Origin of the sequence: Campylobacter sp. LMG 7929, assembly GCF_024723595.1 — a bacterium.
Lineage (GTDB): Bacteria > Campylobacterota > Campylobacteria > Campylobacterales > Campylobacteraceae > Campylobacter_D.
This window is the reverse complement of the sequence record NZ_JANQCY010000001.1, coordinates 1-57671: the sequence shown is the minus strand read 5'-3', so window position 1 is coordinate 57671 and position 57671 is coordinate 1. Positions and strand designations below refer to the sequence as shown.

General features: G+C 29.7%; 60 protein-coding genes, 1 pseudogene and 1 riboswitch (1 of these 62 running past the window's edge). Of the genes and pseudogenes, 11 read left to right on the top strand and 50 right to left on the bottom strand.

Going from position 1 to position 57671, the window contains the following annotated elements; genetic code table 11:
- On the top strand, nucleotides 1-1718 hold the 3' portion of the coding sequence (locus CAMP5118_RS00300; protein ID WP_337216308.1) for an efflux RND transporter permease subunit. Its footprint begins 1297 nt before the window's first position; the window shows 1718 of its 3015 coding nt (coding positions 1298-3015); the start codon falls outside the window, past its left edge; the stop codon is at nucleotides 1716-1718.
- Here CAMP5118_RS00300 and CAMP5118_RS00295 read toward each other — a convergent pair whose 3' ends face one another.
- From CAMP5118_RS00295 to CAMP5118_RS00210, 18 genes are all read right to left on the bottom strand, one after another.
- Entirely contained in the window at nucleotides 1719-2048 is a 330-nt protein-coding gene (locus CAMP5118_RS00295) for a Spx/MgsR family RNA polymerase-binding regulatory protein (RefSeq protein ID WP_263668432.1), read from the bottom strand. It lies immediately after the preceding gene.
- Nucleotides 2042-3382 carry a class II 3-deoxy-7-phosphoheptulonate synthase gene (locus tag CAMP5118_RS00290; RefSeq protein ID WP_337216307.1) on the bottom strand — a complete coding sequence of 447 codons (1341 nt, stop codon included), beginning with the start codon at nucleotides 3380-3382 and terminating at the stop codon, nucleotides 2042-2044. Before CAMP5118_RS00290 ends, CAMP5118_RS00295 begins: the two co-directional genes overlap by 7 nt.
- Before the next feature lie 52 nt (nucleotides 3383-3434).
- Nucleotides 3435-3788 (bottom strand): cupin domain-containing protein, encoded by a 354-nt coding sequence (locus CAMP5118_RS00285; RefSeq protein WP_233431003.1) that lies wholly within the window; start codon nucleotides 3786-3788, stop codon nucleotides 3435-3437.
- 2 nt (nucleotides 3789-3790) lie between these two features.
- Nucleotides 3791-4147 carry a 50S ribosomal protein L19 gene (gene rplS / locus CAMP5118_RS00280; RefSeq protein ID WP_012661698.1) on the bottom strand — a complete coding sequence of 119 codons (357 nt, stop codon included), beginning with the start codon at nucleotides 4145-4147 and terminating at the stop codon, nucleotides 3791-3793.
- 11 nt (nucleotides 4148-4158) lie between these two features.
- Nucleotides 4159-4863, bottom strand: a complete 705-nt coding sequence (trmD, locus tag CAMP5118_RS00275) for a tRNA (guanosine(37)-N1)-methyltransferase TrmD (protein WP_263678737.1) — start codon at nucleotides 4861-4863, stop codon at nucleotides 4159-4161.
- On the bottom strand, nucleotides 4860-5384 hold the full coding sequence (gene rimM / locus CAMP5118_RS00270) for a ribosome maturation factor RimM (RefSeq protein ID WP_337216306.1): 525 nt from the start codon (nucleotides 5382-5384) through the stop codon (nucleotides 4860-4862). The genes trmD and rimM overlap by 4 nt, the downstream gene beginning before the upstream one ends.
- On the bottom strand, nucleotides 5374-5619 hold the full coding sequence (locus CAMP5118_RS00265) for a KH domain-containing protein (protein WP_012661701.1): 246 nt from the start codon (nucleotides 5617-5619) through the stop codon (nucleotides 5374-5376). The genes rimM and CAMP5118_RS00265 overlap by 11 nt, the downstream gene beginning before the upstream one ends.
- A gap of 2 nt (nucleotides 5620-5621) precedes the next feature.
- Nucleotides 5622-5849: a 30S ribosomal protein S16 gene (gene rpsP, locus CAMP5118_RS00260; protein WP_012661702.1), complete on the bottom strand. Its 228-nt coding sequence runs from the start codon at nucleotides 5847-5849 to the stop codon at nucleotides 5622-5624.
- A gap of 71 nt (nucleotides 5850-5920) precedes the next feature.
- Nucleotides 5921-7258 carry a signal recognition particle protein gene (gene ffh, locus CAMP5118_RS00255; RefSeq protein ID WP_263678739.1) on the bottom strand — a complete coding sequence of 446 codons (1338 nt, stop codon included), beginning with the start codon at nucleotides 7256-7258 and terminating at the stop codon, nucleotides 5921-5923.
- 64 nt (nucleotides 7259-7322) lie between these two features.
- Nucleotides 7323-8075, bottom strand: a complete 753-nt coding sequence (locus tag CAMP5118_RS00250; protein ID WP_337216305.1) for a pseudouridine synthase family protein — start codon at nucleotides 8073-8075, stop codon at nucleotides 7323-7325.
- Nucleotides 8056-9240: a lipid IV(A) 3-deoxy-D-manno-octulosonic acid transferase gene (waaA, locus tag CAMP5118_RS00245; RefSeq protein ID WP_337216304.1), complete on the bottom strand. Its 1185-nt coding sequence runs from the start codon at nucleotides 9238-9240 to the stop codon at nucleotides 8056-8058. Before waaA ends, CAMP5118_RS00250 begins: the two co-directional genes overlap by 20 nt.
- Entirely contained in the window at nucleotides 9237-9956 is a 720-nt protein-coding gene (locus CAMP5118_RS00240; RefSeq protein WP_149062431.1) for a zinc ribbon domain-containing protein, read from the bottom strand. The genes waaA and CAMP5118_RS00240 overlap by 4 nt, the downstream gene beginning before the upstream one ends.
- Nucleotides 9957-9967: 11 nt before the next feature.
- Nucleotides 9968-10693 (bottom strand): Nif3-like dinuclear metal center hexameric protein, encoded by a 726-nt coding sequence (locus CAMP5118_RS00235; RefSeq protein WP_337216303.1) that lies wholly within the window; start codon nucleotides 10691-10693, stop codon nucleotides 9968-9970.
- Nucleotides 10683-11543: a glycine--tRNA ligase subunit alpha gene (glyQ, locus tag CAMP5118_RS00230; RefSeq protein ID WP_337216302.1), complete on the bottom strand. Its 861-nt coding sequence runs from the start codon at nucleotides 11541-11543 to the stop codon at nucleotides 10683-10685. The genes CAMP5118_RS00235 and glyQ overlap by 11 nt, the downstream gene beginning before the upstream one ends.
- Nucleotides 11540-12046, bottom strand: a complete 507-nt coding sequence (locus CAMP5118_RS00225) for a DUF3972 domain-containing protein (protein ID WP_039668539.1) — start codon at nucleotides 12044-12046, stop codon at nucleotides 11540-11542. The genes glyQ and CAMP5118_RS00225 overlap by 4 nt, the downstream gene beginning before the upstream one ends.
- Nucleotides 12047-12055: 9 nt before the next feature.
- Nucleotides 12056-12550 (bottom strand): 5-(carboxyamino)imidazole ribonucleotide mutase, encoded by a 495-nt coding sequence (gene purE, locus CAMP5118_RS00220; protein ID WP_263663130.1) that lies wholly within the window; start codon nucleotides 12548-12550, stop codon nucleotides 12056-12058.
- Nucleotides 12547-13803, bottom strand: a complete 1257-nt coding sequence (locus CAMP5118_RS00215; RefSeq protein WP_263678745.1) for a peptidase U32 family protein — start codon at nucleotides 13801-13803, stop codon at nucleotides 12547-12549. The genes purE and CAMP5118_RS00215 overlap by 4 nt, the downstream gene beginning before the upstream one ends.
- Nucleotides 13800-14507 (bottom strand): protein phosphatase CheZ, encoded by a 708-nt coding sequence (locus CAMP5118_RS00210; RefSeq protein WP_263678746.1) that lies wholly within the window; start codon nucleotides 14505-14507, stop codon nucleotides 13800-13802. Before CAMP5118_RS00210 ends, CAMP5118_RS00215 begins: the two co-directional genes overlap by 4 nt.
- A gap of 201 nt (nucleotides 14508-14708) precedes the next feature.
- Between CAMP5118_RS00210 and glnA the strand changes: the two genes are divergently transcribed.
- A complete protein-coding gene (glnA, locus tag CAMP5118_RS00205) occupies nucleotides 14709-16139 on the top strand; it encodes a type I glutamate--ammonia ligase (RefSeq protein WP_337216301.1) in 1431 nt (476 codons plus the stop codon).
- A 28-nt stretch (nucleotides 16140-16167) separates the two neighbouring features.
- Here the strand turns inward: glnA and purU are convergent, their stop codons facing one another.
- From purU to CAMP5118_RS00135, 14 genes are all read right to left on the bottom strand, one after another.
- Complete coding sequence (gene purU / locus CAMP5118_RS00200; RefSeq protein WP_263678747.1) at nucleotides 16168-16995, bottom strand: formyltetrahydrofolate deformylase; 828 nt, start codon at nucleotides 16993-16995, stop codon at nucleotides 16168-16170.
- Nucleotides 16992-18101, bottom strand: a complete 1110-nt coding sequence (locus tag CAMP5118_RS00195) for a CCA tRNA nucleotidyltransferase (RefSeq protein ID WP_263678748.1) — start codon at nucleotides 18099-18101, stop codon at nucleotides 16992-16994. The genes purU and CAMP5118_RS00195 overlap by 4 nt, the downstream gene beginning before the upstream one ends.
- Nucleotides 18070-18507, bottom strand: a complete 438-nt coding sequence (ciaD, locus tag CAMP5118_RS00190) for an effector protein CiaD (protein ID WP_263678750.1) — start codon at nucleotides 18505-18507, stop codon at nucleotides 18070-18072. Before ciaD ends, CAMP5118_RS00195 begins: the two co-directional genes overlap by 32 nt.
- The gene (locus CAMP5118_RS00185; protein WP_087691144.1) at nucleotides 18504-18752 is read right to left on the bottom strand and encodes a hypothetical protein; all 249 of its coding nucleotides are present in this window, start codon (nucleotides 18750-18752) and stop codon (nucleotides 18504-18506) included. The genes ciaD and CAMP5118_RS00185 overlap by 4 nt, the downstream gene beginning before the upstream one ends.
- Nucleotides 18753-18813: 61 nt before the next feature.
- On the bottom strand, nucleotides 18814-19986 hold the full coding sequence (locus CAMP5118_RS00180; RefSeq protein ID WP_263678752.1) for an MFS transporter: 1173 nt from the start codon (nucleotides 19984-19986) through the stop codon (nucleotides 18814-18816).
- A gap of 2 nt (nucleotides 19987-19988) precedes the next feature.
- Complete coding sequence (locus CAMP5118_RS00175; protein ID WP_257396760.1) at nucleotides 19989-20156, bottom strand: hypothetical protein; 168 nt, start codon at nucleotides 20154-20156, stop codon at nucleotides 19989-19991.
- A 2-nt stretch (nucleotides 20157-20158) separates the two neighbouring features.
- Entirely contained in the window at nucleotides 20159-20494 is a 336-nt protein-coding gene (locus tag CAMP5118_RS00170; RefSeq protein ID WP_263702116.1) for a chaperone NapD, read from the bottom strand.
- Nucleotides 20481-21407 (bottom strand): WD40 repeat domain-containing protein, encoded by a 927-nt coding sequence (locus CAMP5118_RS00165; protein WP_337216300.1) that lies wholly within the window; start codon nucleotides 21405-21407, stop codon nucleotides 20481-20483. The genes CAMP5118_RS00170 and CAMP5118_RS00165 overlap by 14 nt, the downstream gene beginning before the upstream one ends.
- A 4-nt stretch (nucleotides 21408-21411) precedes the next feature.
- Entirely contained in the window at nucleotides 21412-21930 is a 519-nt protein-coding gene (locus CAMP5118_RS00160) for a nitrate reductase cytochrome c-type subunit (protein WP_337216299.1), read from the bottom strand.
- On the bottom strand, nucleotides 21920-22711 hold the full coding sequence (gene napH / locus CAMP5118_RS00155; RefSeq protein ID WP_337216298.1) for a quinol dehydrogenase ferredoxin subunit NapH: 792 nt from the start codon (nucleotides 22709-22711) through the stop codon (nucleotides 21920-21922). The genes CAMP5118_RS00160 and napH overlap by 11 nt, the downstream gene beginning before the upstream one ends.
- Nucleotides 22708-23457, bottom strand: coding sequence for a ferredoxin-type protein NapG (gene napG, locus CAMP5118_RS00150; RefSeq protein WP_337216297.1), 750 nt, complete (start codon nucleotides 23455-23457; stop codon nucleotides 22708-22710). Before napG ends, napH begins: the two co-directional genes overlap by 4 nt.
- Before the next feature lie 2 nt (nucleotides 23458-23459).
- Entirely contained in the window at nucleotides 23460-26234 is a 2775-nt protein-coding gene (gene napA / locus CAMP5118_RS00145; RefSeq protein WP_337216296.1) for a periplasmic nitrate reductase subunit alpha, read from the bottom strand.
- Between the two features lie 169 nt (nucleotides 26235-26403).
- Nucleotides 26404-27198, bottom strand: a complete 795-nt coding sequence (flgG, locus tag CAMP5118_RS00140; protein ID WP_039626513.1) for a flagellar basal-body rod protein FlgG — start codon at nucleotides 27196-27198, stop codon at nucleotides 26404-26406.
- A gap of 17 nt (nucleotides 27199-27215) precedes the next feature.
- Nucleotides 27216-28028 carry a flagellar hook-basal body protein gene (locus CAMP5118_RS00135; protein ID WP_039668554.1) on the bottom strand — a complete coding sequence of 271 codons (813 nt, stop codon included), beginning with the start codon at nucleotides 28026-28028 and terminating at the stop codon, nucleotides 27216-27218.
- Between the two features lie 135 nt (nucleotides 28029-28163).
- Here CAMP5118_RS00135 and rpoD point away from each other — a divergent pair, with 135 nt between their 5' ends.
- Complete coding sequence (rpoD, locus tag CAMP5118_RS00130) at nucleotides 28164-30041, top strand: RNA polymerase sigma factor RpoD (RefSeq protein WP_263678759.1); 1878 nt, start codon at nucleotides 28164-28166, stop codon at nucleotides 30039-30041.
- Between the two features lie 20 nt (nucleotides 30042-30061).
- Here the strand turns inward: rpoD and CAMP5118_RS00125 are convergent, their stop codons facing one another.
- Nucleotides 30062-32155, bottom strand: a complete 2094-nt coding sequence (locus CAMP5118_RS00125) for an RNA degradosome polyphosphate kinase (protein WP_337216295.1) — start codon at nucleotides 32153-32155, stop codon at nucleotides 30062-30064.
- Between the two features lie 228 nt (nucleotides 32156-32383).
- Between CAMP5118_RS00125 and nrfH the strand changes: the two genes are divergently transcribed.
- Complete coding sequence (gene nrfH, locus CAMP5118_RS00120; RefSeq protein WP_263678762.1) at nucleotides 32384-32878, top strand: cytochrome c nitrite reductase small subunit; 495 nt, start codon at nucleotides 32384-32386, stop codon at nucleotides 32876-32878.
- Nucleotides 32879-32894: 16 nt separating this feature from the next.
- On the top strand, nucleotides 32895-34712 hold the full coding sequence (locus tag CAMP5118_RS00115) for an ammonia-forming cytochrome c nitrite reductase subunit c552 (protein ID WP_263678764.1): 1818 nt from the start codon (nucleotides 32895-32897) through the stop codon (nucleotides 34710-34712).
- A gap of 27 nt (nucleotides 34713-34739) precedes the next feature.
- On the opposite strand, the gene thiC is transcribed toward CAMP5118_RS00115, so the two are convergent.
- From thiC to rpe, 3 genes are all read right to left on the bottom strand, one after another.
- Nucleotides 34740-36038, bottom strand: a complete 1299-nt coding sequence (gene thiC, locus CAMP5118_RS00110) for a phosphomethylpyrimidine synthase ThiC (RefSeq protein WP_337216294.1) — start codon at nucleotides 36036-36038, stop codon at nucleotides 34740-34742.
- A gap of 45 nt (nucleotides 36039-36083) precedes the next feature.
- Nucleotides 36084-36187: riboswitch (TPP riboswitch) on the bottom strand.
- A gap of 32 nt (nucleotides 36188-36219) precedes the next feature.
- Nucleotides 36220-36984, bottom strand: coding sequence for a 3'-5' exonuclease (locus CAMP5118_RS00105; protein WP_337216293.1), 765 nt, complete (start codon nucleotides 36982-36984; stop codon nucleotides 36220-36222).
- Nucleotides 36981-37628 carry a ribulose-phosphate 3-epimerase gene (gene rpe, locus CAMP5118_RS00100; RefSeq protein ID WP_263678768.1) on the bottom strand — a complete coding sequence of 216 codons (648 nt, stop codon included), beginning with the start codon at nucleotides 37626-37628 and terminating at the stop codon, nucleotides 36981-36983. The genes CAMP5118_RS00105 and rpe overlap by 4 nt, the downstream gene beginning before the upstream one ends.
- Before the next feature lie 142 nt (nucleotides 37629-37770).
- Here rpe and rpmB point away from each other — a divergent pair, with 142 nt between their 5' ends.
- The 5 genes and pseudogenes from rpmB (at nucleotide 37771) to CAMP5118_RS08040 (ending at nucleotide 40542) form a co-directional block, all read left to right on the top strand.
- Nucleotides 37771-37965: a 50S ribosomal protein L28 gene (rpmB, locus tag CAMP5118_RS00095; protein ID WP_012661734.1), complete on the top strand. Its 195-nt coding sequence runs from the start codon at nucleotides 37771-37773 to the stop codon at nucleotides 37963-37965.
- A 25-nt stretch (nucleotides 37966-37990) separates the two neighbouring features.
- Nucleotides 37991-39118 (top strand): potassium channel family protein, encoded by a 1128-nt coding sequence (locus tag CAMP5118_RS00090; RefSeq protein ID WP_263678769.1) that lies wholly within the window; start codon nucleotides 37991-37993, stop codon nucleotides 39116-39118.
- Between the two features lie 47 nt (nucleotides 39119-39165).
- A complete protein-coding gene (locus CAMP5118_RS00085) occupies nucleotides 39166-39381 on the top strand; it encodes a YdcH family protein (RefSeq protein ID WP_012661736.1) in 216 nt (71 codons plus the stop codon).
- Nucleotides 39382-39810: 429 nt separating this feature from the next.
- Nucleotides 39811-40095: pseudogene (locus CAMP5118_RS08045) on the top strand (methyl-accepting chemotaxis protein); the annotation flags it as partial.
- Nucleotides 40081-40542, top strand: coding sequence for a CZB domain-containing protein (locus tag CAMP5118_RS08040; protein ID WP_442863218.1), 462 nt, complete (start codon nucleotides 40081-40083; stop codon nucleotides 40540-40542). The pseudogene CAMP5118_RS08045 and the gene CAMP5118_RS08040, both read left to right, overlap by 15 nt.
- A gap of 8 nt (nucleotides 40543-40550) precedes the next feature.
- Here the strand turns inward: CAMP5118_RS08040 and CAMP5118_RS00075 are convergent, their stop codons facing one another.
- The 3 genes from CAMP5118_RS00075 to groES form a co-directional block, all read right to left on the bottom strand.
- Nucleotides 40551-41120, bottom strand: coding sequence for an NUDIX domain-containing protein (locus tag CAMP5118_RS00075; protein WP_263678772.1), 570 nt, complete (start codon nucleotides 41118-41120; stop codon nucleotides 40551-40553).
- Between the two features lie 117 nt (nucleotides 41121-41237).
- Nucleotides 41238-42875 (bottom strand): chaperonin GroEL, encoded by a 1638-nt coding sequence (groL, locus tag CAMP5118_RS00070; protein WP_070256698.1) that lies wholly within the window; start codon nucleotides 42873-42875, stop codon nucleotides 41238-41240.
- Nucleotides 42876-42887: 12 nt separating this feature from the next.
- Nucleotides 42888-43148 (bottom strand): co-chaperone GroES, encoded by a 261-nt coding sequence (groES, locus tag CAMP5118_RS00065; RefSeq protein ID WP_149062447.1) that lies wholly within the window; start codon nucleotides 43146-43148, stop codon nucleotides 42888-42890.
- Between the two features lie 162 nt (nucleotides 43149-43310).
- On the opposite strand from groES, the gene CAMP5118_RS00060 reads away from it, so the two are divergent.
- Complete coding sequence (locus tag CAMP5118_RS00060) at nucleotides 43311-45854, top strand: hypothetical protein (protein WP_337216292.1); 2544 nt, start codon at nucleotides 43311-43313, stop codon at nucleotides 45852-45854.
- Between the two features lie 29 nt (nucleotides 45855-45883).
- Here CAMP5118_RS00060 and hpf read toward each other — a convergent pair whose 3' ends face one another.
- From hpf to secF, 11 genes are all read right to left on the bottom strand, one after another.
- Complete coding sequence (hpf, locus tag CAMP5118_RS00055) at nucleotides 45884-46402, bottom strand: ribosome hibernation-promoting factor, HPF/YfiA family (protein ID WP_012661742.1); 519 nt, start codon at nucleotides 46400-46402, stop codon at nucleotides 45884-45886.
- Between the two features lie 79 nt (nucleotides 46403-46481).
- Complete coding sequence (locus CAMP5118_RS00050) at nucleotides 46482-47162, bottom strand: endonuclease III domain-containing protein (RefSeq protein ID WP_263678778.1); 681 nt, start codon at nucleotides 47160-47162, stop codon at nucleotides 46482-46484.
- Nucleotides 47159-50098 (bottom strand): DEAD/DEAH box helicase, encoded by a 2940-nt coding sequence (locus tag CAMP5118_RS00045; RefSeq protein ID WP_337216291.1) that lies wholly within the window; start codon nucleotides 50096-50098, stop codon nucleotides 47159-47161. The genes CAMP5118_RS00050 and CAMP5118_RS00045 overlap by 4 nt, the downstream gene beginning before the upstream one ends.
- Nucleotides 50088-50492 carry a bactofilin family protein gene (locus CAMP5118_RS00040; RefSeq protein WP_263678782.1) on the bottom strand — a complete coding sequence of 135 codons (405 nt, stop codon included), beginning with the start codon at nucleotides 50490-50492 and terminating at the stop codon, nucleotides 50088-50090. The genes CAMP5118_RS00045 and CAMP5118_RS00040 overlap by 11 nt, the downstream gene beginning before the upstream one ends.
- Complete coding sequence (locus tag CAMP5118_RS00035) at nucleotides 50420-51331, bottom strand: M23 family metallopeptidase (RefSeq protein ID WP_263678820.1); 912 nt, start codon at nucleotides 51329-51331, stop codon at nucleotides 50420-50422. The genes CAMP5118_RS00040 and CAMP5118_RS00035 overlap by 73 nt, the downstream gene beginning before the upstream one ends.
- Complete coding sequence (locus tag CAMP5118_RS00030) at nucleotides 51318-52487, bottom strand: Mur ligase family protein (RefSeq protein ID WP_337216290.1); 1170 nt, start codon at nucleotides 52485-52487, stop codon at nucleotides 51318-51320. The genes CAMP5118_RS00035 and CAMP5118_RS00030 overlap by 14 nt, the downstream gene beginning before the upstream one ends.
- Nucleotide 52488: 1 nt before the next feature.
- On the bottom strand, nucleotides 52489-53856 hold the full coding sequence (locus tag CAMP5118_RS00025; protein WP_263682086.1) for a hypothetical protein: 1368 nt from the start codon (nucleotides 53854-53856) through the stop codon (nucleotides 52489-52491).
- Nucleotide 53857: 1 nt separating this feature from the next.
- A complete protein-coding gene (gene lptE / locus CAMP5118_RS00020) occupies nucleotides 53858-54355 on the bottom strand; it encodes an LPS assembly lipoprotein LptE (protein ID WP_263663103.1) in 498 nt (165 codons plus the stop codon).
- Entirely contained in the window at nucleotides 54352-56781 is a 2430-nt protein-coding gene (leuS, locus tag CAMP5118_RS00015; protein WP_337216289.1) for a leucine--tRNA ligase, read from the bottom strand. The genes lptE and leuS overlap by 4 nt, the downstream gene beginning before the upstream one ends.
- An 8-nt stretch (nucleotides 56782-56789) precedes the next feature.
- Nucleotides 56790-57131, bottom strand: coding sequence for a DUF6394 family protein (locus CAMP5118_RS00010; RefSeq protein ID WP_039618681.1), 342 nt, complete (start codon nucleotides 57129-57131; stop codon nucleotides 56790-56792).
- A 2-nt stretch (nucleotides 57132-57133) separates the two neighbouring features.
- On the bottom strand, nucleotides 57134-57671 hold a 538-nt coding region (secF, locus tag CAMP5118_RS00005; protein ID WP_337216288.1), incomplete at its 5' end, for a protein translocase subunit SecF.

Here is a 57671-nt window from a genome sequence, read left to right as displayed (position 1 = left end):
TTGCTTATATGAATTCAGTTCCTGGTTTATTTTTTAATGTATTAGCTACTAGCGTTGCTTCTGGTGTGATTATAAGCTATCTTGTAAGTGTATTTTTAATACCTACCTTAAGTGCTAGATTTTTAAATACTAGCGAAAGCACATTTTATAAAAAAAGTGAATTTTTATTTATAAAACTTGACTTATTTTATGAAAAGCTACTTTATAAAGTTTTAGCTAATAAAATTAAATTTATCCTATCAACGCTTGTTGTAATTATTTTATGTTTTTCTTTAGCTCCTAAAATAGGCTTAGATTTTCTACCTATAGAAGAAGATAGTGAAATACAAGTTTTATTAGAAAGCAAAAACGACTTATCTTTAGAAGCTATGAAAGAAAAAAGTTTAAAAGTATATGAAAATATAAAGCAAGATCCAAGTGTTGCTTATGCATATTTACTTATAGGATACAATGACGCAAAAGAAATTAAAAAAGCAAAAATTTATGTAAAATTAAAATCTTTAAATGAAAGAAAATTCAGACAACCTAAGCTTATTAGCCTTTTTCAAGAAAAATTAAACTCCTATGAAGACTTAAAGATAAAAGTTTTAGAACTCCCTAAAATAGAAGGAGCAGGTATTGAAGATCCAGTTCAAATTCAAATTTTAGGTGATGATTTAAAGCTAATAAAAGAAGCTATTAATAGAATGAAAGAAGTGTTTTCAAAACACGAAGGCTTTGTTGCTATAGATGATAATGAAGGGGATTTAAAAGAAGAAATTGCTATTAATATCAATAGAGAAAAAGCTGCCAAACTTGGTATTAACCCTCAAGAACTTGCTTATGTCTTGGCTTATTCCTTTGGAAATTTAAGCGTTGGAAATATGGATTATAAAAATTTTAAAGATGAAATTATCCTTAGCTTTGATGAAGCTTTTAAGCAAAATCCAACTAGTTTAGAGCTAATAGAACTTAACAATCATAACAATGAAAGTATAAAACTTACTAGTATTGCTAGCTTTTCTTATAAAAAAGATCTTTCTTTAATTAACAGACACAATAAAACTACTAGTATAAAACTCACTTCAAGCATAGAAAACATTTCTTTGGGTGAAGTAAGAAAAATTTTTGAGTCCAATTTAGCTTATATTTTAGGAAAAAACAACCTATCTTTTGCTTATTCTGGTTTTTTGGACTTTTTAGATGATACCATTAGTGGATTTTTGTTTTCTATATCTTTGGGAATGATTTTGATTTATTTAATCCTTGCTTCTTTGTATTCAAGTTTAATACTTCCTTTAATCATCATGATAAGCATGCCTTTGGCTTTTGGTGGAGCTTGTTTTGGAATTTTTATCACAGGAAATCACTTTTCTTTATTTGTACTTGTGGCTATTATTTTGCTTTTTGGAATGGTAGGAAAAAATGCTATATTATTAGTAGATGTAGCTAATAAAAAATGCGATGAAGGTATGGAAGTAGAAAAAGCACTAATTTATGCAGGAAAAAGTCGTTTAAGAGCCATTTTAATGACAACTTTTGCGATGATTTTTTCCATGCTTCCACTAGCACTTTCAAGGGGTTCTGGTTTTGAAGGAAATTCTCCTATGGCCATTGCTATTATATTTGGTCTTATTAGTTCAACCTTACTTACACTTTTAGTAGTGCCAGCTTTATTTAAATTTGTTCATAATTTAGATGTGAAAATTAAAAAAATCTACCAAAGAGAGAAAATTTAATTAAAAACTCTCATATTCTTTAGCTATAAAAACTTCATCATCTTTTACAATTAATGGGCGTTTTATGAGTGTTGGACTTTCTAAAATCATTGCTTTAATTTCATCTTGGTTTAAATTTTGAAGTTTTTCTTTATTTAAGCCTAATTTTCTAGCACTCATACCCGCTGTATTTACAAGCTCTAAAACACTTCTTTTACTAAGCCAAAAATCTAAAGTTTCCTCATCTAGCTTTTTAATATCTAAAAATTCAAATTCAATTTGCTTAGAATTTAAATAATCCATAGCTTTTTTAACACTATTGCAATTTTTAATACCATAAAATTTTAACATTTTCTTGCCTTTTTAACTAAGTCTGCTATGATAAATGCTAATTCTAAAGCTTGATCAGCATTTAATCTTGGATCACATTGTGTTTCATAACGTTTAGAAAGTTCTTCTTGAGTGATATTTAAAAAACCTCCTACACATTCTGTTACATTTTGCCCTGTCATTTCCAAATGTACCCCACCAGGATACACTCCCTCACTCATAGCTATTTCAAAAAACGCACGCACTTCTTGAATGATTTTATCAAATTCTCTTGTTTTAAAATTACCTGATTTAACTGTGTTTGCATGCATAGGATCTATGCTATAAAGTATATTAAATCCTTCTTGTTTTAACTCTTTAAATAATTTTGGCAAGGCATTTTCTATCTTATCACATCCCATACGAATAATGAAATTTAATCTTCCTGCTTCATTATGCGGATTTAAAATACTTACTAACTTTTTAATCTCATCTAAATCATAATTAGCACTAAGCTTAACACCAAGTGGATTTTTCACTCCACTTAAAAAATGCACATGTGCTTCATCTGCTTTTCTAGTACGCTCACCTATCCAAAGCATATGTGCTGAACAATCATAAATTTCCCCGCTTAAACTATCTACCCTAGTTAAAGCCTCTTCATAAGGTAAAAGCAAGGCTTCATGAGAAGTATAAAAGGCTGTTTGAGAAAGATTTGGAGTATCAGTGATACCACAAGCTTGCATAAAAGCTAAGGCTTGAGTGATTTTTTCACTAAGTTCATCATATTTTCTCCCAAGCTCTGCCTTTTTTAAAAAACCCAAATTCCACTTATGCACTACTCTTAAATCCGCTAAACCACCTCTTGAAAAAGCTCTTAATAAATTTAAAGTTGTAGCACTTTGATAATACGCTTCTAGCATTCTTTTAGGATCAGCTATTCTTGATTTTTCATTAAATTCAAAACCATTGATAATATCCCCACGATAACTTGGAAGCTTTACTCCTTCAATTTCTTCAAAATCACTACTTCTTGGCTTTGCAAACTGCCCTGCAACACGCCCTACTTTAACTATAGGGCAAGATCCTGCAAAAGTAAGCACTATAGCCATTTGAAGCATAACTTTGAACATATCTCTTATATTATCAGCGCCAAAATTTACAAAACTCTCCGCACAATCTCCTCCTTGGAGTAAAAATGCTTGAGAATTTACAACCTTAGCAAGGGATTTTTTTAATTTATCCACCTCGCCTGCAAAAACAAGCGGTGGTAATTTTTCTAATTTTTTAACAACTTCTTGCAATTCATTTTCATCAGGATATTGCGGTTGTTGCTGAATTTTATAATTTTTCCAAGAATCTTTAGTCCATTTCATAGCTTAACTTCCTCATTTTAGTAAGCTAAAATTATACAAAATGAGGCTTAAATTAAGATTTTAAAACACTTTCAACACGTTCAAGACTATCTTGCTTATACAAAGTTAAGCGTACTATAGAATCTTCTAGCGCTAAAAGATTATGAATCTCATGAGCTTTTAAACTTATACTATCTAGCGTTTTAAGTAGAATTTGTTGATTTAAAACTCCAAAATCAATGGAGCCTTTTAACACTTGTATGGTAATATCAAAAGGTGCTTTATGATCTTTCATAAAGCTATCTTTTGACATAGTTATGCAGATTTCTTTGGCATAAGCATTTTCTATTTTCTTAGATATATTTATGCCATTTTGAATTTCTTGTTCCCAGGAAATTACTTCATATATTTGAGTTCTAAATTTCACTTTTATTTTTTAAGTTCTTTAATACGAGCAGCCTTACCTCTTCTATCTCTTAGGTAGAATAATCTAGCACGGCGTACACGACCTCTTCTTAATACTGTAATACTTTCTAAACTTTCACTATAAATAGGGAAAATTCTTTCAACGCCTACATTGTTAGCACCAATTTTACGTACGATGAAAGTTTCATCTACACCATTTCCTCTACGTGCTATACAAATACCTTCAAAATTTTGAATTCTTGTTTTATCGCCTTCTTTAATGCGAATAGCAAGTCTTAAAGTATCTCCAGCACGAAATTCTGGAACATTTTTACCTTCAATTTGTTTTTGCTCAAATTGCTCAATGTATTTATTTTTCATAACGATATTCCTTAAAATTTGCGTTCATGCTTTTGATACAAATCAGGACGAAAATATTTCGTTTTGCAAGACGCCAAAGTAGTTTTTAAAGCTGTGATTTTAGCGTGATTTCCCTTTAAAAACTCTGAAGGCACATAAAATTTTTTATTTTCCTTTTCAAAAATAAAAGGCTTAGAAAACGATGGGGCTTCTAATAAGTCATTTTCAAAACTTTCTTCACTTAAGCTTTCGCTATTTCCAAGAACATCTTGAATATTTCTGCTAATAGCATCACACATCACCAAAGACGCTAACTCTCCACCTGTAAGTATAAAATCACCTATAGAAAATACCTCATTAGCAAATTCTTCCACAATGCGCTCATCCAAACCCTCATATCTACTACTTACAAAGCAAACATGATCTTTCTTACTTAATCTTTTAGCATCAGCTTGTTTAAAAGTCTTAGCGCAAGGCAAAAGAAAAACAAAATGAACATTTTTATCTTGCTTTTTAATATGCCTTAAGCAATCATACAAAGGCTGAGCTTGCAACAAAAGCCCTGCGCCTCCTCCTATTTTATAATCATCTACTTTAAAGTGCTTGTTTGTGGTAAAACTTCTAGGATTAACAAAAGCAAATTCTAATATCCCTTTTTCTTTTGCCCTTGCTAAAATAGAAGTTTGAAAATAAGGCTCAATAAGCTCTGGGAATAAACTTACAAAAGTATATTTCATGAATTTTCTAAAATATCTAAAGCAGATTGCGTGAATATTTTTTTATTTTCTACATCAACTTTTTGAATATATTTATTAACATAAGGAATATAAAAGTTTTTAACCTTTGTCTGTAGTTTTTCATCACATTTTATACAAAATAAAAATCCTGCTCCATTTTCTAAAATGTCTTCAACTACACCTAATTTTTGCTCATTTTCAATAATATCACATCCAATTATATCAAAATAAAAATACTCATCTTTTTTTAATTTACAAATTTCTTTTGTAGCTTCAATAGTTTGAAAAAGAGTAATATTAGTTAAGGTTTTGGCAGCTTCAACACTCTCAAAACCTTCAAATAGAACTAAAGATCTAGTTTTATCAAAAGCCTTTATGGTGTAAATTTTTTGATTAATATCAAAAAATTTAGCACCTATTTTAAACTGCTCATAAAAATCACTAAGATTATGTAATTTTACATAACCTTTTAAACCAACACTTTTCCCAAGTTTAGCAACTTGGATCAAATCATTCTTCAATGGCTTTTACCGTTATACGATATGAAGTTGCATCTTTAACTTTGTAAGCCATAATGACTGTTTTTATTGCGTTGATTAATTTTCCATTTTTTCCGATCAACTTACCAGTATCAGATGGATCGACATAAATGATAATTTCAGCAAAATTATTTTCTAAATTTTGTCTTTGTATATCAACTTTTTCAGGAAAATCAACAATTAATTTTGCGTATTCTCTTAAAAAATTCTCAACCATTTTTATTTGCTTGTAATAGCTGCTACTCTATCGCTTAATTTAGCACCTACGCTTTTCCAATAAGCTAAACGCTCAGCATCAAATTTTACCACTTCAGGTTCAACCATAGGATTGTAATATCCAATGCTTTCTATCCAGCTACCATCGCGTCTTTTTCTACTATCAGTTACAACTATACGATAAAATGGTCTTTTTTTACGTCCCATTTTTGTAAGTCTGATTACTGTCATTTTAATACTCCTAAAAAAATTAAAATTTTGTTATAGATATTTTAACTCATATATCCATAAAAAAGCTTTAATTATTGCGGTCTTTTAGCTTGCTGCAACATATTCATAAAGTTTTCCATTCCTTTTTTGTTTGAAAATTTCTTTGCCAACTTAGCTGCATTACTAAATTGTTTTAAAAAGCGATTTACTTCCATTTGAGATAAACCAGCACCCTCTGCAATACGACGCTTTCTTGCGTTATTTAACAAATCAGGATTTTCTCTTTCTTTTGGTGTCATTGATGAAATCATTGCCTTAATATGAATAATTTCTTTAGAATTATCCAAATCAATATCTTTAATATTTGCTGCCATAGATGATAAACCAGGTATCATACCAATGATTGATTTCATACTACCAAGTTTTTTAACACTTTCCATTTGATTTAAAAAGTCATTAAAATTAAATTCACCTTTTTTAATTTTCTTATTAAGTTTTTTTGCTTCTTTTTCATCAATAATGGTTGCAGTTTTTTCAGCCAAAGTCGCTAAATCACCCTCGCCCATGATACGATTAACAATTCTATCAGGGATAAATACTTCTAAATCAGCTACTTTCTCACCAACACCAATAAATCTTAAAGGTACACCAATTTGTTTTGCTATGCCTAGCGCAACACCACCTTTAGTATCTGCATCAAATTTACTTAAAATAACCCCTGTAATTTCTAAAGCCTCATTAAAACTACTTGCTGTTTTAACTCCATCTTGACCACTCATAGCATCAGCTACATAAAATACTTCATCAGGATTTAAAATAGCTTTTACATCTTTAAGCTCATTCATCAAAGCCGTATCAATTGCTAAACGGCCGGCAGTATCTACAAGCAAAACATCATACATAGAATTTTTTGCTTTTTCCAAAGCTTGTTTAGCAACATTTAAAGGATTGCTTTCATTTTCTATGAAAAATAAATCAAGCTCATTAGCTTGAGTGAGTTGTCTTAGCTGTTCTACTGCAGCTAATCTTTGCAAATCACATGCAGCAATTAGTACTTTTTTATTTCTTAACTTTAAATAATTAGCAATTTTTACCGTAGTAGTAGTTTTACCACCACCTTGTAAACCACACATCAAAACAACCGTAGGTGGCTTACTAGCAAATACAAAACCTTGATTTTTACCTTTAACACTAAGAATTTCTTCTAAATTTTTCTTAATTGAGTCTAAAAATTGTTTTTGACCTATACCATTAATTTTTACATCATTTTCTACTAAAGTAAGTAATTCTTTAGTAACTTTATGATGTACATCTGCTTTTAAAAGGGCTTTTTTTAAAGTGTCAAGAGCATTTTTTAAAGCTTTTTCATCATCAACAAAACGAAGTTTATTAACTGCGGATTTAAATGACTCACTAACTATTTCAAACACTTTATTTTCCCTTTATTAAAATTTTAAAAAGCTAAATTATAAACCCTTTTAGCTTTAAACGCCTTTAAAAATTTAAATTTTTTATTTCAAAACCATAAGTATTGAAGCTCTCATCAAGTAAGGCTTTAAATTGATAATCAAAAATATGCGTTTCATATGAATGCAAATACATTCTAGAAGAGCTAATTTTTGCATATTTTTCATCACCTATAATACCATGTTTTATATGATTTAAATGCACTCTAATTTGATGTGTTCTACCTGTTTTAATGACTGCTTTTATTAAGGTTTTTTTAGCATTTACCATTAAAGGTATAACCTGAGTATGAGCTTCTAAGCCAAATTTATCGATTTTACTAAAAGCTCCGGATTTATTTTTTATAGTAGTTATTTTTTCACAAATTTCAAGTTCTTCAGCAATCACTCCATCAACAATAGCTAAATAACTTTTATAAACATTTTGTTTTTTGTATTCTTGAATGCATTTTAGTCTAAATTCCTCATCTTTACTTAAAAGTAAAACTCCACTTGTTTCCTTATCAAGTCTATTGATTAATTTAGCATTATAAATACCTTCTAAATTCTCACTAATCTCTCCATAAGGCTTATTTAAAGCTATGATTTTATCATCTTCAAAAAGTATTTTTGCTTTTTTTATTTTTTGCACAACAAATCTTGTTTTAGAACTCATTAAAGCTCTAGCTATAACAACCTTTTTACCCATAGCAAAAACACAGCCTTTGTCAATCAAATCCTTTGCTGTGTTATTAGAAATTTTTTCTTGCATTGCAAGCAATTTATAAGCTTTTTCTTGCATCTAAACCTTCTTTTATGCTTAATATAATTTCATTTAAATCACTTTGTTCTTTAAGTTGTGCTTGTGGTAATTTTTGCTTTAAAAAAACATTTATATCTTTTGCACTCTCACAAATATACAAACCATCAACTTCTTGATATAAACTTTCTTGATTAAAATAATATTTCCCTGAGATAATAACATTATTCCATCTAGCTGCCTCTATAGGATTATGCCCACCTATATTATCTACAAAAGAGCCGCATAAAAAAACCACATCACTAATCTTATAAAAACTTTCTAGCTCACCTAAAGTATCTAGCAACAAACATTTGGCATTAAAAAAATTTGCAAAATTATTTTCGCTTAAAGTAAAGTCTGAAAATTTTTGCATATTATAGTGGTTTTTTTGACAAAAATCTTTTAAAATTCCCTCAACCTCGCCAAAACGCTCTGGATGTCTTGGGGCGATAATCAATTTATCGTTTTCTTCTAAATTAATTTCATTAAGTAATAATCGTTCTTCATTTTCATGTGTACTAGCAAATATAATAATCCTAACTTTGGGCTTGGAATAGTTTTTCACTTGTTCTTGTTTTATATTAGCTTTGATATTTTTATATGCTATAACATTTTTAGCGCCCAAGCATTCTAATCTTTCTTTGTCTTTTTGACTTTGTGCAAACACAACATCAATATATTTAAAAATCAAACGATAAAAAAAGCTAAAACGCTTATAGTTTTTTAAAGATCTATCGCTAATTCTAGCATTTAATAAAACAACTTTTGCATTATAAAATTTAGCCATAAACACAAGCATAAGCCAAAGCTCTGCTTCAAAAATAACCAAAACTTTACAAGGTCTCATCCAAAAAGGTACAAAAATCTCAAAAGGGAAAAAATTTACTTTTTTAGAATATTTTAAAGCTTCACTAAAACCAGTTTGAGTTATGGTTGAAATTTTACAAGCTGGAAAAAGTTTTATTAAAGGAATAAGGCTTTTAATTTCACCAAAAGAACAAGCATGAAAATACACATCACCTTGTTTTTGCCTTAAATTTTTGTAAAGAAAGAATCTTGATTTTAATGATATTTTATACTTTTCCTTACAAAAACTTAAAATCAATAAAAAAGGAGCTGCAATTATATATATAATCACAGCAAAAATATAATAAAAAAAAATCAATTTTGATTTTCTTCTTTTTCTTTGTATAAAATTCTTCCACAATGTGGGCAAGTTATGATTTCATCACCTTTTAAAACAGCCAAATAAGTTTTATCATAAATTCTCATAAAACAGCCATAACAAGCATGTTTTTTTACAGGAACTACTGCAGTATTTCCCGCCCATTTTCTAATTTTTTCATAAAAAGTTAAAACTTTTTGATTTATTTCACCTACTAATTTTACCTTTTTATCATAAATTTGTAATCTTTCTTTTTCAATATCCACTAAAACAGTTTTAGTTTGAGCATCGATTTGATCCACTTCATTTTCAAGTTCGCTTCTTTTAGCTTGCAATTCTTGTATAAACTTTTCTTTATTTTCTAAAATTTTATCCAATCTTTCAATTTCTTCATTTGCTGCATCAAGTTGTTCTTTGGCTATATCCTCTTCAATTTTTAAAGCATTTGCTTCTTTTTCAGTTTTTACTGCTGCACTTTTTTTGGCTATTTCTTTTATTTTTACACCAAATTCTGCAATATGATTGTTGTTTTGAATTTTTTGATTTTCTATATCTTTAATATCTTTCTCAAAACCTGCAATTTCTTCTTCTGTTTTATCAAGTAAATTGCGTTTTTCTTTTAAATCTTTTGTAGCATCTTCTACTTTATTTGCAAAACCATCAAGTTCTTTATCAATTTGCGATAAAGCTATAAGTTGTTCTAAATATTTACTCATTGAAATTTTCCTTAAAAATATTGAAATGGATTTTTTGAAACTGATATTATAACTTCTAAATGAAATTTTTGCAAATCTTTTGCTAAAATTTTACCAAAACAAGATTCGCTTTCATAGTGTCCTATATCAATCAAACTAAGTTTATTATGATAACTTTCCAAAGCTTGATGATATTTAAAATCTCCACTTAAAAAGCAATCTGCCTTAATACTAGAAATTAAATCTCCTCCACTGCCTGTACATATTGCTAAAGTTTTAATTTTCTCATTACCTGCATTTACAACTCTTATACAATCAAGCTTTAAACTTTTTTTCACATGATTAATTAAATCACTAAATTTAAAATCAACATCACAATAAATTAAAAACTCATTTTGTTCTTTAATCTTAAAACCTAAAATTTCACGAGCAAAATAAGCATTTAAATGACTTAAGTCAAAATTCGTGTGCATAGCAATTAAAGCTATGTTTTTTTGTATCATTTTAGTAAGAATATTTTGCGGATAAAACACCCCGCTTAAGTTTTTTAAACCTTTAAAAATCAAAGGATGATGAACTATAAAAAGTGAATTTTCACGTGCATTTTCAATTAAATGCATATCCACATCAAGAGCAAGATAAATTTGATTTATTTCTTGATCTAAAGTTCCAAGTAATAGGCCACTATTATCCCATGAACTTTGCGTACTAAATGGGCTAATAGTATTCAAATAATCATAAATTTCTTTAATTTTCATCTAAACTTTCTTTATACACCAAAGCACAATTTTTAGATAATTCTCTAATTTTAAGCATAAAGTCTTGTCTTTGAGTTACTGAAATAGCTCCTCTTGCATCAAGCAAATTAAAAGTGTGCGCTGCTAACATACAATAATCATACGCGGGTAAAGCAAGCTTTGCTTCTAATGCATTCTTACACTCATTATAGGCATTTTCAAATTGCACATTTAAAGTTTTAACATCACTTACTTCAAAATTATATTTACTAAATTCAAACTCACCTTGCTTATGAACATCTTTATAAGTAATTTTTTCACCGTTAAATTCATTCCAAACTATGTCATATACATTATCTACATCTTGCAAATACATTGCGAGTCTTTCTAAGCCATAGGTAATTTCAGCACTTACTAAATCTACGCTTATACCGCCAACTTGTTGAAAATAAGTAAATTGTGTTACTTCCATGCCATCAAGCCAAACTTCCCAACCCAGACCCCAAGCACCTAAACTTGGACTCTCCCAGTTATCCTCAACAAAACGAATATCATGTGATTTTAAATCAAAACCTAAATTTTCTAAACTTTTTAAATATAATTCTTGGATGTTATCAGGGCTTGGTTTAATCAAAACTTGAAATTGATAATAAGCACCTAGTCTATTAGGATTTTCACCATATCTTCCATCAGTTGGTCTTCTACTTGGTGCTACATAAGCAGCTGCCCAAGGTTTTTTACCCAAACTTCTTAAAAAAGTTGCAGGGTGAAAAGTCCCTGCACCTGATGGAAAATCATAAGGTTGCATAATGGTACAACCTTGTTTTTGCCAAAATTCTTGTAAGTTTAATATCATTTGAGAAAAAGTCATTTTTCTTCCTTTATTTCTTCTGGCTTTTCAGGTGAATTTGCATATAACTCTACTGTTTTATTCCACATCATTTTATATTTTCTTTTTAGAAATTCCACTTCATTGCGCGCATATTTGAGTTGCTCGTTAAGATTTTCTATGGTTTTTCTATCTTCATCATAAAGTTCTTGCATAGAATAAAGAGCATCTTTTAAAAATTTATTCTCACCCTTTAAAGCTTCTAAGGTCTCATCTTTAGCATCAAGAACTTTTTCGTGTAAGTTTAAAATAGTTCCTATGGTTTTTTCTACAAAACTTTCTCCTGCTAAAGTCATAGAATTTACCATAGCAGGTTGCTTTGAGCTTGTTGGAACCACACTAAATGTTCCTTGATTAGCCTCAATATAAATTTCACCCTCTTCTTCTTTGAAATTTAAAGCACCATTTGCCATCATTCCTTTTACAACATCTTCAGATAAATGCACTAATTGACAAAATTCTTTTAACTTCAAGTAAGTTTGCATAAATACTCCTTAAAGAAAAACTTCAATTGTACTAGAATCTTGAATTAATTTTTCTTGTTGTTTTTTTCTATCTTCTAATAATTTTTGTGCTAAAGATTCATCCTCTATAGCTAAAATTTGTACAGCTAAATAAGCTGCATTAATAGCCCCTGCTTTACCTATAGCCAAAGTTGCGACAGGAATTCCACTTGGCATTTGCACAGTAGAAAATAAAGAGTCCATACTTGCTAAATTACTTCCTGGCATAGGTATGCCTAAAACAGGTTTTGTTGTATGTGCTGCAACAGCTCCTGCTAAATGTGCTGCCATACCTGCTGCTGCAATAAATACTTTTGCACCTTTTTCTTCGGCATTTTTGATGTATTCTTGGGTTCTTTGAGGACTTCTGTGTGCTGAAGTGATTAAAATTTCATATTTAACATCAAATTTTTCCAAAATTCCCAAAGCTTCTTTCACTACATCATAATCACTCTTACTTCCCATCAATATAGAAACAAATTTCATTCAACACTCCTTCTTAAAAAGCTAAATTCTGGAAGCTTAAACGGTAAAGTAATTTCATTTTCATTACCACTATGAATTTCACTAAATTCTTTATTATTTTTGGCCAATAATTGCTTAAAAACTATAAATTTCTTACCATCATTTTCATAGATTAAACCTAGTTTATTTTCTCCTAATTCTATATTAGAATTAACCGGAGCTAAAATTTCATACTCTTTGTTTAATTCTATCTTGCCTTTACATTTAAAAAACTCACCATCTTCACTAATAGCATGCACTTGATGAGTTCCTTCTTCTATGCTTGTATTGTGATTAATAGAGTCGGTTTTTTCATAAGCTCTTGAGACTAAATATCCATCCGTAAAGCCTCTGTGTTTTAAAGTATGGATTTCTTTTTCATATTTAGCAGCATCAAAAGTGTCTTCCAATACATCTTGCACTGCCATTTTATATGTTCTTGTAGTTAAAGCTACATAATACTCACTTTTTGTTCTTCCTTCTATTTTAAAAGCATGAATACAATTTTCTTGCATAATCTTTTGAATATATGAGCTTAAATTTAAATCTTTAGAATTAAATACATGTGTGCCATTTTCATCTTCTTCTAATCTAAAAAGTGTATTTGTCTCTGGATTTTTCGCATAAAGCTCATAATTAAATCTACAATCATTTGCGCAAGAACCACGATTGCTCATGCGTCCACTTTGTACTGAGCTTATTAAACATCTACCAGAATATGCAAAGCACATAGAGCCATGCACAAAACTTTCAAGCTCGATATCACAATTGTTTTTCAAATCTTTTGCATCTTTTAAGCCAAGCTCTCTTGCTATAACAACACGCTTAGCTCCCATGTCTTTATAGACTTGAGCGTCTAAATAGTTTAAAATATTAGCTTGAGTGGATACATGAAGATTGATTTCAGGTGCAAGTTCTTTAACTAAACGCATAGCACCTACAGAAGCTACTATAAAAGCATCAGGTTTCATTTCTTTTAATTTTAAAATATGCCTTTTTAAACCTTCAATTTGTGAACTAAAATGAAAACCATTAATGGTTACATAAATTTTTTTTCCTCTTGTATGAGTATAATCAATAGCCTCTTTAAAAGTTTCATAATTGAAATCTCTAGCAGTTCTTGCTCTTAATGAAAAATTACTCACTCCCGCATAAACAGCATCAGCTCCATAAGCCAACGCTATTTTTAATTTTGTAAAATTTCCCACAGGAGCTACTATTTCAGGAATAATCATTTTTTGCCTAAACTTGCGATTAATGCCTCAATATCATCATTGCTTACAACATCTGCAGTTGTATCTCCTTCGATATGCACAGCAGATCCCACGCGTTTTTCATCATCAATTTTACCTTCAAATAAACTACTCATATATCTACTTAAAGCTCTCATAACATTAATAACACGTTCGATTTTTTGACGGTGAATATCTTGGTATTGCATAGCATCCATTGCCATCATAACTTCATCTTGTCCAGTTTGCAAACAACCCGTGATTTCATCTATAATATTTTTAGCATTATTGTTAGTTTCTATGGCTTCTTTAAAGCTTACAACATTAGGAAATTTTGCATTTAGCTTTTCAAAAATTTCTATATTTTTATTCAGAGCATCACTAATTACACAAAGCTCATTTTCTGAATTTGCAAAGAAATCATTAATAATTTCTAACTTTTCCATCATTTCAGTAGCTTTGATTTCACTATCTCTTGTAACATCATCAAGCTGATGCACAACTTTATGTTCTTTGCTAGGTGGTGGTGGTGGCCATGCCATATCTGCTCTTGCTTTATAATCACCATTAATCATTGCATCAACAATTTGTTTATTTTTTTCCTCATCTTCATACTCTGTTTCAGGCTTTGTTTCTGTTTCTTCTACAGAATCAAGATCTAAATCTTCAGTGCTATTCATTAAAGCATCTAATTCTTCTTGAGTCATTTTTACACCTTTTTAATATAAAAAACTAATGTGAAATTATATTATAAAAAAATATAAACCAATATTAATTTTGTTAATTAATTATATAAATTAATATTTTTTTGTATTTGACCATAAAAAAAATATTAATTTAAACTTAATTTAATAAAAATATACTACAATCTTAAAAAATAAATTAATACCTATTAAAAAGGAGAGGAAATGGGTAAGTTTGTAAATAACATTGGTGAGTTTTTTAGTTATTGTCAAGAACATGAGGTTTTATTTGTTGATTTTAGATTTACTGATATGATAGGCACTTGGCACCATATTACTTACAATATAAAAGCAATTGATGATAAAACTTTTGAAAATGGAATTCCTTTTGATGCAAGCTCTTTACACGGTTGGCAACCTATAGAAAAATCGGATATGATTTTAAAACCTGATGTAGAAAGCGCATTCTTAGATCCATTTACAGCAGATCCTACTATCATAGTAATTTGTGATGTATATGATATTTATAAAGATCAAATGTATGAAAAATGTCCAAGAAGTATTGCCAAAAAAGCAATGCAACACTTAAGTACAAGCAATATCGCCGATACAGCTTATTTTGGTCCTGAAAATGAATTTTTTATTTTTGATAATGTAAAAATAGTTGATTCTTCTCATTGTGCAAAATATGAAGTAGATACTGAAGAAGGTGAATGGAATGATAATAAAGATTTCACAGATAGTTACAATAGCGGACATCGCCCAAGAAATAAAGGCGGATATTTTCCTGTAAGTCCTATTGATTCTAGTATAGATATTAGAGCTGAAATGGTGCAAGTTTTAGAAAGAGTGGGTTTAAAAACTTTCGTACATCACCATGAAGTAGCACAAGGACAAGCTGAGATTGGTGTAGAATTTGGAAATTTAGTTGAAGCTGCTGATAATGTACAAATTTACAAATATGTAGTAAAAATGGTAGCACATTTAAATGGAAAAACAGCAACCTTTATGCCAAAGCCACTCTATGGAGATAATGGAAGTGGTATGCATGTACATATGAGTCTTTGGAAAGATGGAGTAAATTTATTCTATGATAAAGAAGGCTATGGAAAATTAAGCGAATGTGCGATTAATTACATCGGTGGAATTTTAGCTAATGCAAGAAGTGTTGCCGCATTTACCAATCCTAGCTCAAATTCCTATAAAAGAATAGTTCCAGGTTTTGAAGCACCTTGCATTTTAACTTATTCTTGTCAAAATCGCTCTGCAAGTTGTCGCGTTCCTTATGGTATTAACGAAAAAAGCGCAAGAGTAGAAATTAGATTTCCTGATAGCACTTCTAATCCTTACCTAGCTTTTACAAGCTTACTTATGGCAGGACTTGATGGTATTAAAAACAAAACCATACCGGTTGGCCCTATGGATGAAAATTTATTTGCACTAACCCTAGATGAGATTAGAGAAAAAGGTATAGAGCAATTACCTCATACTTTAAGAGGATCTTTAGAAGCACTCATTAGAAAAAATGCTTTCTTAAAACCTGTTATGAGTGATGTGTTTATTGATGATTATCAACATATGAAATTTGAAACCCAAGTATGGCCTGTAGAAGCTAGACCAACTGCATATGAGTTTAAAACTTGTTATTCTTGCTAATTTTTGATGCCTTTTTGGCATCAAAAATTTAAAACACTATCGTTTTATTTTCGTGTATAAAAATCCTATCATCAAAGACCAAATCCAAAGCCTTAGAAAAAACATTTTTTTCCACATTACGTCCTGCTTGTTGCATAGCCTGCCAAGAATATTCATGAGTAACTGGTATAACATCTTGAGTGATAATTGGTCCCTCATCTAAGTTATTATTTACAAAATGTGCTGTTGCGCCTATAATCTTTACCCCTCTTTCATAAGCTTGCTTATAAGGATTAGCTCCTATAAATGCAGGTAAAAAAGAATGGTGGATATTAATAATCTTTCCTTCAAAATGCTCCACAAAAGATGGAGATAATATTCTCATATATTTTGCTAAAACAATATAATCAAACTCGTATTGTTTTAAACACTCTAGTAATTTTTCTTCATGCTCTTGCCTACTTAAATCCTGCGCTAAAATAGTATGAAAAGGTATGTTAAATTTATCCACTAAAGGTTTTAACACCTCATAATTTGCAATAACTGCTTTAATATTTGCGTTAAATTCCCCGCTAAATTGGCGGATAAGTAATTCGCCCAAACAATGAGTTTCTTTGGTAGCTAAAACAATAATATCTTTTTTTCTCTTTGGTGTAATTTCAATTTGTGCATTATCAGGAAGCATAGCTTCAAGCGTTCCCTTAAAAGCTTTTATATCAAGATCACCTTCTAAATGCGCCCTAAAGAAGAAACGATTTTCTCCAACAAATTCATCATTTTTTATAATGTTGATTCTATATTTAAAAATAACATCTGAAATTCTATAAATCAATCCTTTTTCATCACTACTTGAAATTTTTAAAATATATTCATTCATTTTTGCTCCTTTATATAGTTTTTTAATTCTTGTAATCTTCTTTTTTCAAGCTCAATCCCAAGCTCTTTCCCACTAAATCCTTCCTTTAGTAAATCATTTGCACTAATTTTACTTTTAAAAGCATGATAATATAAATTTAATTTCTTTGCTTGTGCCATACGCTCATTATCCCAAAGTCCAAGCCATTTGCAAAGTGGTATTTTTAAAGCAATTTTAGCTAAATTAAAATCATCAATTTTACCTAAAATAAATTCTTGTTCACATTTTTTTAATAGTTCTTTTTTTAATTTTGTTTTATTGAAAAATTCCTCTTTATTTATATGAAAAAAATTCAAATACAAATATAAATACAAAGCCTCATCATAAATTAATTTTTGACTATGCTCTAAAAGTTTTTCAAATTCTTCATTACAGCTTTGATAAAAAAATATTTTTTCTTCTAAATTTAAAATTTTGAAATACTCATAAGCTTTATTTAGTCTTGAAGTTTTAAAAATTTTATAAAGTTCATTATTAATACGCTCTTTAGATAAATCGCCTATATCCATAGTTTGCATTAATTTTAAACTTTTTTTTGCAATTGTTAAATCAAACCTGCACGCAAAAGAAATTCCACGAAGTACCCTTAAACTATCTTCAACAAAACTTACATCATCAATATGTCTTATAATCTTTGCTTGCAAATCTTGCAAACCATTAAAAAAATCTAAAAACTTAAAATCAAAAATATTTACCATCAATGCATTAACGGTAAAATCCCTTCTTTTAGCTCCTTCTTGTTCATCATTACAAACTTTAACCTCAAAACCTCTATGGCCTGTAGAAATTTTATTTTCATAACGCGCTAGAGCTAAATCAAATTTTTTGTATTTATATACAAAAAAACTTTTTCCTACTCCATTTGCACCAAGTTTTTGCATAAGCTCATCAAAAAGCTTAGGCTCAATATCATAAATTTCTATATCATAATCATCACTAGATAAATCTAAAAAAGAATTCCTTACACAACCACCTACCAAATAAGCTCTTTGTGTGTAAGGTTTAAGTATATTTTTAATTCTTAAAAAATCATGATCATTTTTTAAGTCTATCTTCAATCTTTGCAAGTAAAAACTCTAAAAAAGTAATTGTAATATCTAGTCTTTTTTCTATATGCTCATCTTTAGTATTTTTTAATCCTTCAAATAAAACCAAAATACGCTCTCTGATATTTTTTAAGAAAAATTCTTCATTATTTATAATACTTTCTTCTTTTTCCTCTAAAGCTTCAACCTTAATAGTCATAGCTTGTTTATCTTCTTTAACTTTTACTTCTAAATCATCTAATTCTTGGATCAATTCTTGCGCAACTTGATTAATCTCTTTTTTTATTTTATCTTCTTGGATATTAGTATTTTTTTCTTGAGTAATTTCCTCTACCATAGGAGTAAATTCATCATTTTTACTTTTTTTATTATCTAACTCCGAATTAACTTCACTTATGGCCATTTTTGCTAAATCTTCTATATTCATAGTTTTATTAACCACCTTTTAAATTCATTAATTTCTTCTTCGCTTTTCATATTAACAAAAAAATCAAGCATATCATAATTTAAATCTTCATGATTAGAACGCAAACCACTTAAACGCCTTATAGCATCAATGGCATTTTTATTTTGCGGATCTTGTTTTAATATATTTTTATAAATCTCCAAAGCTTCATCTTTTAAACCTTGCGCCTCATAAATAGAAGCTTCTGTTACTGTATATCGCATTATCAACTCACAAAAAATAAAATGTCAAAATTCTAACAAAAAAGACTTTAATTTATTTTAATTTTTACTTAATCACAGGAGCTTTATATGCTAAAAATACAAAAATATTAAGTATTATAGCTACTGTAATAAGCATGATAAAGCCTAAAGTAAAATTTCCAAAACTATCATGGAGCATACCTATAATCCAAGGTGCTTGAGCTGCTATTAAATACCCTATGCCTTGTGACATGGCAGAAAGTTTAGCTGCTATAAAAGAAGTTGAACTTTTTATAGCAATAAACAATAATGAAATTGTAAAAACCCCACTAGATGCAAAACCTAAGAAAATAGCTGCTAACAACAATACTAATTTTACATCACAAAAAAACACCAAAATAAAACTTAAAACATATAAAAAACCTAATATTATAATAACAAAACCCTTAGCATGAGCTCTTAGTCTTCCTAAAACAATAGGCAATAAAAACGCCACAGGCATACCTATGATTTGAGAAAGTAATAAAACATTAGAACCAAAATCAATTCCAAAACCTTTTTCACTTATCATCACACTAAGCCAAGCAAAAAGACTATAAGATAAAAAACTTTGCAGTCCCATTACAATAGTAACTTTCCAAGCTGTTAAATTCAAAAAAAGATTTATTTTATTGATGTTTTTCTTCTTAGGACGCAATAATCTTTTGTTTTTCAAATGCGGAAAATAAAAAATCAAAGCAATCAAAGCTAAAACAACCCAAAAAAACATAGCTTGAGGCACCTCAAAAATTTTAAGCAAAGGAAGCGATAAAGCCACTCCAGCAATTGAAGATAAACCTATAATTGATCCATATAAACCCATTATTTTATAAGCATTTTTTGCAAATTTTTCTTTTACAAAAGAAGGTAATAAAACATTAGCTATTGCAATGCCTGCCCCAATTAGAAAAACCCCAGAAAATAAACCTATATTACCCCCATAACTTCTAATAAACTCTCCAAAAACAATTAAACACAAAGCAAAAAACAAAGCTTTAATTTGCGAAAAATACGCCACGAAAAAAGATATAAGCCCAAAGGCTATCAAAGGTAAAGTTGTAAGCATTCCTGCTAGGGCTGAATTTATCTTATAATATTCTTGAATGTATTCTATCATAGGACCTATAGAGGTTATAGGTGCTCTTAAATTTAAAGCAAGGGTAATTACAACTAAAATATTAATCCAAAAGAATTTTTTATATGAAATTTGTGTATACATGATTATTTTTGATTTAATATATTTTCAAGGTATTTTTGTTTATCTTGCTTAATATTTTTTTGTTCTATTTGCTTTTGTTGTTTTACTACTTCATTTTCCTTAGAAAAATAAAAATGATCAATAATAAAAACAGAAGAAATGATAAAAATCAAAGGAATCAAAAAAACCATAATCAATACTTTCTAAAGACATTGCCATAGTATTCTATATTATCTTTTTTTAAATTCTCATCAAAAGCATTTGCCTCAAAATTTGCTTTTAAAATTTTTTCTCTTTCTTCGTCTAAGTCCTGATAAGAAAAAACCATATTAATACTCACTACCCCATCAAGCTGTTCTAATTGTTTATATGCTTTTAACTCATCATCTAAATTTTCACTTTCTATTACTACTATAATTTTTTCATCCTGAGCTAATTCCACGCTACAACAAGGTGTTTTTTGAATTTGCTCTTTGAGTTTTTCTACTTTTTCTTCTTTGGTTAAAATCAACACACTAGAAAGATTCATCTATGCTCCAAAATATAATTTTATCTTCATAACCTGCACTAATAAACTCATGATCATTTAAAAATATAAGATATTCTAGCAAAAAATCTTTATTTTGGAATTTTTTTATCGTTTTTAAATTTTTAGTATCTATAAGTTCTATAATATTTTTTTCATTATCTCCAAAAGCCGCTATAGAACCATTTTCATTTAAAGCACAAGTATAAATCAAAAAATCTCTTTCTATATTTTTTTCTTGATCATTTTGCACTATACCCAATTTTCTATCAGTACTACAGCTTGCAATAATTGTGTTTTTAAAATCAAGTTGATAAATATTATCCTTGTGAACATTTTTATAACTTTTTATTTTTTGCCATTTCTTCACATCAAAAAGCATTAGTTCACCACTTTCAAAACCTGCCACTAATTGAGTTTTAGTTTCATTTAAAACCACATCACTTAAGCTTGAACTAGAAAAAGTAAAATTTTTTACAACGCTTTTTGTTTTTAGATCAAAAAGCTCTATATTAGAACCTAGCAAGGCCAATAAAATAGTATTATCATCTAAAAACAAAGCTTTTTTTGCTCCATCATTAGCTAAATCATAGCTTAAAAGTTGTTTATTTTTATAAACATATAATTTTTTACTTCCAAAATCACCTTCACTTAAAATCAAAATAGCCCCATTTAAGTAATCAATACTATAAATTCTGGGGCTAAGATTTTCTTCGTAAAAATTTTTAATCTTATCTAGCCGAATGATTTTTTGCATTTTTTTATCTTTAAGGAAATATTGTTTTATTTCTCCATTATCAAGTCCTATAAGCAAACTATTATCAACAAGCTTTAAAGCGTTTAAATTTGAATCAAGCTTAAGCTCATAACTCAATGCATAAATACTCATTAGTAAGATTAAAAATATTTTTTTCATAATTTTATTTTACACCTTCATTTAAAACATCTAAAAGATTAGATTTTTTCTTTAATTCTTCGCTTTTAAATTTTGCTTCAAAGCTATTTCCTACCAAAGGTTTAGCATCACTTTGTGGCACATGACATTGCGTACAATTAAATCTTGCATCGCTTATCATATCTTTAGTAGATTTGTTTTTTCTTAAATCAAAATAATGACTACTTGGAAGTGGTGTAGCTCCAACATCTTTAGCAATAGTCTTATCATGACAACTTAAGCAAATATTATTATCCTTAGTAATTGGAAGCATATCCTCTAAAGTGTGCGGGATTAATGGCGGAGCATTTTCGAACGATCTTTCAATCAAAACAGATTCACCAGCCACTGCTTGAGAATATTTTGCATCCAATAATTCTACATTTTCACTTTCTAAACTTGTTTTTCTTAAACCTATATCTTTTGAATCAACACTTTTAACAGCAAGCCCACAAGCACTTATTAAAACAGCTGCTGCTAAGGATAAAAAGATTTTATTTTTCATTTTCTCTCCTTAAATTTATTATACTAAAACCTAAAGCATCATCACCGCAAATATCAATACATTTTCCACATCTTATACACTCACCTGATTTTACATCTTGATTTTCTTTACCTATCATCCAAAGCACTTGTTTTTCAGGGCACACTCCAAGACATTTATAACACTTAGTGCATTTTTGTAAGCTATATCTTACTTTTAACAATGAAAAATGCGAACTTAAAGCCCAAAAAGCCCCTAAAGGACAAAAATGCGAACAAGTAAATCTTGGACTAAAAAATGTATCTATACAAAAAATGATCAAAGCCATAAAAAGCCAAGAAACACCACCGAAAATAACCCCTCTTTGGATTATTCCTATATAAGAAAATTCCTCAAAAACAGGAAAAGAAAAAAGAAAAGAAAAAATCAAAACAAAAGCTAAAACATAATAACGCAAATTTTTATTTACATTAAAAACTCTTGCTTGATTAAAACCTAATTTATTTCTAATAAAATAAGCAAAATCAGTAATGATATTGACAGGACAAACCCAAGCACAAAACGCTCTTCCAGCAAAAATAGCATAAAACAAAAATACTATCAAAGCACCACTTAAAGCCATCAAATCTACTTGCAAACTTGCTAAAGCAAGTTGAATAAATGCAAAAGGATCACTTAGTGGCACCGAAGAAAATAAAACCGAAGAGCTTAAATTTCCTTTTAATATAAAATTAAATACACCAAAAGAAAAAAAAGTTAAAATAGACAATTGCACTATTCTTCTTAAAATAAGATACTTCATAGCAATTCTCCATCGTTAAGATAATCTTTAGCCTTATTTTTATTGAAATTTTTATCTATATTTACATCTTGTAAACGCTTTTCATCTTTTTCATCCCAACCTTTGATGTAATTATCCCCAGCTTTTCCTAAAATAAATTCTCTAGGCAAAACTTTAATGGCTGCTTTTTGTGTTATACAAGCTTTTTCACAAATCCCACATCCAACACACACTTCATGATCTACCACAGGTAGTAAAAATGCATGCTTTGCTGTTCTTTCGTTGCGTTTTGTTTCAAGTTTTAATGCTTTATCCATTAGAGGACAAGCTCTATAACATGCATCACATTGAATTCCCCAATAAGCAACACAACTTGCACTATCAATTATAGCTATACCCATTTTTGTTTTATAAATTCCATTATTTTGCTCTAGATATTTATGATCTAGCGCATTTGTAGGACAATCTCTTATACAAGGTATATCCTCACATAACCTGCAAGGATTTTCTCTTGCTACAAAAAAAGGTGTACCATTTTTAGCACTATTTTCTAAATTTGCTAACTTTAAAACATCATAAGGACAGGCTTTTACACAAAGTCCACATCGTATACATTTTGATAAAAATTCTTTTTCATCATCTGCTCCAGGAGGTCTTAAAAAATACTCCTGATTTGAGCTAAATGCTAAACTTGCCAAAAATGCACTTCCGCTTCCTATGCATAAAAGCTTAAAAGCAAAGGCTAAAAATTCTCTTCTATTTTTCATTTTTATGCTTTAGTAATTTTTACGGCACATTTTTTGAAATCTGTTTGATTAGACAACGGACAAGTTGCATCTAGTGTAACTTTGTTTATATATACATTCTCATCAAACCAAGGCACATACACAAGGCCTTTAGAAGGTTTATTTCTACCACGAAAATCTACTCTAGCTTTTACTTTACCACGACGTGATTCTACCCATACAATATCACCTTGATTAATTTTCATAGCCTTAGCATCATCTTCATTCATATAACAAAGTGCTTCAGGTACTGCACGGAAAAGCTCAGGAACCCTCATGGTCATAGTTCCACTATGCCAATGCTCTAAAACCCTACCAGTACACAACCAGAATGGATATTCTTCGCTTGGTTTTTCAGGTGCTTTCATAAATGGTCTAAAGAAAATTTTTACTTTGTTTTTTAAACTGTATTTTTCTTTAGTTTGTGGAGCTAGTAAATCTCCTTTTGGTAATTCTTTAGCAAAATCACCATAAAACGCAAAGTCTGAATTTGGAGCAGCTTTTTTAGCATAATAATCAAATTTAGTATTAAATCTCCACTGGGTTTCTTTACCATTTACCACAGGCCATCTTAAACCTCTTACTTTATGATAAGTATCAAAATCAGCTAAATCATGTCCATGACCTAAGCCAAATTTGCGGTATTCTTCCCATAGATATTTTTGTACAAAAAATCCATAACCTTCAAATTCTTTACCGTCACTACCTATAATTTTTCTTTCATCGCCATTAACATCACTATTATCAAATCCTTTTGCAATAGAATCGTTTGCTTTAAAAGATTTTGCTTCTTTATTAGCAAATAATACATCATATAAAGTATCATCTTCGCTATAACCCATAGCTTTAGCTTCTTCTAAAACACTTGGTAGGGTAAGCTTATCATTTACCTTAGTTTCGCCCCAAACTTCTTTTAATTTAAAGCGTTTTGCAAATTCCATGATTTGCCAAGTATCACTCATAGCTTCACCTACAGGCAGCACTTGTTGCTTCCAGTGTTGAGTTCTTCTTTCAGCATTACCATAAGCACCCCATTTTTCATAAATCATAGCACTTGGTAAAATTAAATCTGCCACCTTAGCACTAATTCCTGGGTAACAATCACTCACAACGATAAAATTATCCATTTCTCTAGCTGCTGCTATCCAGTGGTTTGCATTAGCAGTGTTTTGCCAAGGATTATTTACTTGTACCCAAGCAAATTTGATATTTCCATCTTCTAAATCTCTCATGATTTTTAAGTATGGAGCACCTGGTTTTGGATTAATCGTTTTTGCAGGAACTTTCCAAATTTTTTCACTAATTTCTCTGTGTTTAGGATTTGCAACCACCATATCAGCAGGTAAACGATGCGAAAAAGTCCCTACTTCTCTTGCAGTTCCACAAGCACTTGGTTGCCCTGTCAATGAAAACGCACCGCTTCCTGGCTTAGCTTGTTTGCCAAGTAAAAAATGCACCATATAAGCTTGCTCATTTACCCAAGTACCTCTTGTGTGTTGATTAAAGCCCATAGTCCAAAAGCTTACAACTTTTCTATTTTTTTCTATATATAAATTTGCTAATTCTTGAAGTTTTTTCTTAAATTCTTCTATGCTTTCATCTTCATTACCCTTAGCAACTTTAGCAACATAATCAAGTGTATAAGGCTCTAAAGCTTTTTTGAAATCTTCAAATGAAATTTCCCAATGCGCATCAGGAGCATTTTGGTGTTTCATTTCAAATTTATCGCCTGCTTTTACACCCAAATAAGCCAAAGATACTGCTTCTTCTTCATCTACAATAATAGCATTTTGTTTTGCTACGGTATCTTTTTCACTTGCTTTAAATTTAGGATGGTTTGGATTATTTCTCATTCCATAACCAATATCAGCATAACCTGTTGTAAAAATACAATGTTTTTCAATAAATTCTTTATCCATAGCTTCAGGATGATTATAAACAATCTCTCTAGCGATATAATTCCAAATAGCTAAATCAGTATTTGGCTTGAAAATGATTTCAGTATCTGCTATATGAGAAGTTCTATTAGAAAAAGTAGATAAATTTACGATTTTAACTTTATCTAAATTACTTAATTTTCTATCACTTACCCTTGACCATAAAATCGGATGCATTTCTGCCATATTTGCACCCCAAGTAATAATAGTATCAGTAAGCTCTATATCATCATAACAACCAGAAGGCTCATCAACCCCAAAAGTTTGCATAAAACCAACAACAGCACTAGCCATACAATGACGTGCATTTGGGTCTATATTGTTGGATCTAAAACCAGCTTTTACTAATTTTGCAGCAGCATATCCTTCTTGTATAGTATATTGACCACTTGCAAAAATTCCAATCCCCTCCACACCTTTTTCTTTGTAGGCTTTTTTGAATTGTTTTTCCATTTCATCAAAAGCTCTTTGCCAAGAAACTTGTTGAAATTTTCCTTTTTTATCAAACTCACCTTTTGCATTTACACGAAGTAAAGGTGTTACTAAACGGTCTTCTCCATACATGATTTTTGCATTAAAATAACCTTTAATACAATTTAATCCACGATTTACCGGAGCTGCTGGGTCTCCTTTTACAGCGACAATTTTACCATCTAAACTTGCAACTAAAATTCCACAGCCTGTACCACAAAATCTACAAACAGCCTTATCCCAACGCCATTTATTCTCAGTATTTGCAAGTACACTACTTGGAACACTAAGACCTGCAACACCACAAGCACTAGCAATAGCGGTATTTTTAATGAAGTCCCTTCTGTTCATTATATCCCTCGTTATTGTTTTATTTATGTATAAAAGAATACATAAATAAAATATTACTATGATTAGTTTAAATTTAAATTATAATAGAGAATATTTTACAAGTATTTATAAATAGGAGTTTTTTAGTATTTTTTAATATTTTTTGCATATTATAAAACGCTAGTTAATTCTAGCGTTTTAATTGATTTACAATTCCAAGCATATCATCGCTTGTAGTAATAGCTTTTGAGCCAGCCTCATAAGCTCTTTGCCCTGTAATAAGATCAGTCATTTCTTCTACAAGCTGAACATTACTAAGCTCTACAAAGCCATGTTTGATTACAGAAAATCCATTCTCTCCAGCTATACCTGCAATAGGTGCTCCACTTGCATCAGTTTCTACTAAAAGATTATCTCCCAAAGCATGCAAGCCCGCCGGATTAATAAAATTTACAAGCTCAATTTGACCTATTTGAGTTTCAGCTGTATTTCCTGGCTGCATAACAGAAACCGTTCCATCACTTGCTACGTTAATAGCTGTAGCATCCTCAGGTATAGTCATTTCCGGCAAAAGTCTATAACCATCTGAATTTACAATATTTCCTTCAGCATCTTTGGTAAATTGACCATTTCTAGTATAAGCTATAGTTCCATCAGGCATTTGAATTTGGAAAAAGCCATTATTACCAGCGATTGCCATATCAAGACCTGAAGTTGATGTTTGTTTTAAACTACCTTCACTAAAAATTTTACTCACAGCTGTCACTCTTGAGCCAAGACCCACTTCTATACCACTTGGGTGTTTTGTGGTACTTGAGGTTGAAGTACCTGCGTATTTCATCGTTTGATACATCAAATCTGCAAATTCTGCACGCGATTTTTTATAACCTACTGTATTAACATTTGAAATATTATTTGACGTTACATCAATTTGTGTTTGTTGTGATACCATCCCTGATGCTGCTGTATATAATGATCTTAACATTTTATCTATCCTTAGTTTTATTTAGTACTTGCTAATTTGTTAATAGCTTCTTGATTTAAATCATCCATATGAGATGTCATAACTTTTTGATACATCTCAACCATTCTATTTGCTTCGATTAATCCTACCATTTCTGTAACTGGATTAACATTTGAACCTTGAGTAAAACCTTGCTTAATGGCATTTGAATTTGGCAAATCTCTAATTTTGTTTAAATTATCGATTTTATACATATTATCACCATCTTTTTGCAAATCTCTTAAATCATCAACTTGCGCTACGAATAATCTTGCTATATCTTGATTAGATGCACTGATGATTCCATTTTTATCCACATTAATAAAAGAAGTGGAATTTCCTATGCGTATGCCATCGTTTTCAGGATTGTTAAAATAATCACTGCTTAAAACTCTATACCCTTGACGATTTACCAAATATCCCTCATCATCAAGCTGGAAATTTCCGTCTTGACTCAATCTTACCTCACCATTATTTGTTTTAATTAAATAAAAAGTATCCTCACGAGTAAGAGCTAAATCCAAAGGATTATGCGTCATTTTCATAGAACCTACGCTAAAATTTGTATAGACGTGATTAACTTGTGGAACCCTATCTATAGTTGTATTTACAAATCTTGCAGCATCTCTTGTATGATTTTGTATAGGTAACTCATCTTGAGTTTCTTTAAAAATCCTTTTAAAATCTGCAATAACAACATTATCTCTTTTATAGCCACTTGTATTTACATTTGCTAGGTTATTAGTTACAACATCTAAGCGATTAAACTGCGTAACCATAGCACCAGTAGCTTGATAATACCCATTTTGCATTGTTTTTCCTAACTAAAATCTTAATTTTCTACATGATAAAGCAAAAGCTGTTCCAAAATGTTTTTATTTGTTTTTAATTAATTTTTAGGCATAATATTTAGTTTTACACTCATTACTTAAATACAAGGGGTATCCATGGCTAATGAAACCAATGTTTTAGAAGAACTTTTCAAAGAAAATTCTAAAGATTATATCACATATGAAAAACTTGTCAAGTATTTTGCAAAGCTTCCAAATGCAACAAGTGCAAAAAAAATCCGCGATTTAATGGATAAACATAAAGTAGAATTAATTTCTTCAGCTGAAATTGCTAAAAAAAGAAATTTAGAAGAAGCAAAAAAACTACAAGAAGAAAAACAAAAATTACAAGATACGAGTTTAGAAAATGAATTTGATTTAGCCAATGAAAACGATTTGCTTGAATGGAGTAGATCAGACTCTCCTGTTAGAATGTATTTAAGAGAAATGGGACAAATAGCTCTTTTAAACAAGGACGAGGAAGTTGAAATTTCTAAAAAAATTGAGCTAGGTGAAGATATTATTATTGATGCTTTTTGTTCTGTGCCTTATTTGATAGATTTTATACTTGATTATAAAGAACCTTTAATCAATAGAGAAAGAAGAGTAAAAGAGCTTTTTAAAAGCTTTGAAGATGATGATAAAAGTGATGATGATAAAAGTGATGATGAAATAGATTCTGAAGAAGAAAATGAAAACGAGGAAAATGAAAACTCAAGTGAAAAAAAACCTAAAAAAGCAAGTAAAAAAGAAGACGAAAGAACCTTAAAAGTTATAGAAAGTTTTAAGGCCCTAGAAAAAGCAAAAAAAGAATGGTTAAAAACCATATCTACTATTAATGCAGAAAAAAATGATGATGAATTGTTAGATAAACTCATAATTGCTTTTAAGAAAAATATATTAAAAGAAAAACTAATGGATCTAGGTCCAACTTCAAAACTTATCTCTGAAATCGTAAAATCCATGGAAACAGCTTTAAAAAGTGATGAGGAATTTGACAAAGAATTAAAACGCTTAGAATATCGTTTGCCAATGTTTTCAGAAGAATTAAAACAAAGACACCAAGATATCTTAAAAGATATTACCAAACTTAGCAAAGAAGAAATCGCTGAACGCGCACTAGAAACTACGATGGTAAGCACTTATATGGAGATAAAAAAACTCATTCAAACTAAAGAAGCTAGTCAAAATTCTTTTGATTTAGAAAAAGATCAACTAAAAGAAATTCTAGAGCAAATAAAACGCGGTAAAAAAATCTCAGATGAAGCTAAAACCAGAATGGCAAAATCAAATTTACGCTTGGTTGTAAGCATTGCTAAAAGATATACCAATCGTGGGTTACCATTTTTAGATTTGATCCAAGAGGGCAATATAGGCTTAATGAAAGCGGTAGATAAATTTGAATACAAACGCGGTTATAAATTTTCAACCTATGCAACTTGGTGGATTAGACAAGCCATTTCAAGAGCTATTGCTGATCAAGCAAGAACAATTAGAATTCCTATTCATATGATAGAAACTATTAATCAAATCAATAAAATCATTCGTGAATATTTACAAAAAGAAGGTAAAGAACCTGATGTAAGCATTATTGCTAAAGAAGTAGGACTTAGCGTAGATAAAGTAAAACAAGTGATTAAAATCACTAAAGAACCAATTTCTCTAGAAGCGCCTATTAGCAATGAAGATGATGGTAAATTTGGAGATTTTGTAGAAGATAGAACTTCAATTTCACCTATGGATCACATCTTAAAAGATGATTTAAAAGAACAAATTGATGAAGTTTTAGATCAGCTTAATGACAGAGAAAAAGCTGTTATTAGAATGCGTTTTGGTTTAATGGATGATGAAAGTGATAGAACCTTAGAAGAAATCGGCAAAGAACTAAATGTCACAAGAGAAAGAGTAAGACAAATAGAAAGCTCAGCCATAAAAAAACTCAAACACCCAAAAGTTGGTAGAAAACTTAAAAATTATATAGAAGGTTGGAAATAATCCTTGCTAAAAAGCAAGGATTAACTATCTCTAAAAAGCTTCGTTGCTAAATGCGCTGCTCTGCTATGATCAGTATCTTTTTTCAAGGTATTAAAAATTCTACTAATATATTCTTCTAAAATTTGTTGAGAATTATTAATTTTTTCTGCTTCATTTAAAGTAATCTTACGATATCTTCCTTCACTGTTTAACTCATAAGCTAAATCATTATCACTTAACTGCAGTTTTAAAATTTGGGCTAATTTTGCACGCGAATGCTCATCAAAAATAGGAGTCATTAATTCTAGTCTTCTTTCTAAATTCCTTGGCATCCAATCAGCACTTGAAATAAAATAATTTGGATCAGTGTGTTTAAAATATAAAATTCTAGCATGTTCTAAATATTTTCCAACTATACTTCTAACTTTTATATTTTCACTATACCCTTTTACTCCAGGTCTTAAACAACAAATTCCACGCACAATAAGATCTATTTTAACACCCTTATTTGAAGCCTCATATAAAGCTTTAATCACATCACCATCTACTAAAGCATTCATTTTGGCTATGATTACCCCATCTTTTCCATGACTTGCTTCTGTAGCTATCATATCTAAAATTCGTTCTTTGATTTGCTTTGGACTCATTGATAAAGTCTTTAATCGACGGCTTTTGCTATATCCTGAAAGTATATGAAAAAAGGTTGTGGTATCTTGAGAGTATTCTTCTTTAGAAGTAAAATAACTCACATCAGTATAAATTTTAGCTGAACTTGCATTATAATTGCCTGTACTTAAATGATTATAAATTTTTAATTTATCCCCTTCTTTTCTAATCACTTGAGCTACTTTTGCATGCACTTTAAAACCAGTGATTCCATACACTACATGAGCCCCTGCATTTTCTAATGATTTTGCCCAGTGCAAATTATTTTCCTCATCAAAGCGTGCTTTTAATTCCACCATTACTGTAACTTGCTTGCCATCACTGGCTGCATCAATTAAAGCTTGGACTATGTTTGAATTTTTTTCTACCCTATAGAGAGTCATTCTTATAGAAACAACCTTAGGATCTTTACTTGCTTCTTTGATAAATTGATACACAGGCTCAAAACTTTCATAAGGCTGTATAGCCAATATATCTTGTTTATCAATTGCACTAAAAATAGATACATTATCTCCAAAAGGTGGTAAAATCTTTGGTGTATACACAGGGTTTAATAAATGTGTAAATTCTTTATTAGAAATGATTTGCCACAGTGATGGTAAATTTAAAAGTATGCTGTATTCATAAATGTCTTTATGAAAAATATTCATATGAGAACTTAAAAATTCAATCAACTGCTCATCTGCGCCTTTTTCTATTTGCAAGCGTATAAAAGCACCTTTTCTACGAAGCTTTAAACCCTGCTCCAAAATCAACATAAAATCATCAGCTTCTTCTTCTTCTATTTCCATATCTGCATTTCTAGTTACTCTAAAAGCAGCAGATGATAAAAGCTTATAACCAGGAAAAATATGCTCAGTATGATAGCGTACTATACTTTCTATAGGCACATAAATATTAGAGCTTACTTGATAAAATCTTGGTAAAACCCTAGGTATACGTATCATACCAAATTTTAAAAGTTCAGGATGCATAGGATCACAAAGCTTTACCGCCAAAGAAAATGAAAGATTATTTAAATGCGGAAAAGGATGGGTTGCATCAACCGCAATAGGCACTATTACAGGAAAAATATTAGAGAAAAAATGCTCATTACATTGTTGTTTTAAATCCTCATCAAGCTCTTCGTAAGAGCGAATAAATAAATTTTCTTTTTCTAAATCTTGAGTTATTTTAGTAAAATACTGCTCTACTACATATTTTTCTTCATGTAAATAATTTCTAATAGCTTTAAGCTGTGCAAGTGGTGTCATTTCATCATTACTTGCTGTGCTTATTCCTGCTATAAAAAGCTGTTTTAATCCAGCTACCCTTATCATGTAAAACTCATCTAAATTTGTACAATATATAGCTATAAATTTAAGTTTTTCAAGCAAAGGAAGATCTTTAGAACATTGATCTAAAACACGGGAGTTAAATGCAAGCCAAGAAAGTTCTCTATTAATATACATTGATGGTTGAATTTGCATAATACACCTGCCTTATTTTCTAGTATTTAATATTTTAGTATTTCTTTTATTAAAATTTATTTTATTTTTATAATAGTAAACAAAATTATATAAAAAAATAATACTTTTTTTATCTTATTAAAAAAATTATAAATGAATAATAAATTTATATTTACTTTTTAAGATTTTATAGTATAATATAATTATATCTAAGTTCTTGTAACTTAAACTTCATTCAAAGGAGAGACTTTGAAAAAAGCAAACTCAAAACTTTTTGCTGTTTTCCTCTTCTTGCTTGTAATTTTAGCAGGAGTTGGAATGTATACTTTCCATAATGCTAAAGGCACTTCTTATTTTAGCGATGCTAGTGAAAGCTGTAATAATTGTCATATTATGAACGAAGTTTATAATGATTATTTAAAAGCTTCACACTCTAAAGAAGTTGATGGTAAACCAAGAGCAACCTGTAATGATTGTCATTTACCACATAGCTTTTTTGAAAAATGGATTGCTAAAGCTCAAAGTGGTTTAGGACATGCTTATGCATTTACTTTTAAACTTGATTCTTTACCTACGCATTTAAGTGCAAATGAAAAAAGTAAAGAAATAGTCCAAAATAACTGCATAGAATGTCATAAAGAAATTGCGAGCAACACTATCAACCCTACTCTAGATCCACATAAAGATAATTCTTTAAGTTGTGTATCTTGTCACCAAGGTGTTGGCCATAAGAGAGGATTTTAAATGAAAGGAGTAATTAATGAATAATAAAGGCATTTTATATAGTGCTATAAGTGCTACTATAGTAGCTATTGCGGGTGTATTGTGGTTAAATCAAGATATCACAGCTAAAACAAATGATTCAGTAGGTGGAATCATTTCTCAAGAAATTGTAAAACTTGGCGATGAAAACCCTACTTTTGATTATTGGGGAAAGAATTTTCCTGATTATTTAGATATGCATACAGCAGTGGAAAAACAAGCACCTAATGCAACAGAATTTGGTGGAAATTTAGCTTATTCAAAACTAATCCGCTATCCACAACTAACTGTTCTTTGGGCGGGTTATCCATTTAGCATTGATGCTAATGAAGAAAGAGGACACTTTTGGGTTCAAGTAGATCAAATGGATACAGCTAGAAATAACAAAGATTTCTTAAATGCACATGGCTTTGCAGGATTTGGTGGTCAACCAACAGCTTGCATGAATTGCCATAGCGGATGGACTCCTTGGCTTTTAAACAACACTGCAAAAGGTGATTGGGTGGCATTTAACTCTGCAAAATATTGGACTATGATTAAAACAGTTCCTGCGGTAAATGGAGCTAAAGAAAACTCGCCTGAGCACAGTGGACCTCATGGTGGAAAAAGAATGGGTGTAACATGTGCAGATTGTCACAACCCAACAGACATGAGTTTAAGACTTACAAGACCAGCTTTAATCAACGCATTAATTTCAAGAGGCTATGAAGCAGATGAAAAACAAGGCATTAAAGCTTCAAGAAGCGAGATGAGAACTTTAGTATGCTCTCAATGTCATGTTGAATACTACTTCAAACCAACAGGTACTAAAGTAAAAACTATCGGTGAAAGTATTGCTAATGATAGTTCTAAAAAATGGTGGAATGGTACACAAAAAACTTATGATGAATTTGACTCTTGGAGAGATGGAAATAAACCAATTGAAATTGAGGTTGATGGTATAGAGTTAACCTATCCATGGAGTGAGTGGAAAAAAGGTGAGCCATTTAGAATAGAAATGTTTGATGATTATTATGAAAAAAATAGAGAAAATTTCCCAAGTGATTGGGTTCATAAAATCACTAAAGCACCTATGTTGAAAATTCAACACCCAGAAAGCGAGCTTTATAGTGGTGGAGTACATGCTGCAAATGGTGTAAGTTGCGCAGATTGTCACATGCCTTATATTAGAAAAGGTGCAAAAAAAGTTACCAACCATAACATCACCTCGCCTTTAGTTGATATTAATTCAGCTTGTAAAACTTGCCATACTCAAAGCGAAAGCTATCTAGCTAAACAAGTAAAAGATATTCAAAATTCAGTAGCTCATGATTTAAGAACAGCTGAATATTCTTTAGTAAGCTTGATTAAAGATGTAGAAACTATTCGCGCAGAGCTTGGAAAAATGCCTAAATTCCAAACTAATGGCAAAGCAGATGATGCTAAAATTTCAGCTGAATTAAAAGAAGTATTAGAACTTCATAGAAAATCTCAAGTAAGAGCAGACTTTGTAGGTGCTGAAAACTCAACAGGATTCCACAATCCTAGAGAAGCTTCAAGAATGCTTTTACAATCAGTTGATATGTCAAGACAAGGACAAACTAAATTAGTAGAAATTGCGGCCAAAAATGGTATTAAAGATTTCAAAACTTCAAATTTAGGTTTTGAAGATATTCAAAAATTAAATCCAGGTGAAATTCACTATAAAGTAGATCTAAATGGCAACAAAGCAGGAGACCGCTACTATAAACACCAAGAAGTAAATGGTAATCCACCAGCAAAATTTCTTGAAGATGATAAAAATCTAAAACCTTATAATTATAAAGTAATAGATTAATCAAACTAAACCCTCATAATCGAGGGTTTATTCTTTTATCAAACTTACATCCTCACCTTTTAAAATTTTATTCATAGTGTTCATAGCACACATTTTTCCACACATTGAACAAGAATTAAGTTCTTCAGGCTTTCTTTCATTAAACATTTTCTTAGCCTTTTCTCCATCAATTGCCAATTTAAACATTTTTTCCCAATCAATATCTTGTCTAGCTTTACTCATTTCATCATCTATTTTTCTTTCTTTAGGAAGTTTGGCTATATCTCCTGCATGAGCTGCTATTTTAGTCGCTACTATACCATCTCTTACATCTTCTAAATTTGGAAGTCTTAAATGCTCAGCAGGAGTTACATAGCAAAGTATATCAGCACCAGCTGCCGCTGCAACTGCTCCACCGATCGCTCCGCTTATATGATCATATCCTGCACCTATATCAGTAACCAATGGTCCTAAGACATAAAAAGGCGCGCCGTTGCAAATTCTTTTTTCAAGTTGCATATTAGCTTCTATTTCGTTAATAGCCATATGGCCAGGTCCTTCTATCATCACTTGTACATCTTGAACCCATGCTCTTTTAGTTAATAACGAAAGTTCTATAAGTTCAGCAATTTGAGCTCCATCACTTGCATCATGAGTACAACCAGGTCTTAGCGCATCACCCAAAGAAAGTGTCACATCAAATTCCTTACATATAGCGAGTAAATCATCATAATATTCATAGAATGGATTTTCAGCATCATTCATTTGCATCCAAGCATAAAGAACTGAACCTCCTCTTGAAACTATATTAGTAATCCTATCACACTCTTTAAAAACCCTAGCAGCACGAGAATTTATCCCTGCATGAATTGTCATAAAATCCACTCCACTTTTAGCGTGATGATATACTACATCTAAAAAATCTTTTGCCTTAATATCTTTTAAATCTTTTTCTAAAAATCCAACCGCATCATAAACAGGCACAGTGCCTATCATAGCTTTTGAAGTGACAATTAGCTCATCTCTAAAACGACTAGTTTTACCATAATTACTAAGATCCATAATAGCTTCTATATTAAATTTATGAGCCAATTCTACTTTTTTCATTTCTTCACTATAATCTACACAATCATTTGAAACACCTAAATTTACATTTACCTTTGTTTTAAGTCCATAGCCAATACCATTTGGGTCTAGTGCTTTATGGTTGATATTTGCAGGAATGATAATTTTTCCACATGCTATATTTTCAAGCAAAAAATCTTCACTTACTTGCTCTTTTTGTGCAACAATTTGCATTTGTTTTGTAAAAATTCCTTCTTTTGCATAAGACATTTGAGTTTTCATTTAAATTTATCCTTAAAATAAAATTTGGATAAATGAAGGGTATGTGAGTAGTTGATAAATTATCCCAACGCTAGCATTACCTAGTTCTGGTGCGGTCTAAGCTTTTAGCTTACTCTCAGCCTGTATCACAAGCTCCCGTCATTTATGCAAAGTAAGTATAACAATAAATACAAAACAAAGTTTATTTTTTTATTTGATTTTTAGCTTGCTTGCTAAAATGTAACAATTCTTCAGTAGTTTTAATGTAAAAAGGAATTTTTTTAAGACAGTATTTTAAAATTTCACTTGCAGCCAAAGCATCACTTAAGGCTCTATGATGCTTACTTTCAATGCACAAAAACTCTTTTAGCGCATCAAGACCGTATTTTGGACTTTCAATACACTTTTTAGCTAAATCAATAGTGCATAATCTTTTATTTAAAAGCACCCCAAAATCATTTTCATACATAGCTTTAGATATAAAATGATAATCAAAACGCACATTGTGTGCTACAAAAATACTATCTTTTAAAAATAACTTAAAATCATTTAACACAGTTTTTAAAGAAGGTGCATTTTCTACCATATCCAAACTAATCCCAGTTAATTCTGTAATATTTTCAGGTATGCTTTCTACTTTTATAAAACTCTCAAATCTATCAATTTCTTTATAATTTTGAATTTTAACCGCACCTATTTCTAAAATTTGACCACTTTTTATCCCACCAGTGCTTTCAATATCTACTACACAAAAAATCTCATCTTTTATTTTTGTATTTTTACTTTTTAAGCACAAGCAATTTTGCGCATTAAGCTCCACTCCTAGTCCTAAAAGCTCAAAAATATATAAATCAAAGTCATAATGATTTAATTCTTCTATTTTTGCAAGTTCTTTTAAAACCCAAGGAAAAGGTTTGTTTTCTTTGCTTAGCTTGATGATTAAATCATCGATTTGTTGTTGGCTCAAAATTCAAGCTTTAAAGAATTAATTGCTGTTTTTTTATCTTGTGAGGAAAAGATATAACTACCTGCGACTAAAATATCAGCTCCTGCTTCATCTAAATCAGGCGCATTTAAACCATTTACCCCACCATCTACTTCTATAAAAACTTTAAGATTTTTCCTATCTATCATTTCTCTTAACTGTCTAATTTTATCATACACTAAAGGTAAAAAACTTTGCCCACCAAAGCCTGGATTAACACTCATTAAAAGCACCATATCTACAAATTCTAAAATATGCTCTATACTTGAAACTGGAGTATGTGGATTTAATACAATAGCAGGATGAATGCCGTTTTTTCTTATATACTCACACACCCTAATAGGATGGTTTTCAGCTTCTAAATGAAAACTAATGAATTTTGGTTTTACTGGAATAAATAAATCTACAAAACTACTAACATTATGCACCATTAAATGCACATCTAAAGGCACTGAAGTAATTTTTGAAATATTTTCAATCACACAAGGACCAAAAGTAAGATTTGGTACAAAATGCCCATCCATCACATCAATGTGCAACAAATCAGCCCCTGCTTCACACACATCTTTAATCTCATTTTCCAAATTTAAAAAATTTGCAGACAATAAACTTGGCGCTACATACATTTTATATCTCCAATAAAAGTAAAAAATAATTTTATCATACTTATTATCAAATTTTCTTTATGTATTTTTGATAATATTTGATTTTTTTAAGCTTGTTTTAGATACAATGCTAAAAATTATTTTTATTTCATAAGGAAAATTTATGTCAAGAATTTGCCAAATTACAGGAAAAGGACCTATGGTAGGTAACAATGTTAGCCATGCTAACAATAAAACAAAAAGACGCTTTTTGCCAAATTTAAGAACAGTTCGTATTACTTTAGAAGATGGAACTACTAGAAAAGTTAGAGTTGCTGCTTCGACTTTAAGAACACTTAAAAAGCAAAGTAGTAAATAATCCTTAATGTAAATGAGGAATTACTATGTCTTTTTTAAAAAAGCTACAAAAATTCCTCAATTGGTCTCCCTCCCCAAAACCTTCAATTAATCTCAATGATGAGCTTTATGAGCAACTTAAATTTTTAAGAATTCCTCTTATTGCCGTTGTTGTTATGACATTAATTGGGGCTTTTGGTTATATGCTCACAAGTAATTATAACCTTAACGATGCTATTTATCAAGCCGGTATGACTTTTACCACTTTGGGTTATACTGAAGTTAATCCCATACCAACAGCAGGTAGAATTTTTACTGTTGTATATGTACTATTAACTTTTACAATATTTACTTTTTGTATGGGTTTAGTAATAGAAATAGTAAAAAAAGGTGTTTTGTCTAAAATCATCAAGGAAAGAAGAATGCTGCATAAAGTTGCAAGATTAAAAAATCATTTTGTAATATGCTACCATAATGATTTTACCATAGAATTAGCACAGCAATTTAGAGAAAATCATATTCCTTTTGTTGTGGTTGATGAAGTTGAAAATTTCAGCGAGATTGCCGAAAAATATAATTATCCTTATTATATAGAAAGCGCACCTCATACTAATACAGCCTTTTTAAAAACCAATCTTTCTAGCGCAAAAGGCGTAATAACCCTTAGTAATAACATAGCAGATAATATTGCTATCATTGCCTCAGTAAGATTATTTGAAAAAGAACTACAAAGAATTAATCCTTATTTTATACTAGCTAGTTCAAGCAATGAAGATGAAACAGAAAAACTTAAAAAACTTGGAGCAAATTCTATTGTTTCTGCTACAAAATTAGTCGCACAAAGACTTAGTGCGATGTCAGCAAGACCAGATATGGAAAATTTATTAGAAAATTATCTTTATAAAAAAAATAGTCCTATTGATTTAGAAGAGGTTAAAATTCCTGATGAATCGTGGGTGAGATTTAAAAGATTAAAAGAAATTCATTTAAGAGATATGGCAAACGTAAGTATAGTAGGAATTTTAGAAAATAAAAAATTCACACCTATGCCAAGAGGTGATACTTTAATAGGTACTGGAGCAAAATTATTAATCGTAGGTACAGCAGACAGCATAAAAATAGCCAAAAAGATTATAAAAAACAAGCAAAAACCCGATGAGTTAAAATATATTTAACTTATTTTAAGCTATAATCAAATATTAATTTTAAAAAGGAGGCTTATATGCTACATGAATTTAGAGATTTAATTACTGAGCTAAAAGGTAAAGACATGCACTTTGATAAATTGTTTGAAGAGCACAATGAACTTGATCACAAAATCAAAGATGCAGAAGAAGGTAGAATTCATCTAGATAGCTTGGAAATTGCAAATCTTAAAAAAGAGAAATTAAGATTAAAAGATGAGTTAAACACTTATTTATCAAATTATAAAAAATAATTTCTTTCTAATTTTAACTTTCAAGGAAAAACTATGTTTGGAAAAAAAAGTCAATCAAAACAAGACTTTGAAGACTTACAAAATAAAATCAAAGAACTAGAAGAAGAAAACAAAAAACTTCTTTTAGAAAAACAAGAACTGATTGAAAAATACGAAAAGCAACTTCAAGAAGATTATGGGAAAACTGCACTTGAAACTCGTCTTTTGGAGATGTTGTTAAATGGAGTATTAAAAGGCATTTCAAATGTGCAAGGCGATATGCAAGAAAATGTAAATAAAGCTGAAATGATCTCCCAGTATTCTGACTCATCATTAAAAGATATGCAAGAATTAAATGCAATTACGCATTCAATTATATCTTCACTTCAAAGCATTATTGAATCAGCTAACCGTTCAAGAGATACAGCGGGTAATTTACACCGCAGTGTTGATGAGATCACTAATGTTATTAATTTAATCAAAGATGTATCTGATCAAACCAATCTATTAGCGCTAAATGCTGCTATTGAAGCTGCTAGAGCAGGAGAGCACGGAAGAGGCTTTGCTGTTGTTGCTGATGAAGTTAGAAAACTTGCTGAAAAAACACAAAAAGCAACCTCTGAAGTAGAATTAAATATTAATCTATTAAAACAAAATGCAGATGAAATGTATGGACAAAGTGAACAAGTAGAAAAAGTATCATTAGAATCAAATGAACATATTATAAAATTCTCTAGTAATTTTGCTCAATTAATCTCTAATGCAAATTCAACTAGCTCACACGCTAAAAGTATCACATCTGAAATTTTTATATCTTTAGCAAAATTAGATCATATCGCATTTAAACTAAATGGCTATAATGAAATCATTCATGCTTCAGGCAAAGCACTCTCTGATCATTTAAGTTGTAGACTTGCAAAATGGATTGCAGGTGTGGGCAAAGAAAGATTTTCTAGTGGAAGAGCTTTTGGTAAGTTAAATTTACCACACCAAAAGGTGCATGAAAATATCAACCAAGCTGTCGCCTTGGCACATAATGAAAACACAGGTAATGAATTAGTTCAAAATCAAATTCTAGATAAATGCTCAAATGCTGAAAAAGCCTCTGAAGATTTATTTGTAATCTTTAAAGAAATGCTTGATGAAAAAGACCCAAACATTGAAAATAAAGAAGAAAAATAAAGGTAAGATTAATTCTTACCTTTAAACCACAAATACGCATATTCAAGTAAAGGGGTTTTGATAGGATTTTCTTTAGAAAATTTTTCAAAGTCTTTTCTTTTTATCCATACTGCTTGAATATCCTCTCCATCAATTCCACCGCCATGACCAGTTTTATCATCTTCGGTAATTTCAGCATAAAATAAAAACTGTCTACTTACACCTGAACCAAAACCTGTATAAAACTCTCCTATTTTTTCTACAACCTTAGGAGTATAACCTAGCTCTTCAATGCATTCTTCTTTAGCTATTTCGTCTAAACTCAAATTTTTATCAACAAGTCCTGAACAAAGCTCTATGCTAAATCCCATCTCATCTAATTTTAAGTTATTACGTTTTTGATAATCCCATAAAGGAATTCTAAATTGTTTTACAAAGACAAAAGAATCTTTTTGAGTATGATACAAAAAAACAGAAACACTATCCAACGCTTCTATAAAATCCCAAGTATATTTTTTATTATCTTTGCCTATATAAGTATATCTTTTAGGTTTAATGTATTTTGAGTTGGAAAATCGCTCTTCTTGTAAGTTTTTCATGTAAAATCCTTATAATTTTACATCTATTATAACAAAAATAAAAATCAGTGCAGAAAAATAAAAAAAGAGTGAGTTGCTTTATATAAAAAGCAACTCAAAAGCAACAAAAAGATGGTATTACATCATACCACCCATGCCTCCCATACCGCCCATGCCACTCATATCAGGCATAGCAGGTTTATCCTCTTTGATTTCACTAATTGTAGCTTCAGTTGTTAAAAGCATACTAGCTACTGAAACTGCATTAAGTAAAGCCACTCTTTCTACTTTAACAGGATCAATAATACCGCTTTCAAGCATATTTACATATTCACCTTTTGCAGCATCAAAACCGGTATTTTCTTCTTTACTATTTTCTACTGTATTAACAACTACACCAGCATCAAATCCAGCATTTTCAGCAATTTGTCTTAAAGGTGCTCTTAAAGCTCTTTCTACAATAGCAGCACCAATAGCCTCATCACCTTGCAAATTCAAGCTGATTTTTGATTTTGCTTTGATTAATGCAGCACCACCGCCTATTACTATACCTTCTTCAACAGCAGCTTTTGTAGCACTTAATGCATCATCAACTCTATCTTTTTTCTCTTTCATTTCAGTTTCAGTAGCAGCACCAACTTTAATTACCGCTACACCACCGCTTAACTTAGCTAGTCTTTCTTGTAGTTTTTCTCTATCATAATCTGAGCTTGTTTCAGCAATTTGAGCTTTGATTTGATTAATTCTTGCATCAATATTTGCTTTTTCACCTGCACCATTTACAATAGTTGTATTATCTTTATCAATGATCACGCTTGAAGCTTGACCTAAATCTTGGATACTAGCACTTTCTAAAGTTCTTCCAAGCTCTTCAGAAATCACTTCACCACCTGTTAAAATAGCAATATCTTCAAGCATAGCTTTTCTTCTATCACCAAAACCAGGAGCTTTAACTGCTGAAATATTTAAAACACCTCTTAATTTATTTACAACTAAAGTTGCTAAAGCTTCACCCTCAATGTCTTCAGCTATAATTAAAAGTGGTTTTCCTGTTTTTTGAATTTGTTCTAAAATTGGTAATAAATCTTTTAAGTTGGCAATTTTTTTATCAAATAACAAAATAAATGGATTTTGCAATTCAGCTGTCATTTTTTCAGTATTTGTAATAAAATATGGGCTTAAATAACCTCTATCAAATTGCATACCTTCAACTACATTTAATTCATCATTGATTGATTTTGCTTCTTCAACAGTGATAACACCATCTTTTCCAACTTTTTCCATAGCATCAGCGATTAAATTTCCGATTTTCTCATCTGAATTTGCAGAAATTGTTGCAACTTGAGCGATTTCTTTTTTGTCTTTAACTTCACGAGAAAGTTTTTTAAGTTCAGCTACTATAGCTTCACAAGCTTTATCCATACCTCTTTTAACTTCGATAGGATTAGCACCTGCTGTGATATTTCTCAAACCTTCTTTAAAAATAGCATGTGCTAAAACTGTTGCTGTTGTTGTTCCATCGCCTGCTTGATCAGCTGTTTTGCTAGCTACTTCTCTAACTAAAGAAGCACCCATATTTTCTAAAGAATCTTTTAATTCTACTTCTTTAGCCACACTTACACCATCTTTTGTGATAGTTGGAGCGCCAAAACTTTTTTGGATTAATACATTACGACCACGTGGTCCCATAGTAACTTTTACTGCATCATTAAGTTTTTTAACACCTTCATAAAGTTTATTTCTTGCTTCGTCTGAAAAAAATATTTCTTTTGCCATTTTTTATCCTTTTTATTTAATAATCCCTAAAACATCATCAATATTAAGAACTAAATACTCTTCATTGTCAAGTTTTATTTCAGTTCCGCCATATTTTGCAAACATTACTTTATCATTTACTTTAACATCTTCTATTTCTTTACTCACTGCAACAACTTCACCATTTAGTGGTTTTTCTTTAGCATTATCTGGTATAATAATCCCAGAAGCAGTAGTTTTCATTTCTTCTAAGCGTTTTACTAAAATACGCTTTCCTAGAGGTTGAAAATTCATTTTTTATCCTTTCTAAAATGTGCCATTTTTAGCACTCTTTGTTTTTGAGTGATAGAATTATACATTAAAGAAAGTTAATTGTCAATAAATTAAGTAAAATATATCATATAAGTTTAGTCTATTACACTAAATTTATATGATATATCATTATAAAGGTTTCTCATGAAAAAAATTCTCTACGTTCTTTTAGGTGTAGCGTGTATAGCATTTCTAGCTATATATACATTATTATTTACAAGCACAGGCAATACTTTTTTAAAGCCAAGAATCGAAACGATTATTGCTCAAAAAAGCGGCATGAATGTTAAATTTGAAAATTTTAAAATTAGTTTTTCACAACTTGACATTAAAGCAAATATTGATGATAAATTTTTTGCTAATATAGAAGGTGACATATCACTTTTAAGACTAGGATTTGATTTAAATTATCTTTTAGGACTTAAACAAAATTATATTCAAGAACTTGGCTTAAAAAGCGATAAAGATTTTACATTTAAAGGTAGTGCTGTAGGTAAAAGTGGTGATTTTTTAGTAAAAGGTAATGGGTTTTTGTTTGATTCTAATCTTAGTTTAGATGCAAAAATCGTTGATTTTTCTCCTATAAATCTTGAATTTATTGGAAAAAATATAGATTTAGCTCAAATTTTAGATTTTGCTAATCTACCAAGATATGCTCAAGGAAAAATTAGTATTATAAGTGATATACAAGCTAAAGATTTAAAACCAAATGGCAATGCTTTGATTAATTTTTACACAAGTTCTATCAATAATACTCTCATTGAAAAAGATTTTAATCTAAGCTTACCAAAACAAAGCTATATAAAAGGTGAAATAAGATCTTTAATCCAAAACAATGAAGTTATATCTAAAAGTGAAATTTTAAGTAATTTTTTTAAACTTTACACACAAAAAAGTATTTATGATATAGCAAAGCAAAGCTTAACTAGTGATTTTGACATCAAAATAGATGATTTTAATCAATTTTCATCTTTAGCTAAAATGAAATTCCAAGGCAAAAGTCAAATTCAAGGTAATTTACTTTTTGCAAGCAATCAACTACAAAAATTAGATGCTCACTTGCTTGGATTTGGTGGTAGCTTAAAAGCTGTTTTAGAAAATAATAATCTTAATATCAATACAACTAATATAGAAGTAGCAGAGCTTTTAAAGACTATCTCTATGCCTGCTTTTATTAATTCTAAATTAGTTTTAGATTTAAAAGCACAAGGGCTTGATTTTAAAAATTTCAATCTAAATACTAGGTTAAATAATGCAAATATAAATGTTATAGAATTTAAAAAACTAAGTAATCTTGATTTTCCAAAAACAACTTTTAACTTACAAGCTAAAGCAAATGCGAAAAATTCTTTAATTGATTATGAAGCTTTACTTGATTCAAACATAGCAAAAATACCTCAACTAAAAGGCTCATATAATCTTACAAACAAAGATTTAAATGCCCAAATTAGTGCTTTTGTAGATAATCTTAATAAATTAAAACCTTTAATCAAGCAAGATCTCAATGGACCTTTAAATTTAGATGCCAAAGTTGATCTTAAAGCAAATCAAATTCAAAATCTTGATGCAAATATTAAAATCATGCAAGGGCTTATCAATGCAAAATCTAATGGAAAAAGTTTACAAGCGAAAGTTGATAATATAAAATTAGAACAACTTTTTCCTTTGATAGGACAAAAAGTTTTAGCATTTGGCGATGTAAATGCTGATATTGATTTAAAAACACTTGATTTTAACAATATTAATGGTGATTTTAAAGCCACTATCAATTCTTCTTTTAATGAAGTAGAATTATCTAAACTTTTAGAGAAAAAATTTCCAAAGAATACTTCAGCAAAAATAAATCTTGATGGAAAAATTTCTAAATCAATCATTGATTTTAACGCTAAAGCTCTAAGTTCATTTGCAAATATTAACTCATTAAAAGGAAATTTTGATCTTAATCAAATGGCTCTAGCAAGCACTTATAATATATCATTGCAAGATTTTTCTAAGCTAGGATTTTTAGTCGATAGAAACTTAAAGGGCAAGGCTGATTTTGAAGGAAAATTTGATTTTAAAAACGCTTTAATAGATGCAAGCGTTAATAGTAAAAATATATTTAATGGCTCATTAAATGCCACTTTAAAAAATAATATTTTTAACGCTAAAATGCAAAATACTGATCTTTCAAATTTAGCTCAAAGTTTAGATTTGCCTGATTATTACCAAGCAAAATCAAATTTAAGTATTGACTACAATCTTTTAAAAGAAAGCGGTGTGGTGCTAATGAACTTAGCCGATGGACAACTTAAGAAAAACCTCATCACAAGTGCTTTAATGCTACTTTTACAAAAAGATATCACTCAAGATGTATATCGCAACGGTGAAGCTAAAATAAATATCAATAAAAATCTTATAGATTTAAATTTAAACCTAGTGGCTGATAGAAGTAATATAAACATCAGCAAAGGCAAAGTTGATACAAAAAGCACTAAATTAAACATTCCTTTTAATATCGTTATTGATAGAGCAAATTTCAAAGGAATTATAAAAGGAACAACACAAGATCCTAAAGTAAGTCTTGATACAAAAAGTGTTGTAAATTCTATTGTTAATACAATAGGTGGAAATGCTAGTGATGGTGCTAAAAACACAGGTAAAAAAGTAGATCAAGCAATAGATAAAATTTTTAACAAACTCTTCTAATATATCTAGCCTTAAAAAGGCTAGATTTTTTAAAATAAACCAAATTTACCATCTTTTTTCTTATACAGTACCCTCATTTTTGCATCTATGTCATTAAAAACTAAAAATATATCCTTACTTGCTTTTAGCTTTTCTAGTGCTTCTTCAATTTCTAAAGGTTTATATAGCTCAAGTTCTGTTGGAACTATCTCATCTTCCTCAATCACACTTGGCAATACTAAATTTTCTTTTATCTCATCTTGATGCTTATGAGTAATATTTTTATCATGTAATCTTCTTAAAACCTTAGAAATTCTATCAATAGCTAAATCTATAGCAGCATATAAGTCTTTATCTTTTTGCTTTACAACCACTGTATTAATACCAGCTAAGTTAATGCTAAATTCAGCCCAAAATCCTTTCTTTCCATGCCTTTCATCAGCGCTTATAACACAACGTGCAGAAATCACATCTAAGCCATATTTACTTAAAGCATCAAAGCTTTTTTCCACATACTCTTTTATAGACTCAGTTAGCTCAAATTGCTTTCCAACTATACTTGTATTCATTACTTCTCCTTTTTATGAAGTTAAATACATTATAGCACTTTAATCGTAAAAAAAATAACTTTTTAAATAAAAAATAAATTTAAAATTTTAAAGGATCTAAAATAAGCGCACCATCTGCTGAAAGTTTTTTACCTTGAAAGTGTGTTTTACAAAAAGAAACAATTAAAGCATGAAAAATTTGATAAAGCTCGTATAGTTTACATTCTTTTTTTAGTAAAACACATAATTCTTGTTGATTTTTAGCTATGCCTTTTTTTAAAAAATCTGCTAATTCATCATAACTTTGACACTCATAGCCTAAATAATTAGCTATTTTTGCACTATAAGCATCAACTACTAAAACTTCTTTTTTACATATATAATTTAAAATTCCATCTACACTTTCTTGACCCAAGCCTTTAATACCTAAAAGCCATTCTCTATCTACTTCTTCTTTAAAAAGTTCAAAAGAATTAAAATTTTGAAAATATTTTTGAGTGAAATTTTTAATATATTTTGCCTTGGTATTATAAAATCCACTTGGCTTTATTAAAAGTGCTAAATCTTGAGTGCTTAAAGTTAATAAATCTTCTATCTTAGTAATATTTGCTTGTTTTAAATTTATCAAAGCTTTTAATACATTTTTCCAGTTTGTATTTTGAGTTAAAACCACAGAAATTAAAATTTCAAACTCGCTTAAAGTATTATTTTCTAGCCACTCAAAATCGTTATAGTTGATATTTGCATTAACTAAAGCTTTAAAAATTTCATATCCGCTCATGCTTTTTCACTCTTTCTTAAATGCATCAAAATAGCCTCGATCACATCATCATCGTCTTTACTTTTTGCCTTAATGACTTCCTTACTCTCATCATCTTTTACAAAACAAATATTTTGCTCATAATTACTCACTAGTTTATAATGCTTGCTAGCTAAAATTTTTATAATGATTAAATCCAAAAACTGCTTAGTAAAAATATCAGGCTTGCCAAAACGATCATTCATCTCACTTTCTATCTCATAAACTTCATTAACACTCATACATTTACTAAGTCTTCTATAAAGCTCTAATCTCAAACGATCTTCACCAATATACTCACTATTTAAAAAGGCATTGATATTAAGCTTTAGATCTATTTTTTTCTCTTTAATTTCTTCTTTTTTACTTAGCTTATTAATCTCATCTTCTAACATTTTAAGATATAAACTATAACCAATTTGCTCTATATGTCCACTTTGATCCACGCCTAATAAATTTCCACCACCACGAATTTCTAAATCATGGTAAGCAAGCACGCTTCCTGAACCTAAATAAGAATTACTCTCCAAACTCGTAAGTCTTTTTAAAGAATCTTTTGTGATTTTTTCCTTATCTTCAATCAAAAAATAACAATACCCTTGCTTAGCACTACGTCCTACTCTTCCTCTAAGTTGGTGCAAATCAGCCATACCAAAGCGGTCTGAATTTTCCACTATGATAGTGTTTGCATTTGCTAAATCAATACCACTTTCAACTATAGAAGTACAAAGCAATAAGTCATATTCTTTATTTTCAAATTTAATCATTTCTTCTTCAGTAGTTTTAGCATCAATTTTAGAATGCAAGATTAAAATTTTTAAATTCGGAAATAAATCTAAAAGATATTTTTTACACCCATCAATACTTGCTATATGATTGTGTATATAAAAAATCTGTCCTGCTCTTCTTAATTCTCTAGAAATAGCTTCTTTAATCAAAGCGTCATTACTTTCTCTAACAAAGGTACGCACATCCAAACGATCCTCAGGTGGAGTTTGTAAAACACTATATGATTTTAAAGAACTAAGAGCTTGATTTAAACTTCTTGGTATAGGCGTTGCTGACATAGATAAAATATGGGAGTTTTTACTTAATTCTTTGAGTTTTTCTTTTTGTTTTACACCAAATTTATGCTCCTCATCTATCACAACTAAACCCAAATTTTCACACTCAACCCCTAAAAGAGAATGCGTTCCAACCACTACACAAGGCTTATTTTCTTTTAAAAATGCCAAAACTTGTTTTTTTTCTTTAGCACTAGTAAAACGATCTAGCTTAAAAACAGCTATATTAAAAGAGTCAAATCTTCGTTTTAAGGTTTTAAAATGCTGGGCTGAAAGTAAAGTAGTTGGCACAAAAAACAAAGCCGTATAGCCACTTTTTACACAAGTAAATATAGCATTCATAGCAACTTCTGTTTTACCAAAGCCCACATCACCACTTAAAAGCCTATCCATTACTTGAGAACTTTTTAAATCTTGAGTGATTTCTTGACAAACTTGACTTTGATCTTTAGTATAAAAAAATCCTGCTTTATTGATAAATTCATCTTGTAATTCTTGAGAAATTTTTAATTCTTTTGCTTTTATCAAAGCTCTAGCCGCTGCTAAAGAAACTATATTTGAAGCAATGGCAAATAATTTTTCTTTTAATCTTTCTTTGATTTTTAGAAAACTTCCTTTTCCAAGCTTATCAAGTAAAGGCACGCCACCACTTGCACCGATATATTTATCAATCATATACAAATTTTCAACAGGTAATAAAAGCTTGTCATTATTTAAATACCCAAGAGCTACAAATTCTTTTTTTGCTCCTGCAATTATAATAATCTCAAGACCTAAAAATTTAGCTACACCATAATCTTCATGCACAACAAAATCCCCAACCCTAAGCTCATCTATTACCAAACTTGCTTTTCTAACTCTTTTACTTTTTTCTTTTTTATTTAAAGATATGATAAGCTCATCTTGAGTGATTAGGTTGATTCTTTCTCGAGATATTTTTAATTTAATATTTGAAAATTCTTGTAAATTTAAAGCTTTAAACAAAGCTTCATTTTTTGCCAAAATAGTAATTTTTTTATCTTTGTGAAAAGTAAAAAAATCATAATTATAAGAACTTACTAAATCTTTATAAAATTTTGGTTCAGGTAAAATATTTTGATTGATTTTACTAATATCTTCTTCAAAATCATTTATATCAAAATTTTTTATACTCACAAAATTTAAATCTAAATAATCACAAAAATCATCAACACACCAAAAACCCAAAGAATTAACATCATTGATAATGCTTTGACTTTGAAAATTTTGAATTTTTTCTTGTAAATTTTCATATTGCTCTTGATTAAAAGCACTTAAAAATGGGCAAATCTCAATTTTTGAAAGTTCATTTGGGATTGATTTTTGTGTATGAATATCAAAATATCTTATACTTTCTATCTCATCTGAAAAAAGCAAAATTCTAAAAGGTTGTTCTTCATTAATTGCAAAAATATCTATAATATCTCCGCGTATTGAAACTTCACCCTTATCTTGAACTATATCTACAAACTCATACCCACTATGTAAAATTTCTTCTTTAAATTTCTCTAAAACAAGAAGTGAATTTCTTTTAAGAATAATATTTTTTAGATGCTTTTTCCCGGGGAGTTTTTGCAAAATTGTTTTTATAGGAGAAATTAAAATTTTATTTTCATCTTCTTTATGATAAGCATTTAAAACTTTGCAAATTTCAAAAAGCTCTTTAGAAAAAGAGCGCAAGTCACTACCAAATTCTGCTCTGAAATCAGGTAAAACGAAAGTTTTTAAATTTAAAAATAAACAAACTTGAGCTAACTCATCTGCTTCTTTATCATTCTCACAAACTATTAACTCAGTTTTGTTACTTAATAAATATTCATATAATTTAGCTTGCATTTTCTGAATTTTCTATGCTCACATCAATAGTTGCAAGTTCTTCATCTTTTTCAATTATTTTACTACTTCCATTAAATTTCCCACCATTTTCAATGCTTAATTGTTTAACTATGATATTACCATTAAGCACACCACCGGATAAAATTTCCAAAGAATCAACTTGCATTTCTCCTTCAAAAATCCCATTAATCACTATCTTACTTGCCTTAACTTGTCCTTTTAAAACACCACTCTTACCTATTACTATCACATTAGAAGAATCAATCACACCTGTAATCTCTCCATCTAAATGAAGCATAGAGTCAAAATAAAATTTTCCTTCTATTTTTGCTCCGTTTGAAATGACTGTAGTTTCGGATACTGTAGCAATAGAGCCTTTATTAAAGATTGCCATGGAACTCTCCTTTCTTTATCAAATATTTGTTCATAATTTTTTCGGTTTAAATCTATAAAAATTTTAGGGTCTAAAAGTTTATTAATAAATCTAACTTCATAATGCAAATGTGGTCCCGTAGAAAGACCGGTATTTCCTGTATATCCAAGCAAATCACCTTTTTTTACAAATTGCCCTGCCTTAACAACATCTTTGCGCATCATATGTGCATATACCGTTTTAAAGCCAAAATTATGGATCAAAATCACTGAATAACCATAACCATTATTACTATATGCAGCATACTCAACCACTCCATTTGCCGGTGCATAAATAGGAGTATTTAAAGCTGCTCTTAAATCAATACCTGGATGAAACTCTTTTTTATTTAATATAGGATGATGACGCCATCCGAAATTACCTGTGACTCCATTATCTTCTATCACATGACCATTTGGAATTTGTGTTAAAAATAAATAGGCTTGATCGTTAGTAAGTTTAACTTTTTCCAATCTTTCTGGTATATCCAAACCCTCATCTTGCTTTAAACCTAAATTTTCTTCAATATCTGCAAGTTGAGTTTGGAGTTCATCATATAAGGCTGTTTTTTCCTCTAAACTTTTTTGCATACTTTCATTTTGAGAAAATAATTTAGTATTTTTTGCTGACAATGTTTCTTGCTCTTTTAAAAGCTCTGAACGCTTATCTGCTAAATAATTAATATATAAAGCACCCAAAACTATAACAACAAAAACAAAAGTAGTAAAATAAATAATTACTTTTTTTATGATCTGACTTAATAAAAAATGTCTAGAACCATTTACATCTGTGATAGTTAGCGTAAATTTATCTTTCATTATAGCCTCTTAAAAATTTTTCTACCAATACAAAAGAACCAAAAACTAAATACAACTCATCTTTTTTTATTTGTTCAAATTTTTGATAAGCAATATCTAATTTTTCTAAATTTTCTAGCAAAACAGAGCCTGCTAAAGGTCTGTCTTTGCTTTCATATTCATAAATTTCAACTATTTTTATTATAGGCTTTAAAGCTCTTAAAATTTTATAAGAATCTTTATCTAAAAAGCAATTATAAACTAAATGAACTTTTTTTTCCTTGAAAATTTCAGCTAAAGTTAAAGCTGCCATTTCATTATGGCCTACATCAACAAAAATATTTTGACTTATTTGCTCACACCTTCCTTTTAAATCAAGTTTTGGCAAATTACTAATGCTGCAAATCAATTCTTTTTCATCTTTGGCACAAATTTTAGAAAAAGCTTCTAAGGCTAAAAAAAGATTATCTTTTAAAAAAGTTGCTAAATTATATTTTTGAATATATTTTTGCACATAAGGATAAATAGCCTTGTTTTCATCTAACGCACTAATATCTAAACTAGCTTGTTTTAATTTTGCTATTTTTTGAGCCAAATTTAATACTTTTGTTTCTTGCTTATGATCAATTAAAGCTTTAGCACTCATGGCTTTTAATTTTGTTCTTGCTATTTCATCTAAGTTTTTACCCAATAAATCTTGATGATCAAAACCTATTTTAGTAAAAATACTAAAATCTATCTCAAAAACACTTGTTGCATCGTACTCTCCACCTACTCCAGCTTCTAAAATCACATAATCACAATCTTTAAAAACAAAAAATGCTAAAAATGTAGCATACTCAAAATAGCTAAGTTTTTTCACATCATCTAAAAAAACACTTTCCAATTCTTCGTGTGCTTTTTCTAAAAGCTCATTGCCTGTAATTTTTCCATTTAACCAAAATCTTTCATTAAATTCAAAAATATGTGGACTTGTATAATGCCCTACTTTACATCCTTGCTCTAAGAGTAAAAGCGCTAAAAATCTACCTGTACTTCCTTTGCCATTAGTGCCAATAATTTGAATATTTTTAGTTTTTGGGATAAATTTTTTATATTTTTCATACATACTAAACATAAAAAATCTACTGATTTTTTGTACATGCATAGTTTTTTGTGAAAGTGTTTGCTGGAATTTCATACTAAGCTTTTTGCATTAATTCTTTTAAAATATCGCCATCTGGAAATTCTTTTTTTTCTATACAAGAAGATGATAAAACAAGTCTAACTACTTCTTCTTTATAAATAAATTTATAATCATCTATAAGCTTCAAAGCTTTTTCCGTAAAGATTTGAGCAACTTCTAAGCTTTTACCCGGAAAAACAATTAAATAAGAACTTTCATCTAAAATCCAAATTTCAGCTAAATTTTTACATAAGTCTTTGAGGATTTTTTTAAACTTCCCGCTAATAGTTTTAAAACTATCAATACCATAAGCATTAATAACATGCTCTATATTATTGATTTTAAAGAAAGATAAAGCATAATTAACCGCATAAAGCTTATAATTTTCATCAAGTTTTTTAAGCTCTTGAGCAAGACTCCATTGTTCTCTTTGCTCATCATCGCTTGTAGCTTGAATTTGAGTTTTAATTTGAGCTATTTGCTCGTTTGCATACAAAAGCTTATCTTTTAATGTATCAAAATTAATCTGTACATTACCATTTTCATCTTTAGTTAAGGCATTAATAAATTTCACATCTTCTTGGCTATTATCATAAAGCTTTGAAACCATTTCATTTAGGCTTTCTAAATGCTGATTGAAAAAAGAAAGATTTTTTTGTATATAGTATTTATCTATTGCTTCTTTTTTTTGTAGCATCAAACAATATTCATGTGCAAATTCTTTTCTAGCAATCAATCTAGGGTTTTCTTTTAATTTTTGCTTAAATTGCTCTACTTCTTTACTCTCACCAAATAAAGGTTCTAAAGAAGCTAGTAAAAGTTCAGCTTGTTTTTCATAAGAACGTTCTTTTAGCATAGTGATAAGTTTTTCTATTAAAGCATGAAAATCCAAAAAAGCTCGGATATTAAATTCTTCTAATTTTTTTAAGAGTTCTCCATCTTCATAAGATTTTTCAAGTTCTTTCCATTTAGCTCTTAAAAGATATATGGTTTCTAAGTCCATAGCTTGAGATAATCTGTGTTGAGTAATTTGAGCAAGCTCTTTGATTTTTTTATCTTTACTAATACTAAGTTGTTGAATGATTAAGCCAAGCAAAGCATAAACATCTTCATATTTTCTACTTACCTGTCTATTAAGCCTAGAGACTAAAAACATCAAAAACTCATCAATAGTTCGAATACTTTTTCCTTTTAATTCTTGCTTGTAAGAATCATCTAAAAGATTGGTGTATTTTTCTATTCTGGCTTTATTTGAACTCATCACTCCTGCTTTTTTAGCACACTCTTCAAACACCTCGCTATAATTTTCAGGAGTTGGATATAACTTACGCTCTTTTAGTTTTATCAATGTTTCTTTTGCAATTTCATTGATATGACTTGCCATTTTATTTATAACCCCTAATAGCTATAATAGAAACAAATTCATCAAAAGCTTCACTTGATGCATTTTTAATTGCTTCAAATCTTGCTTGATCACTGATGATAGAGTTTGGATTAATATCAAAATTATAACTCCCTTTAGTATTTACAATTTCTTCCTTGCCATTTTTATAACGCAACACAAACTCCAAATAAAGCTCCGCTTTATAATAAATTACATAACCATTTTTATCATAAACTATAGGATGAAATTCTAATTTTTTCATCGTAACTATAATAGAACTATCTGCATTATATTCATCTGTGATTTTTCTACCAAGCTTATTAAGCATAGCTTCTCTTAGAATATCTGTTATGTAAACACTGTTTTCAGGATCTTGTTTGCTAATATTGATTTTTAAAAATACATTTTCGCCCAAAACTCTACTTGCCATCTGCGAAGAGGGAATATATCCACAAGCTATGATGAAAAAAGCAAAAAACAACACTAGATATTTTTTCATTTAATCACCAAATTTACCAATTTCTTATCAATATAAATTTCTTTTACTATAGTTTTTCCTTCTAGCCATTTTGCAACATTTTCTTTAGCTAAAGCTAAAATCTCATCTTCTTTAGCTTCTGAATTTATTTCAATCTGTGCTCTTTTTTTACCATTAACACTAATAGCTATATTAAAACTATCTTTTACAAAAACTTCATCTTTTATTTTTAATACTTTAAAATTATCACATTTAAATAAATACTCACTAAGTTCAAAACAAACATGAGGGATGATAGGCTCTAAGATATTTAAAATAATATAAAAAGCTTCTTTTGAAACTTCTTTATGATTTATAGCATTTAAGGCATTTAAAGCCTCCATACATGCAGCTATTAAGGTATTAAAGGCAAAGCTTTCTTCATAAACTTCGAAAGATTTTTTCAAAGCTTCATATACTTTTAATCTAGCATATTTTTCTTCTTTATTTAAACTTTGATGATCAATTTCTTGTAATTTTCCACATTCTAAACTCATAGCCTTTTCATAAAGCCTATTGATAAATTTAAACGCACCTTCTAATGCACTATCGTTCCATTCAAGTTCTTTAGCAGGTGGTGCAGCAAACAATATAAACAATCTTGCACTATCTGCTCCATATTTTTCTATAATATAATCAGGATCAACCACATTCCCCTTAGACTTACTCATCTTAGCACCATCTTTAGTGACCATTCCTTGGGTTAAAAGTCTATTAAAAGGCTCATCATCTTTTAAATAACCCAAATCTCTAAGTGCTTTTTGGAAAAATCTAGCATAGAGTAAATGCAATATCGCATGTTCAATCCCACCAATATATTCATCAACATTCATCCAATAATTAACACTTTTTTCATCTACTGCTTTTTCTTGCCATGTTTTATCATCACTTGCAAAACGCGCAAAATACCAAGAACTTTCAAAGAAAGTATCTAAAGTATCGCTTTCTTTTTGCGCTTTTTTACCACATTTTGGACAAACGCACTCTTTCCATGTTTCATGCTTATCAAGTGGATTTCCTTCTCCATTTATCACCACATCCTCAGGCAAGGTAATAGGTAAATTTTCTATTTTTTGAGGAACTATGCCACAAGAATCACACTTAATCATTGGTATAGGAGCCCCCCAATATCTTTGTCTAGAAACGCCCCAATCACGAATTTTAAAATTAGTAACCTTTTTACCAATACCCAAAGATTCAATTTTTAAACTAATTTTTTCTCTAGCATCATTGCATTCTAATTGATCAAATTCGCCACTATTAGTTAAAACGCCTTCTTTTAAAGTGTAGCATTGTGCGTCATTTTCATCTTTATAAATTACTTTTTTTATAGCCAAATTATAAGTTTTTGCAAACTCATAATCTCTTTCATCGTGAGCAGGCACGCTCATAACAGCCCCACTACCATAATCACTTAAAACAAAATTAGCTACCCATAAAGGAATTTTTTCTTTACTTAGTGGATGGATTACATAAAGATTTAAAAAATATCCTTCTTTTGGTGCGGCCTGTCTTTGGCGCGGTGTTTGATTTTGTATATTTTGAATTTTAGCTATAACATCTTGATTTAGTAATTTTTTATCAATTAATTCATTTACCATTTCATGATCAGGCGCTAAAGCGATGTAAGATACTCCATAAATAGTCTCAGCTCTTGTGGTAAAAACATTGATCTTTTTTGCGCTGATTTTATCATTTTCTTCTATATCAAAATCAAAACTAAGCCCTGTGCTTTTACCTATCCAATTTTCTTGCATAGTTAGAACTTGACTTGGCCATTTTCCTTCTAATTTTTTAAGATCATGCAATAATTCATCTGCATAAGCAGTGATTTTTACATAATATCCTGGCATTTTTTTTCTAATGACTTCATGTCCACAACGCCAACATTTGCCATCTTCAACTTGCTCATTTGCTAAGACTGTTTTATCATTCTCACACCAATTAACTTCAGCTTCTTTAGTATAAACAAGTCCTTTTTCATACATTTTGATAAAAAATTCTTGCTCAAATTTAGTATATAAAGGATCAGAAGTAGCAAACATTCTTTTTTTAGAAAAAGAAAAGCCCAAAGATGCAAGTTCATTTTGCATATAATCAATATTTTCATAAGTCCATTTTTTAGGATGGATACCATGTTTAATTGCAGCATTTTCAGCAGGCATACCAAAACTATCAAAACCTATAGGATGTAAGACATTAAAACCTTTTTTTCTATAATACCTAGCCATAGCATCACCTATGCTATAGTTTCTCACATGTCCCATATGAATTCTACCACTTGGGTATGGAAACATAGATAAAATGTATTTTTTTGGTAAAGAAAAATCATCTTTTGGTTCAAAATATTCTTTTTCTTGCCAAATTTTTTGCCATTTTTTTTCTATTTTACCTGCTTCATATGCCATTTTAACTCCTAATTTTCTTCTTGATTTTTTACTGAATCAACTATAACTAAAATCATTGAAAAGATATTAGCTATCAAAGCACCAATTGCTAAAGTATAAACCATAACATTAGCTTCTGGATTAATTTGTATTAAAGCAAAAGCTGGAATTAAATGCAAATCAGCTACCAAAGAACTAGCAAATAATTCAGCTGCTAAGAAATTTCTAACCCCAATTTTCAATAAAGTAGAAATTAAATTCACACAAGCTGCAATAAATAAAGCAACTTCATTTTGATCATATAAAAATCCTGCGGTTGTAGTTAAGCTCATTAGAGCAAAAAAGATATAAATAACCTTACCCCAATTCATTTTTACACCGTTCCTTTTTCATACATCGCTCTTAATTTCTCTTTTTCTTGTTTTTTCTTTACTTTTTCTAATTCTTTTTGACGATACTGCGTAACACTAAATTTAAACCATAAAAGTGCTGGACTTGCTACAAATATAGAACTTGCAGTACCTGCTACAATACCCACTATCATAGTTAGAGCAAAACCTTCTATCATAGATCCGCCAAAGAAATAAAGCACTACAACAGTAATTAAAGTTAAACCCGTTGTTAAAGTAGTTCTTGATAAAGTAGCTGAAACTGATTCATTGATAATTAAATCAAGTTTTGAATTTTTACTTGTTTTAACACCTTCTCTAATCCTATCAAAAATAATAATCGTATCATTTAAAGAATATCCAAGCACAGTTAAAACAGCCGCCAAAATATCTAAATTTACATCTATTTCAAATAACGCAATAGCACCTAAAGTAATGACTATATCATGAATTTCACACACAATAGAAGCCATAGCAAAACGCCATTCAAATCTCACTGCCAAATAAATCAAAATAGCAATC

Excerpts from the sequence above, each read along its gene's own strand:
- CAMP5118_RS00225 (WP_039668539.1), bottom strand. The coding sequence starts at position 12,046 with ATGCAAACTTACTTGAAGTTAAAAGAATTTTGTCAATTAGTGCATTTA.
- CAMP5118_RS00180 (WP_263678752.1), bottom strand. The coding sequence starts at position 19,986 with ATGTATACACAAATTTCATATAAAAAATTCTTTTGGATTAATATTTTA.
- flgG (WP_039626513.1), bottom strand. The coding sequence starts at position 27,198 with ATGTTAAGATCATTATATACAGCAGCATCAGGGATGGTATCACAACAA.
- CAMP5118_RS00060 (WP_337216292.1), top strand. The coding sequence starts at position 43,311 with ATGAAAAAAATTCTCTACGTTCTTTTAGGTGTAGCGTGTATAGCATTT.
- CAMP5118_RS00085 (WP_012661736.1), top strand. The coding sequence starts at position 39,166 with ATGCTACATGAATTTAGAGATTTAATTACTGAGCTAAAAGGTAAAGAC.
- CAMP5118_RS00010 (WP_039618681.1), bottom strand. The coding sequence starts at position 57,131 with ATGAATTGGGGTAAGGTTATTTATATCTTTTTTGCTCTAATGAGCTTA.
- napG (WP_337216297.1), bottom strand. The coding sequence starts at position 23,457 with ATGAAAAATAGAAGAGAATTTTTAGCCTTTGCTTTTAAGCTTTTATGC.
- CAMP5118_RS00210 (WP_263678746.1), bottom strand. The coding sequence starts at position 14,507 with ATGACTCAAGAAGAATTAGATGCTTTAATGAATAGCACTGAAGATTTA.
- CAMP5118_RS00115 (WP_263678764.1), top strand. The coding sequence starts at position 32,895 with ATGAATAATAAAGGCATTTTATATAGTGCTATAAGTGCTACTATAGTA.
- CAMP5118_RS00040 (WP_263678782.1), bottom strand. The coding sequence starts at position 50,492 with ATGGCAATCTTTAATAAAGGCTCTATTGCTACAGTATCCGAAACTACA.
- CAMP5118_RS00175 (WP_257396760.1), bottom strand. The coding sequence starts at position 20,156 with ATGGTTTTTTTGATTCCTTTGATTTTTATCATTTCTTCTGTTTTTATT.
- CAMP5118_RS00265 (WP_012661701.1), bottom strand. The coding sequence starts at position 5,619 with ATGGTTGAGAATTTTTTAAGAGAATACGCAAAATTAATTGTTGATTTT.
- CAMP5118_RS00295 (WP_263668432.1), bottom strand. The coding sequence starts at position 2,048 with ATGTTAAAATTTTATGGTATTAAAAATTGCAATAGTGTTAAAAAAGCT.
- rpoD (WP_263678759.1), top strand. The coding sequence starts at position 28,164 with ATGGCTAATGAAACCAATGTTTTAGAAGAACTTTTCAAAGAAAATTCT.
- CAMP5118_RS00165 (WP_337216300.1), bottom strand. The coding sequence starts at position 21,407 with ATGAAAAAAATATTTTTAATCTTACTAATGAGTATTTATGCATTGAGT.
- leuS (WP_337216289.1), bottom strand. The coding sequence starts at position 56,781 with ATGGCATATGAAGCAGGTAAAATAGAAAAAAAATGGCAAAAAATTTGG.
- CAMP5118_RS00240 (WP_149062431.1), bottom strand. The coding sequence starts at position 9,956 with ATGAGTAAATATTTAGAACAACTTATAGCTTTATCGCAAATTGATAAA.
- CAMP5118_RS00170 (WP_263702116.1), bottom strand. The coding sequence starts at position 20,494 with ATGAATCTTTCTAGTGTGTTGATTTTAACCAAAGAAGAAAAAGTAGAA.
- CAMP5118_RS00235 (WP_337216303.1), bottom strand. The coding sequence starts at position 10,693 with ATGAAAATTAAAGAAATTTATGATTATTTGAATACTATTAGCCCATTT.
- rpmB (WP_012661734.1), top strand. The coding sequence starts at position 37,771 with ATGTCAAGAATTTGCCAAATTACAGGAAAAGGACCTATGGTAGGTAAC.
- rplS (WP_012661698.1), bottom strand. The coding sequence starts at position 4,147 with ATGAAAAATAAATACATTGAGCAATTTGAGCAAAAACAAATTGAAGGT.
- purE (WP_263663130.1), bottom strand. The coding sequence starts at position 12,550 with ATGAAATTTGTTTCTATATTGATGGGAAGTAAGAGTGATTATGATGTA.
- glyQ (WP_337216302.1), bottom strand. The coding sequence starts at position 11,543 with ATGACTTTTTCTCAAATGATATTAAACTTACAAGAATTTTGGCAAAAA.
- lptE (WP_263663103.1), bottom strand. The coding sequence starts at position 54,355 with ATGAAAAAATATCTAGTGTTGTTTTTTGCTTTTTTCATCATAGCTTGT.
- purU (WP_263678747.1), bottom strand. The coding sequence starts at position 16,995 with ATGAATGAATATATTTTAAAAATTTCAAGTAGTGATGAAAAAGGATTG.
- CAMP5118_RS00215 (WP_263678745.1), bottom strand. The coding sequence starts at position 13,803 with ATGATTATTCCTGAAATAGTAGCTCCTGTGGGAAATTTTACAAAATTA.
- napH (WP_337216298.1), bottom strand. The coding sequence starts at position 22,711 with ATGAAGTATCTTATTTTAAGAAGAATAGTGCAATTGTCTATTTTAACT.
- groL (WP_070256698.1), bottom strand. The coding sequence starts at position 42,875 with ATGGCAAAAGAAATATTTTTTTCAGACGAAGCAAGAAATAAACTTTAT.
- CAMP5118_RS00050 (WP_263678778.1), bottom strand. The coding sequence starts at position 47,162 with ATGAGCGGATATGAAATTTTTAAAGCTTTAGTTAATGCAAATATCAAC.
- ciaD (WP_263678750.1), bottom strand. The coding sequence starts at position 18,507 with ATGAATATAGAAGATTTAGCAAAAATGGCCATAAGTGAAGTTAATTCG.
- hpf (WP_012661742.1), bottom strand. The coding sequence starts at position 46,402 with ATGAATACAAGTATAGTTGGAAAGCAATTTGAGCTAACTGAGTCTATA.
- CAMP5118_RS00135 (WP_039668554.1), bottom strand. The coding sequence starts at position 28,028 with ATGCAAAATGGGTATTATCAAGCTACTGGTGCTATGGTTACGCAGTTT.
- groES (WP_149062447.1), bottom strand. The coding sequence starts at position 43,148 with ATGAATTTTCAACCTCTAGGAAAGCGTATTTTAGTAAAACGCTTAGAA.
- rpsP (WP_012661702.1), bottom strand. The coding sequence starts at position 5,849 with ATGACAGTAATCAGACTTACAAAAATGGGACGTAAAAAAAGACCATTT.
- napA (WP_337216296.1), bottom strand. The coding sequence starts at position 26,234 with ATGAACAGAAGGGACTTCATTAAAAATACCGCTATTGCTAGTGCTTGT.
- CAMP5118_RS00045 (WP_337216291.1), bottom strand. The coding sequence starts at position 50,098 with ATGCAAGCTAAATTATATGAATATTTATTAAGTAACAAAACTGAGTTA.
- CAMP5118_RS00250 (WP_337216305.1), bottom strand. The coding sequence starts at position 8,075 with ATGCAAGAAAAAGCTTATAAATTGCTTGCAATGCAAGAAAAAATTTCT.
- CAMP5118_RS00125 (WP_337216295.1), bottom strand. The coding sequence starts at position 32,155 with ATGCAAATTCAACCATCAATGTATATTAATAGAGAACTTTCTTGGCTT.
- glnA (WP_337216301.1), top strand. The coding sequence starts at position 14,709 with ATGGGTAAGTTTGTAAATAACATTGGTGAGTTTTTTAGTTATTGTCAA.
- thiC (WP_337216294.1), bottom strand. The coding sequence starts at position 36,038 with ATGAAAACTCAAATGTCTTATGCAAAAGAAGGAATTTTTACAAAACAA.
- rpe (WP_263678768.1), bottom strand. The coding sequence starts at position 37,628 with ATGTATGTAGCGCCAAGTTTATTGTCTGCAAATTTTTTAAATTTGGAA.
- CAMP5118_RS00290 (WP_337216307.1), bottom strand. The coding sequence starts at position 3,382 with ATGAAATGGACTAAAGATTCTTGGAAAAATTATAAAATTCAGCAACAA.
- CAMP5118_RS00090 (WP_263678769.1), top strand. The coding sequence starts at position 37,991 with ATGTCTTTTTTAAAAAAGCTACAAAAATTCCTCAATTGGTCTCCCTCC.
- trmD (WP_263678737.1), bottom strand. The coding sequence starts at position 4,863 with ATGAAATATACTTTTGTAAGTTTATTCCCAGAGCTTATTGAGCCTTAT.
- CAMP5118_RS00075 (WP_263678772.1), bottom strand. The coding sequence starts at position 41,120 with ATGAAAAACTTACAAGAAGAGCGATTTTCCAACTCAAAATACATTAAA.
- CAMP5118_RS00160 (WP_337216299.1), bottom strand. The coding sequence starts at position 21,930 with ATGAAAAATAAAATCTTTTTATCCTTAGCAGCAGCTGTTTTAATAAGT.
- CAMP5118_RS00030 (WP_337216290.1), bottom strand. The coding sequence starts at position 52,487 with ATGAAATTCCAGCAAACACTTTCACAAAAAACTATGCATGTACAAAAA.
- CAMP5118_RS00025 (WP_263682086.1), bottom strand. The coding sequence starts at position 53,856 with ATGGCAAGTCATATCAATGAAATTGCAAAAGAAACATTGATAAAACTA.